55 protein-coding genes and 1 pseudogene (1 of these 56 only partly in view) are annotated in these 55,360 nt (G+C 73.3%); 27 read left to right on the top strand and 29 right to left on the bottom strand.

Going from position 1 to position 55,360, the window contains the following annotated elements; genetic code table 11:
• The 6 genes in view from ACZ6NC_RS08005 to ACZ6NC_RS07980 are tightly spaced (at most 14 nt apart) and all read right to left on the bottom strand, a layout consistent with a single transcriptional unit that may run on beyond the window.
• Positions 1-215: the beginning of an urease accessory protein UreD gene (locus ACZ6NC_RS08005; protein WP_465730121.1), read on the bottom strand. The gene continues 523 nt to the left of window position 1, outside the view; the window shows 215 of its 738 coding nt (coding positions 1-215); its start codon is at positions 213-215; its stop codon lies beyond the left edge, outside the window.
• A complete protein-coding gene (ureG, locus tag ACZ6NC_RS08000) occupies positions 212-946 on the bottom strand; it encodes an urease accessory protein UreG (protein WP_465730119.1) in 735 nt (244 codons plus the stop codon). Before ureG ends, ACZ6NC_RS08005 begins: the two co-directional genes overlap by 4 nt.
• Entirely contained in the window at positions 936-1,601 is a 666-nt protein-coding gene (locus ACZ6NC_RS07995; RefSeq protein WP_465730117.1) for an urease accessory protein UreF, read from the bottom strand. Before ACZ6NC_RS07995 ends, ureG begins: the two co-directional genes overlap by 11 nt.
• Complete coding sequence (locus ACZ6NC_RS07990) at positions 1,601-3,352, bottom strand: urease subunit alpha (protein WP_465730115.1); 1,752 nt, start codon at positions 3,350-3,352, stop codon at positions 1,601-1,603. The genes ACZ6NC_RS07995 and ACZ6NC_RS07990 overlap by 1 nt, the downstream gene beginning before the upstream one ends.
• Entirely contained in the window at positions 3,345-3,656 is a 312-nt protein-coding gene (locus ACZ6NC_RS07985; protein WP_465730232.1) for an urease subunit beta, read from the bottom strand. The genes ACZ6NC_RS07990 and ACZ6NC_RS07985 overlap by 8 nt, the downstream gene beginning before the upstream one ends.
• A 14-nt stretch (positions 3,657-3,670) precedes the next feature.
• A complete protein-coding gene (locus tag ACZ6NC_RS07980; RefSeq protein WP_465549942.1) occupies positions 3,671-3,973 on the bottom strand; it encodes an urease subunit gamma in 303 nt (100 codons plus the stop codon).
• A 392-nt stretch (positions 3,974-4,365) separates the two neighbouring features.
• Here ACZ6NC_RS07980 and ACZ6NC_RS07975 point away from each other — a divergent pair, with 392 nt between their 5' ends.
• Positions 4,366-6,021 (top strand): APC family permease, encoded by a 1,656-nt coding sequence (locus ACZ6NC_RS07975; RefSeq protein ID WP_465730113.1) that lies wholly within the window; start codon positions 4,366-4,368, stop codon positions 6,019-6,021.
• A gap of 67 nt (positions 6,022-6,088) precedes the next feature.
• Here ACZ6NC_RS07975 and ACZ6NC_RS07970 read toward each other — a convergent pair whose 3' ends face one another.
• A complete protein-coding gene (locus tag ACZ6NC_RS07970; RefSeq protein WP_465730111.1) occupies positions 6,089-7,714 on the bottom strand; it encodes an FAD-dependent oxidoreductase in 1,626 nt (541 codons plus the stop codon).
• 304 nt (positions 7,715-8,018) lie between these two features.
• On the opposite strand from ACZ6NC_RS07970, the gene ACZ6NC_RS07965 reads away from it, so the two are divergent.
• The 7 genes from ACZ6NC_RS07965 (at position 8,019) to ACZ6NC_RS07935 (ending at position 13,312) form a co-directional block, all read left to right on the top strand.
• Positions 8,019-9,185, top strand: coding sequence for a SchA/CurD-like domain-containing protein (locus ACZ6NC_RS07965; protein WP_465730109.1), 1,167 nt, complete (start codon positions 8,019-8,021; stop codon positions 9,183-9,185).
• 97 nt (positions 9,186-9,282) lie between these two features.
• Positions 9,283-9,717 carry a cupin domain-containing protein gene (locus ACZ6NC_RS07960; RefSeq protein WP_396322454.1) on the top strand — a complete coding sequence of 145 codons (435 nt, stop codon included), beginning with the start codon at positions 9,283-9,285 and terminating at the stop codon, positions 9,715-9,717.
• Positions 9,714-10,970: a beta-ketoacyl-[acyl-carrier-protein] synthase family protein gene (locus ACZ6NC_RS07955; protein ID WP_465730107.1), complete on the top strand. Its 1,257-nt coding sequence runs from the start codon at positions 9,714-9,716 to the stop codon at positions 10,968-10,970. Before ACZ6NC_RS07960 ends, ACZ6NC_RS07955 begins: the two co-directional genes overlap by 4 nt.
• Positions 10,971-10,975: 5 nt before the next feature.
• Positions 10,976-12,217 (top strand): beta-ketoacyl synthase N-terminal-like domain-containing protein, encoded by a 1,242-nt coding sequence (locus ACZ6NC_RS07950; protein WP_465730105.1) that lies wholly within the window; start codon positions 10,976-10,978, stop codon positions 12,215-12,217.
• A gap of 39 nt (positions 12,218-12,256) precedes the next feature.
• Complete coding sequence (locus ACZ6NC_RS07945) at positions 12,257-12,517, top strand: acyl carrier protein (protein WP_465730103.1); 261 nt, start codon at positions 12,257-12,259, stop codon at positions 12,515-12,517.
• A gap of 1 nt (position 12,518) precedes the next feature.
• Positions 12,519-12,974, top strand: coding sequence for an SRPBCC family protein (locus tag ACZ6NC_RS07940; RefSeq protein ID WP_465730101.1), 456 nt, complete (start codon positions 12,519-12,521; stop codon positions 12,972-12,974).
• Positions 12,975-12,979: 5 nt separating this feature from the next.
• Entirely contained in the window at positions 12,980-13,312 is a 333-nt protein-coding gene (locus tag ACZ6NC_RS07935; RefSeq protein WP_396322459.1) for a TcmI family type II polyketide cyclase, read from the top strand.
• A gap of 127 nt (positions 13,313-13,439) precedes the next feature.
• On the opposite strand, the gene ACZ6NC_RS07930 is transcribed toward ACZ6NC_RS07935, so the two are convergent.
• Positions 13,440-14,306, bottom strand: a complete 867-nt coding sequence (locus ACZ6NC_RS07930; protein WP_465730099.1) for a hypothetical protein — start codon at positions 14,304-14,306, stop codon at positions 13,440-13,442.
• Positions 14,307-14,394: 88 nt separating this feature from the next.
• Positions 14,395-14,835, bottom strand: coding sequence for a PPOX class F420-dependent oxidoreductase (locus tag ACZ6NC_RS07925; RefSeq protein WP_465730097.1), 441 nt, complete (start codon positions 14,833-14,835; stop codon positions 14,395-14,397).
• Between the two features lie 277 nt (positions 14,836-15,112).
• On the opposite strand from ACZ6NC_RS07925, the gene ACZ6NC_RS07920 reads away from it, so the two are divergent.
• Entirely contained in the window at positions 15,113-15,493 is a 381-nt protein-coding gene (locus tag ACZ6NC_RS07920) for a hypothetical protein (RefSeq protein WP_465730095.1), read from the top strand.
• 209 nt (positions 15,494-15,702) lie between these two features.
• Positions 15,703-16,392 carry a class F sortase gene (locus tag ACZ6NC_RS07915; RefSeq protein WP_465730093.1) on the top strand — a complete coding sequence of 230 codons (690 nt, stop codon included), beginning with the start codon at positions 15,703-15,705 and terminating at the stop codon, positions 16,390-16,392.
• A 78-nt stretch (positions 16,393-16,470) separates the two neighbouring features.
• On the opposite strand, the gene ACZ6NC_RS07910 is transcribed toward ACZ6NC_RS07915, so the two are convergent.
• Together ACZ6NC_RS07910 and ACZ6NC_RS07905 are read right to left on the bottom strand one after the other, a co-directional pair.
• Positions 16,471-17,502, bottom strand: a complete 1,032-nt coding sequence (locus ACZ6NC_RS07910) for a methyltransferase (protein ID WP_465730091.1) — start codon at positions 17,500-17,502, stop codon at positions 16,471-16,473.
• Between the two features lie 125 nt (positions 17,503-17,627).
• Positions 17,628-18,722 (bottom strand): right-handed parallel beta-helix repeat-containing protein, encoded by a 1,095-nt coding sequence (locus ACZ6NC_RS07905; protein WP_465730089.1) that lies wholly within the window; start codon positions 18,720-18,722, stop codon positions 17,628-17,630.
• A 409-nt stretch (positions 18,723-19,131) separates the two neighbouring features.
• Between ACZ6NC_RS07905 and ACZ6NC_RS07900 the strand changes: the two genes are divergently transcribed.
• Positions 19,132-19,548: a DUF5958 family protein gene (locus tag ACZ6NC_RS07900; RefSeq protein WP_465730087.1), complete on the top strand. Its 417-nt coding sequence runs from the start codon at positions 19,132-19,134 to the stop codon at positions 19,546-19,548.
• Positions 19,549-19,768: 220 nt separating this feature from the next.
• Here ACZ6NC_RS07900 and ACZ6NC_RS07895 read toward each other — a convergent pair whose 3' ends face one another.
• From ACZ6NC_RS07895 to ACZ6NC_RS07880, 4 genes and pseudogenes are all read right to left on the bottom strand, one after another.
• Positions 19,769-20,011 carry a hypothetical protein gene (locus ACZ6NC_RS07895; protein WP_465730085.1) on the bottom strand — a complete coding sequence of 81 codons (243 nt, stop codon included), beginning with the start codon at positions 20,009-20,011 and terminating at the stop codon, positions 19,769-19,771.
• A gap of 22 nt (positions 20,012-20,033) precedes the next feature.
• Entirely contained in the window at positions 20,034-20,546 is a 513-nt protein-coding gene (locus ACZ6NC_RS07890) for a hypothetical protein (protein ID WP_465730083.1), read from the bottom strand.
• Between the two features lie 179 nt (positions 20,547-20,725).
• Positions 20,726-20,842 (bottom strand): annotated as a pseudogene (locus ACZ6NC_RS07885) (transposase); the annotation flags it as partial.
• A gap of 58 nt (positions 20,843-20,900) precedes the next feature.
• Positions 20,901-21,071: a cytochrome P450 gene (locus ACZ6NC_RS07880; protein WP_465730081.1), complete on the bottom strand. Its 171-nt coding sequence runs from the start codon at positions 21,069-21,071 to the stop codon at positions 20,901-20,903.
• Positions 21,072-21,250: 179 nt separating this feature from the next.
• Here ACZ6NC_RS07880 and ACZ6NC_RS07875 point away from each other — a divergent pair, with 179 nt between their 5' ends.
• The 3 genes from ACZ6NC_RS07875 (at position 21,251) to sph (ending at position 25,469) form a co-directional block, all read left to right on the top strand.
• Positions 21,251-22,210, top strand: coding sequence for a deoxyribonuclease IV (locus tag ACZ6NC_RS07875; RefSeq protein ID WP_465730079.1), 960 nt, complete (start codon positions 21,251-21,253; stop codon positions 22,208-22,210).
• 91 nt (positions 22,211-22,301) lie between these two features.
• Entirely contained in the window at positions 22,302-24,398 is a 2,097-nt protein-coding gene (locus ACZ6NC_RS07870; protein ID WP_465730077.1) for an MMPL family transporter, read from the top strand.
• A 72-nt stretch (positions 24,399-24,470) separates the two neighbouring features.
• Positions 24,471-25,469, top strand: coding sequence for a sphingomyelin phosphodiesterase (gene sph / locus ACZ6NC_RS07865; protein WP_465730075.1), 999 nt, complete (start codon positions 24,471-24,473; stop codon positions 25,467-25,469).
• Between the two features lie 109 nt (positions 25,470-25,578).
• On the opposite strand, the gene ACZ6NC_RS07860 is transcribed toward sph, so the two are convergent.
• The 3 genes from ACZ6NC_RS07860 to ACZ6NC_RS07850 form a co-directional block, all read right to left on the bottom strand.
• Positions 25,579-25,788 carry a hypothetical protein gene (locus ACZ6NC_RS07860; protein ID WP_465730073.1) on the bottom strand — a complete coding sequence of 70 codons (210 nt, stop codon included), beginning with the start codon at positions 25,786-25,788 and terminating at the stop codon, positions 25,579-25,581.
• A 5-nt stretch (positions 25,789-25,793) separates the two neighbouring features.
• Complete coding sequence (locus ACZ6NC_RS07855; RefSeq protein WP_465730071.1) at positions 25,794-28,964, bottom strand: SNF2-related protein; 3,171 nt, start codon at positions 28,962-28,964, stop codon at positions 25,794-25,796.
• A 280-nt stretch (positions 28,965-29,244) separates the two neighbouring features.
• Complete coding sequence (locus ACZ6NC_RS07850; RefSeq protein ID WP_465730069.1) at positions 29,245-30,207, bottom strand: LysR family transcriptional regulator; 963 nt, start codon at positions 30,205-30,207, stop codon at positions 29,245-29,247.
• Between the two features lie 159 nt (positions 30,208-30,366).
• Here ACZ6NC_RS07850 and ACZ6NC_RS07845 point away from each other — a divergent pair, with 159 nt between their 5' ends.
• The 3 genes from ACZ6NC_RS07845 to ACZ6NC_RS07835 all read left to right on the top strand — a co-directional run bounded on the left by ACZ6NC_RS07845 (position 30,367) and on the right by ACZ6NC_RS07835 (position 33,886).
• Positions 30,367-31,935, top strand: a complete 1,569-nt coding sequence (locus ACZ6NC_RS07845) for a class I adenylate-forming enzyme family protein (protein ID WP_465730067.1) — start codon at positions 30,367-30,369, stop codon at positions 31,933-31,935.
• A 163-nt stretch (positions 31,936-32,098) separates the two neighbouring features.
• Entirely contained in the window at positions 32,099-33,478 is a 1,380-nt protein-coding gene (locus tag ACZ6NC_RS07840) for an MFS transporter (protein ID WP_465730065.1), read from the top strand.
• A gap of 201 nt (positions 33,479-33,679) precedes the next feature.
• Positions 33,680-33,886, top strand: a complete 207-nt coding sequence (locus tag ACZ6NC_RS07835; protein ID WP_465730063.1) for a hypothetical protein — start codon at positions 33,680-33,682, stop codon at positions 33,884-33,886.
• A 124-nt stretch (positions 33,887-34,010) separates the two neighbouring features.
• Here ACZ6NC_RS07835 and ACZ6NC_RS07830 read toward each other — a convergent pair whose 3' ends face one another.
• Complete coding sequence (locus tag ACZ6NC_RS07830; RefSeq protein ID WP_465730061.1) at positions 34,011-35,747, bottom strand: serine/threonine-protein kinase; 1,737 nt, start codon at positions 35,745-35,747, stop codon at positions 34,011-34,013.
• Positions 35,748-36,318: 571 nt separating this feature from the next.
• On the opposite strand from ACZ6NC_RS07830, the gene ACZ6NC_RS07825 reads away from it, so the two are divergent.
• From ACZ6NC_RS07825 to ACZ6NC_RS07795, 7 genes are all read left to right on the top strand, one after another.
• Complete coding sequence (locus ACZ6NC_RS07825; protein ID WP_465730059.1) at positions 36,319-36,510, top strand: YegP family protein; 192 nt, start codon at positions 36,319-36,321, stop codon at positions 36,508-36,510.
• A 130-nt stretch (positions 36,511-36,640) separates the two neighbouring features.
• Complete coding sequence (locus ACZ6NC_RS07820) at positions 36,641-37,891, top strand: glycosyltransferase family 4 protein (protein WP_465730057.1); 1,251 nt, start codon at positions 36,641-36,643, stop codon at positions 37,889-37,891.
• Positions 37,888-39,126: a glycosyltransferase gene (locus ACZ6NC_RS07815; RefSeq protein WP_465730055.1), complete on the top strand. Its 1,239-nt coding sequence runs from the start codon at positions 37,888-37,890 to the stop codon at positions 39,124-39,126. The genes ACZ6NC_RS07820 and ACZ6NC_RS07815 overlap by 4 nt, the downstream gene beginning before the upstream one ends.
• Positions 39,127-39,287: 161 nt before the next feature.
• Positions 39,288-40,214, top strand: a complete 927-nt coding sequence (locus ACZ6NC_RS07810) for an SGNH/GDSL hydrolase family protein (protein WP_465730053.1) — start codon at positions 39,288-39,290, stop codon at positions 40,212-40,214.
• Positions 40,211-40,753 carry an MOSC domain-containing protein gene (locus ACZ6NC_RS07805; RefSeq protein WP_465730051.1) on the top strand — a complete coding sequence of 181 codons (543 nt, stop codon included), beginning with the start codon at positions 40,211-40,213 and terminating at the stop codon, positions 40,751-40,753. Before ACZ6NC_RS07810 ends, ACZ6NC_RS07805 begins: the two co-directional genes overlap by 4 nt.
• Before the next feature lie 109 nt (positions 40,754-40,862).
• A complete protein-coding gene (locus tag ACZ6NC_RS07800) occupies positions 40,863-41,987 on the top strand; it encodes an NUDIX hydrolase (RefSeq protein ID WP_465730049.1) in 1,125 nt (374 codons plus the stop codon).
• 61 nt (positions 41,988-42,048) lie between these two features.
• Complete coding sequence (locus tag ACZ6NC_RS07795; RefSeq protein ID WP_465730047.1) at positions 42,049-42,444, top strand: DUF6188 family protein; 396 nt, start codon at positions 42,049-42,051, stop codon at positions 42,442-42,444.
• Between the two features lie 236 nt (positions 42,445-42,680).
• Here ACZ6NC_RS07795 and ACZ6NC_RS07790 read toward each other — a convergent pair whose 3' ends face one another.
• The 6 genes from ACZ6NC_RS07790 to ACZ6NC_RS07765 all read right to left on the bottom strand — a co-directional run bounded on the left by ACZ6NC_RS07790 (position 42,681) and on the right by ACZ6NC_RS07765 (position 47,816).
• Positions 42,681-43,055: a hypothetical protein gene (locus ACZ6NC_RS07790; protein ID WP_465730045.1), complete on the bottom strand. Its 375-nt coding sequence runs from the start codon at positions 43,053-43,055 to the stop codon at positions 42,681-42,683.
• A 110-nt stretch (positions 43,056-43,165) separates the two neighbouring features.
• Positions 43,166-43,552 (bottom strand): roadblock/LC7 domain-containing protein, encoded by a 387-nt coding sequence (locus tag ACZ6NC_RS07785; protein ID WP_465730043.1) that lies wholly within the window; start codon positions 43,550-43,552, stop codon positions 43,166-43,168.
• 82 nt (positions 43,553-43,634) lie between these two features.
• On the bottom strand, positions 43,635-44,735 hold the full coding sequence (locus ACZ6NC_RS07780) for a transcriptional regulator (protein WP_465730041.1): 1,101 nt from the start codon (positions 44,733-44,735) through the stop codon (positions 43,635-43,637).
• A 118-nt stretch (positions 44,736-44,853) separates the two neighbouring features.
• Positions 44,854-45,237: a hypothetical protein gene (locus ACZ6NC_RS07775; protein ID WP_465730039.1), complete on the bottom strand. Its 384-nt coding sequence runs from the start codon at positions 45,235-45,237 to the stop codon at positions 44,854-44,856.
• Positions 45,238-46,428: 1,191 nt separating this feature from the next.
• Positions 46,429-47,214 (bottom strand): DUF1963 domain-containing protein, encoded by a 786-nt coding sequence (locus ACZ6NC_RS07770; RefSeq protein WP_465730037.1) that lies wholly within the window; start codon positions 47,212-47,214, stop codon positions 46,429-46,431.
• 209 nt (positions 47,215-47,423) lie between these two features.
• Entirely contained in the window at positions 47,424-47,816 is a 393-nt protein-coding gene (locus tag ACZ6NC_RS07765) for a hypothetical protein (protein WP_465730035.1), read from the bottom strand.
• A gap of 227 nt (positions 47,817-48,043) precedes the next feature.
• Between ACZ6NC_RS07765 and ACZ6NC_RS07760 the strand changes: the two genes are divergently transcribed.
• Positions 48,044-48,685: an alpha-ketoglutarate-dependent dioxygenase AlkB gene (locus ACZ6NC_RS07760; protein WP_465730033.1), complete on the top strand. Its 642-nt coding sequence runs from the start codon at positions 48,044-48,046 to the stop codon at positions 48,683-48,685.
• 91 nt (positions 48,686-48,776) lie between these two features.
• Positions 48,777-49,688, top strand: coding sequence for a VOC family protein (locus ACZ6NC_RS07755; RefSeq protein WP_465730031.1), 912 nt, complete (start codon positions 48,777-48,779; stop codon positions 49,686-49,688).
• 101 nt (positions 49,689-49,789) lie between these two features.
• Here ACZ6NC_RS07755 and ACZ6NC_RS07750 read toward each other — a convergent pair whose 3' ends face one another.
• From ACZ6NC_RS07750 to ACZ6NC_RS07735, 4 genes are all read right to left on the bottom strand, one after another.
• Entirely contained in the window at positions 49,790-50,320 is a 531-nt protein-coding gene (locus tag ACZ6NC_RS07750; RefSeq protein WP_465730029.1) for a nucleotidyltransferase domain-containing protein, read from the bottom strand.
• A 164-nt stretch (positions 50,321-50,484) separates the two neighbouring features.
• Positions 50,485-51,333, bottom strand: coding sequence for a carbohydrate ABC transporter permease (locus tag ACZ6NC_RS07745; RefSeq protein ID WP_465730027.1), 849 nt, complete (start codon positions 51,331-51,333; stop codon positions 50,485-50,487).
• Positions 51,330-52,307, bottom strand: a complete 978-nt coding sequence (locus ACZ6NC_RS07740; RefSeq protein ID WP_465730025.1) for a carbohydrate ABC transporter permease — start codon at positions 52,305-52,307, stop codon at positions 51,330-51,332. Before ACZ6NC_RS07740 ends, ACZ6NC_RS07745 begins: the two co-directional genes overlap by 4 nt.
• A 120-nt stretch (positions 52,308-52,427) precedes the next feature.
• Positions 52,428-53,738, bottom strand: coding sequence for an extracellular solute-binding protein (locus ACZ6NC_RS07735; protein ID WP_465730023.1), 1,311 nt, complete (start codon positions 53,736-53,738; stop codon positions 52,428-52,430).
• A gap of 320 nt (positions 53,739-54,058) precedes the next feature.
• Between ACZ6NC_RS07735 and ACZ6NC_RS07730 the strand changes: the two genes are divergently transcribed.
• Positions 54,059-54,973 (top strand): IclR family transcriptional regulator, encoded by a 915-nt coding sequence (locus ACZ6NC_RS07730; RefSeq protein ID WP_465730021.1) that lies wholly within the window; start codon positions 54,059-54,061, stop codon positions 54,971-54,973.
• Positions 54,974-55,360 lie beyond the last annotated feature (387 nt).

Genomic DNA, 55,360 nt, shown 5'->3' with positions numbered 1-55,360 from the left:
GCGGCGCCGTCGGTGAGTTCGACGGCGAGGGCGAGCCGGTCGCCGCCGAGCGGTGCGGCCATCGAGCCGACGAGCACCACGTGGGCGGCGCCGTCGTCGTCCCGGGTGCGGCGGGGTGCGAGGGGGCCGGCGCCGGAGAGGACGGGCAGGGCGGTGGTGCCCCGCCCGTCCGGCTCGGCGAGGATGCGGGCCCGTGCGAGGAGTGCGGCCGTCACCGGGCCTCGTGCGGGACGGTCTCGTGCGGGGCGGTCTCGTGCCGGCCGGTCTCGTGCCAGGCGGCGAGCTTCTCCCGAACCCAGGCGGCGACCGGGGCCACGCCCTCGGCGGAGGTGAGCGAGCAGAAGACGGTGGGCAGCGCGCCGCGCTGGGCGGCGGCGTCGCGGGCCATCACGCCGAGGTCGGCGCCGACCAGCGGAGCCAGGTCGGTCTTGTTGATCACCAGCAGGTCGGAGGTGGAGACACCGGGGCCGCCCTTGCGCGGGATCTTGTCGCCGCCGGAGACGTCGATGACGAAGATCTGGTGGTCGACCAGCCCGCGGCTGAAGGTGGCGGTGAGGTTGTCGCCGCCGGACTCGACGAGGACGAGGTCGAGCGGGCCGACAGCGTCCTCCAGGTCCTCGACGGCCTCCAGGTTGGCGGAGATGTCGTCGCGGATGGCGGTGTGCGGGCAGCAGCCGGTCTCGACGGCGGTGATCCGCTCGGGCGGCAGGACGGCGTTGCGGATCAGGAACTCGGCGTCCTCGGTGGTGTAGATGTCGTTGGTGACGACGGCCAGCGACAGTTCCTCGCGCAGCAGGCGGCAGAGGGCGGCGACGGTGGCGGTCTTCCCGGAGCCGACCGGCCCGCCGAGGCCGATCCGCAGGGCGCGGCGGCGACCGTCGGCGGGGGTGGCGGCGTACGTGTGGCGGACGGGTGCGTCGACGGGGTCGACGTGGTCACGATGCAAAGAGACGGACCTTCCAGGAGTGGTGCTCTTCGGCGTAGACGTCGAGCAGCGGGGCGGAGGCGGCGGGCAGCGCGTCCGGGTCGCCGCGCAGCGCCGCGGCGAGGGCCGTGCCGGCGACTGCGTCGAGCTGCGGCGCGAGGCGGGCGAGCGCGGCGGCGACCTCGTACGGGTCGAGGCCGAGCAGCCGCACGCATGCCGTGGCCGGCCCGTTGACGCTCTCGTAGGCGGCGGCGGACGCGGCCTGGGCGGGGGTGAGTCCGGCGGCCAGTGCGGCGGTGCCGAGCACCACCGGCTGGTGCGCGCCACGCGGGAACTCGGCGGCGAGCCGGTCGAGTCGGTCGTGCGGCCAGGCCGCGCGGGCGGCCCGGAGCAGCTGGCGGCCGAGCCGGCGGCTGGTGGCGCGCAGGGCCGGCGAGGGCGTGCGGGCCTCGGCGGCCGCGTCCAGGACGACGGTGTCCTGTCCGGCGGCGGCCGCGGCGGCCAGGGCGGCGGCGACCAGGCCGGTGGTGTGCAGCCGCCCGGTGAGGAAGGCCGCCATGGTCGCGCTGTCGGACACCCGCCCGGCCTTGACCGCCGCCTCGGCGCCGCCGGAGTGCGCGTGCCCGCCGGCGGGGAACCGCCCGTCGGCGAGCAGCAGCAGGGCAGCGAGGGACATCAGAAGAGGAAGTACCGCTGGGCGAGCGGCAGTTCGGTGGCCGGTTCGGGAGTGATGACCTCGCCGTCGACGGTGACGGTGAAGGTGTCGGGGTCGACCCGGACGTCGGGGCGGGCGCTGTTGTTGACCATCTGTTCCTTGGTGACCCCGCGGGTGTTCCGGATCGCGGTGAACTCCTTGGCCACGCCGAGCTGTTCGGCCAGCCGGGCGGGCAGGCCGTCGTCGATCGCCGCCTGCGCGGTGAAGTTGAGCGAGTTGGCCGCCGCCGAGCGCCCGGTGGCGCCGAACATCGGCCGGGGCAGCACCGGTTGGGGTGTGGGGATGGACGCGTTGGCGTCGCCCACCTGCGCCCAGGCGATCTGGCCGCCCTTGACCACCAGGTCGGGCTTGACCCCGAAGAAGGCCGGTGACCAGAGCACCAGGTCGGCGAGCTTGCCGGGTTCGACCGAGCCGATCTCACCGTCCAGGCCCTGGGCGACGGCGGGGTTGATGGTGTACTTCGCGACGTAGCGGCGGGCCCGGTGGTTGTCGGCGCGGCCGTCCCCGGGCAGCGCGCCGCGCCGGGCCTTCATCACGTGGGCGGTCTGCCAGGTGCGCAGCACGACCTCGCCGATCCGGCCCATGGCCTGGGAGTCGGAGCTGATGATGGAGATGGCGCCGAGGTCGTGCAGGACGTCCTCGGCGGCGATGGTGGACGGCCGGATCCGGGACTCGGCGAAGGCGAGGTCCTCGGGCACGTGCGGGCTGAGATGGTGGCAGACCATCAGCATGTCGAGGTGCTCGGCGACGGTGTTGACGGTGTGCGGCCTGGTCGGGTTGGTGGAGCTGGGCAGCACATTGGCCTCGCTCACCACGGTGATGATGTCGGGCGCGTGGCCGCCGCCGGCGCCCTCCGTGTGGTAGGCGTGGATGCCGCGGCCGGCGATCGCGGCGAGGGTGTCGCCGACGAACCCGGCCTCGTTCAGGGTGTCGGTGTGGAGGGCGAGCTGGGCGCCGGTCTCGTCGCAGACCCGCAGGCAGGAGTCGATCACGGCCGGGGTGGCGCCCCAGTCCTCGTGGATCTTGAAGCCGAGCGCGCCGGCCCGCAGCTGGTCGTGCATCGACGTCTCGTTGACGGTGTTGCCCTTGCCGAGGAGGCCGATGTTGACCGGCAGTCCGTCCATCGCCGCGAAGAGCCGGCCGAGGTGCCAGGCGCCCGGGGTGATGGTGGTGGCCTTGGTGCCCTCGGCGGGCCCGGTGCCGCCGCCGACCAGGGTGGTGACGCCGGAGGCCAGCGCCTCGTCCACCAGCTGCGGGCAGATGAAGTGGACGTGGGTGTCGACGGCGCCGGCGGTGACGATCCGCCCGTTGCCGGCGATCACCTCGGTCTCCGGGCCGATCACCAGCCGGGGGTGGACGCCGTCCATGGTCTCGGGGTTGCCGGCCTTGCCGAGGGCTGTGATCCGGCCGTCCCGGATGCCGATGTCGGCCTTGACGACGCCCCAGTGGTCGAGCACCACGGCGCCGGTGATGACGGTGTCCGGGGCCCCTTCGGCACGGCTGGTGCGGGCCTGGCCCATGGACTCGCGGATCACCTTGCCGCCACCGAAGACGGCTTCGTCGCCGCCGCGGCTGCGGTCCTCCTCGACCTCGATCAGGAGGTTGGTGTCGCCGAGCCGGATCCGGTCGCCGGCGGTCGGCCCGTACAGGTCGGCGTAGCGCTCGCGGGTGAGCCGGAGGGCGGGGCGGCCGGCCGTGAGGCGCTCAGTCATCGAGTGCCCCCGCCGTCTCGCCGCGCAGGCCGGCGACCTCACGTCGGCCGGTGATCGGGACCAGTTGGATCTCGACCGGGATGCCCGGTTCGAAGCGGACGGCGGTGCCGGCGGGGATGTTGAGTCGCAGGCCGCGGGCGGCCGCGCGGTCGAATTCGAGGCCGGGGTTGCTCTCGGCGAAGTGGTAGTGCGAGCCGACCTGGACGGGCCGGTCGGCGCCGTTGAGGACGGTCAGCCGGGTCACGTCCAGCCCGAGGTTGAGACCGATCTCGCCTTCTCCGTAGAGGATCTGACCTGGCGTCAGGCTCTCGGCGGCGCTCACTGGATGGGTCCGTGGACGGTGACGAGCTTGGTGCCATCGGGGAAGGTCGCCTCGACCTGGACGTCCGGGATCATCTCGGGGATGCCCTCCATGACGTCGTCCCGGGTGAGCACCTTGCGGCCGGAGTCCATCAGCTCGGCGACGGTCCGGCCGTCCCGGGCGCCTTCGAGGACGTGCGAGGTGATCAGTGCGACCGCCTCAGGGTGGTTGAGCCGCAGGCCGCGGCCCCGCCTGGAGCGGGCCACGTCGGCGGCCACGTGGATGAGCAGGCGCTCCTGCTCATGGGGGGTGAGTTTCATCTGCGCGCACCTTTAGCGGGGGTCCAGAGCGCGCGGACACGACGCTGTGCCGCGGTGGTGGCGCATACCGTAGCGGACGAACGACCCGGAGGGCAGGCCGCCCCGCCGGCCGGACCAGGCATCACTATGCGGCGGGCGCCATTTCTATAACCCCATTTGCCGTCCAGGTTGCCAGATCTTGAGGCGAAGCTCAATTCCCGCTCAAGTGCTGAACCTACTCATCAGTTCTGTAACACATGTATGAACTGAATGCCCCCTACCTGCGAGGATGTCCGGCCAAGTAGGTAAACATTCAGTAATGAAATCTGTGCAGAGGCCTATGAATACGCCTACTGTGTGGCAACTCTCCGCGCTCCGATCGCCGGGGCCCCCACACCACAGAGAGATTTCGCATGGCATCCCTCAACCAGCTCTCCCCGCCGAGCACGGGCACCGACACCGGCGCCCCCACTCACCGCTCGCTGCGCCGCGAAGTCGGACTGATCGGCCTCATGTGGGCCTCGGTCGGCTCGATCATCGGCTCCGGCTGGCTGTTCAGCGCGAAGAACGCCTCCATGGTCGCCGGCCCCGCCGCCCTCATCTCCTGGGGCATCGGCGCCATCGCGATCGCACTGCTGGCGTTCGTCCACGCCGAGCTCGGCGGACTCTTCCCCGTCGCGGGTGGCACCGCCCGCTACCCGCACTACGCCTTCGGTGGCCTGGCGGGGATGTCCTTCGGCTGGTTCTCGTGGCTCCAGGCGGCGACCGTGGCGCCGATCGAGGTCTTCGCCATGATCAACTACGCCACGCACTGGTCCTTCGCCGAGGGCCTGCAGCGGCCCGACGAGACGCTGACCACCAGCGGTCTCATCGTCGCCGTCTTCCTCATGGCCCTCTTCGTCGCGGTCAACTTCCTCGGCGTCAAGGTGCTGGCCCGCACCAACAGCATCACCACCTGGTTCAAGATCGCCGTGCCGCTGGCCACGATCTTCGTCCTGGCCATCACCAACTTCCACCCCGGCAACTTCACCGACCACGGCTTCGCGCCGTTCGGGATCAAGGGTGTCCTGACCGCGATCAGCACCAGCGGCATCATCTTCGCCCTGCTCGGCTTCGAGCAGGCCCTGCAGATCTCCGGTGAGAGCCGCAACCCCAAGCGCGACATCCCGCGCGCCGTCATCGGCTCGGTCAGCATCGGCACCCTGATCTACGTGCTGCTGCAGGTGGTCTTCATCGCCGCGATCCCCGCGGCCAGCCTCGCCGGAGGCTGGGCCGGCCTGGACTTCGAGGGCATCAGCCGCCCGTTCGCCGGCCTCGCCATGACCGTCGGCCTCGGCTGGCTGGCCTACGTCCTCTACGTGGACGCCATCATCTCCCCCGGCGGCGCCGGCCTGATCTACACCACCTCCACCTCGCGCATCTCCTACGGCCTGAGCAAGAACGGCTACGCGCCGCAGGCCTTCGAGAAGGTGGACCGGAACGGCGTGCCGTACTTCGGCCTGATCATGTCCTTCGTCACCGGCGTGATCTGCTTCCTGCCGTTCCCCAGCTGGCACGAGCTGGTCGGCTTCATCACCTCCGCGAGCGTGCTGATGTACGCCGGCGCCCCGCTCGCCTTCGGCGCGCTGCGCCGCCGCCTGCCGAACCGGGAGCGGTCCTACCGGCTGCCCGGCGGTGCCGTCATCGCCCCGCTGTCCTTCGTGGTCGCCAGCCTGATCATCTACTGGTCCGGCTGGGAGACCCTGTACCGCCTGGGCTTCGCCATCCTGATCGGCTACCTGCTGCTCGGCGGCTACGCCCTCTACGCGATCCGCAAGGGCCTGCCGAACGCGCCGCGCCTGGACTGGCGGTCGGCCCAGTGGCTGCCGGTGTACCTGGTGGGTCTCGGCGTGATCTCCTGGCAGGGCACCTTCGGCGGCCAGGGCCACATTCCGATGTGGTGGGACATGGTCGTGGTCTCGGTCTTCGCCCTCGGCATCTACTTCTGGGCGATCCGGGTCGCGCTGCCGGCCGACGTGATCGAGCGGAACGTCGAGGACATCGAGGTGGTCGACGCGGGCGGTCACTGACCCTCCGTCAAACCACAGGACGGGCCCGCTGGTTCACCCCGGCGGGCCCGTCCCGTTTCCTTGGCGGCTACAGCTTCAGCACCGCGCGCAGCGCCGCCGTCACCGCCGCCTCCGGATCCGCCACCGCGCCCTCCGCGCGCCAGGCGACGAAGCCGTCCGGGCGGACGAGCACCGCGCCGTCCGGCCGGATCCCGTGCAGCTCGGCGAAGTCCGCGCCGGGCTCGGGCGCCAGGTCGTCCTCGGCGCCCGTGCCGATCCGGTAGGCGTCCAGCGGGACGGCCAGCCGGTCGGCCGCCCGCTGGGCGCCCTCGTGCCAGGCCGCGCCTTCGGGGCCGGTGAGCAGCACCATCGCCTGCTCGTAGAGGTCGAGGATGGAGAGCTTCACGCCCGCCCGCAGCAGCCACTGGTGCGGCGCCCGGCTGCCGGGCTCACCGGCCGACTCGAACTTCTCCGGCACCACCGCACCCGCCGGATCCGCCCCGGCCACCGCGCCCGCCGGGTAGCGGTAGCCGAGTGCCACCGCCAGCACCCCGGCCTGCCGGCCGACGCCCGGCACCACCGCGTACCCGGGGTGGCTGTGCTCGGCCGAGCGGGCCGAGGCACGCTCGCTGGTCACCTCGGCGACCGGACGGCGCTCCTGCCCGTACGTCTCCAGCAGCCCGGGCCCGGCCCAGCCGCCGAGCACCGCAGCCAGTTTCCAGGCCAGGTTGTGCGCGTCCTGGATGCCCGTGTTGGAGCCGAACGCACCGGTCGGCGACATCTCGTGCGCGGCGTCGCCCGCGAGGAAGACCCGCCCGCCGGAGTACCGCTCGGCCACCCGCTCGGCCGCGTGCCAGGGCGCCTTCCCGGTGACCTCCACCTCCAGGTGGGGCACGCCGACCGCCGTCCGGATGTGCCGGACGCACCGCTCGTCGGTGAACGCCTCCAGCGGCTCGCCGTGCTCGGGGTGCCAGGGCGCGTGGAACACCCACTCCTCGTGGTTGTCCACCGGCAGCAACGCGCCGTCGGCCTCCGGGTTGGTCAGGTAGCAGGCGATGAAGTGCCGGTCGCCCACCGCCTCGGCCAGCCGCTTGGCCCGGAAGGTGATGCTGACGTTGTGGAACAGCTCGCCCTTGCCGGTCTGGCCGATGCCCAGCCGCTCGCGGGCCGGGCTGCGCGGGCCGTCCGCCGCGACCAGGTACTGCGCCCGGACGGTGCGCTCCTCACCGGTCTCCCGGCTGCGCAGCAGCGCCGTCACCCCGTCGGCGTCCTGCTCGAAGGAGAGCAGCTCGGTGCTGAACCGCAGGTCGCCGCCGAGCTCGCGGGCGGACCGCAGCAGCACCGGCTCCAGGTCGTTCTGGCTGCACAGGCACCACGCACTCGGGCTGAACCGGGCCAGCCGGCCCCCCGGGTCGATCTCCCGGAACAGCCACTCCTGCTCCTCGCCGGTCAGCGAGGGGGTCTGGAGGATGCCGTGGTTCGCGGCGAGCACCGAGGCCGCCTCGCGGATCGCCGGCTCGATCCCGGCCACCCGGTACAGCTCCATCGTGCGGACGTTGTTGCCTCGGCCACGCGGGTGATGCGAGGTGTCGGCGTGCTTCTCGACGAGCAGGTGTCTGACACCCAGTCGGCCCAGGAAGAGCGAGGCCGACAGCCCGACAAGCGAGCCGCCGACGATCAGGACCGGCACCCGGTCGTCAACCTTCGGATTCATCAATTACTCCAGCCTGTACGGGAGTTCGCGGTCCGGCTGCGGGGCTCGGCGCCGCCCTCGGCGGGGCGCGCACACACGGCGGCCCCGTCTCTCCATCCCCCGCCCCGGGGTCGTTCTGCCTCCCCTTCGCTCGGATGGCCCGCAAATCTCGCGCCACCCCGTGGGCTCCGCGCACGATCGACCTCAGGCCTGACGCCGACGCCCGGGCCGACCGCCGCCGCACCGCCCTCCCCCGCCGGGCCCCTCCGGCCGGACGCCGCCCCGCGCGGCCGGACGCGGGCGCCCCAGAAGCAGAAAGTGGATCATGACGACTCTGTCCGAACCGCAGGCGCAACAGCAGGCCGAGACCGACACGCGGCTGCGCGTGATGCTGATGCTGGAGATCAAGGACGGCGCCCAGCAGCGCTTCCTCGACGTGTACGAGAAGCTGCGCCACCAGGTGGCGTCCGTCCCCGGGCATGTCAGCGACCAGCTCTGCCAGTCGATCAACGACCCCCGGCAGTGGCTGATCACCAGCGAGTGGGAGGACCAGGAGACCTTCCTGGAGTGGGTGGACAGCCCGGCGCACCGCGAGATGGTCAAGCCGATGCACGGCTGCGTCAGCGACACCTTCCGCTCGCTGCGCTACTCCATCCTCCGGGAGACCTCCGCGGCCGGCGTCACCGGCACCCGCGCCCCGGCGGAGGTGCCGCCCGGCCTGCCGCGCACCACGCCGGCCGGGCACGTCGGCCCGCCGCAGGCCGCACCCGGCCCGGACGGGGTGACCCGGCACGCGCTGACCTTCACCGTCAAGCCCGGCAGCGAGCAGGAGGTGGCCCGGATCCTCTCCGGCTACACCTCCCCCAAGGCCGAGGTCGACGAGGCCACCCGGCTGCGCCGCACCTCGCTGTTCATGCACGGCAACCGGGTGGTCCGGGCCGTCGAGGTGATCGGCAACCTCGGTGACGCGCTGCGCCACGTCGCCATGCAGCCCGAGGTGCGGGCCGTCGAGGAGGCGATCAACCCGTACCTGGAGGAGGCCCGCCAGCTGGGCGACCCGCAGGCCGCGCGCGCCTTCTTCGCCAAGGCGGCGCTGCCCGCCGAGCACCAGGCGATCGCGGGCTCCCCCGTCTCCGGGCGGCTGCACCGGCACGCCGTGCTCTACCCGGTGAAGCCCGGCAACGGACAAGCCGTCGCCGCGCTGCTGGCCGAGCACGACAACCTGGCCACCGCGGACCCGACCGGCCCGGTCGCGGCGGCTTTCGTCTTCCACCGGGAGGACGTCGTGGTCCGCCTGGTGGACCTGAGGGTCCCCGCCGAGGCCGACCCGGCGGCCGCCCTCGGCGTCGCCGGCGAACGCGAGGCCACCGTCCTCGGCCGGCTGCTCGACCTCGGTGCCGACGGCGACCTGCGGACCGTCGCCGGGCTCACCGCCTTCCTCGCGGCCCGCGCGATGAACCCGGTCACCGACCGCATCTCGCAGGAGGACTGACCGGGCGTCGGCACTACGCCGACCCCCCGGAAGAAGCACCGCCGGACCTGAAGCACCGCCGGACCAAGCCCGGACCCGACACTCGGAGGAAGAAACCATGTCCACGCAGTACCCACGGATCGTGCACGTCGACGAGGCACCGGAGAACCGCCGGCGCGGCGGCGACCTGCGCGCCATGCTCACCCCCACCACCTGCGGCGCGACCAGCGGCTTCATGGGTCTGGCCATCGTGCAGCCCGGCGAGCGGATCGGCGAGCACTACCACCCGTACTCCGAGGAGTTCGTCTTCGTGGTGAGCGGCGACCTGGAGGTGGACCTCGACGGGGTCACCCGGGCGCTCAAGCCCAACCAGGGCCTGATGATCCCCATCGACATGCGCCACCGGTTCCGCAACGTCGGCGACACCGAGGCCCGGATGGTCTTCCACCTCGGCCCGCTCGCCCCGCGTCCGGAGCTGGGCCACGTCGACACCGAGGAGACCGAGGGAGCCGTCACCTCCGGCCCGCCGGAACACGCCAAGGTGGCTTCGTGACACGGCGCGTCGCCGTCACCGGGATCGGTGTGGTCGCCCCCGGCGGCGTGGGCGTCCGTGCCTTCTGGCGGCTGCTCACCTCCGGCCGGACGGCGACCCGGGGCATCACGCTCTTCGACCCCACCGGGTTCCGCTCCCGGATCGCCGCCGAGTGCGACTTCGACCCGGCGGCGCACGGGCTGAGCCCCGAGGACGTCCGACGGGCCGACCGGTACGTGCAGTTCGCGATGGTGGCGGCGGACGAGGCGGTCGCCGACGCGGGCCTGGACCTCGCCGCGGAGGACCCGTGGCGGATCGGCGTCTCGCTCGGCACCGCCGTCGGCGGCACCACCCGGCTGGAGCACGACTACGCCCTGGTCAGCGCCGGCGGCGCCCGCTGGGACGTCGACCACCGCCAGGCCGAACCCCAGCTGCACCGGGCCTTCGCGCCGTCCACGCTGGCCTCCGCGGTCGCCGAGCGCACCGGCGCGCACGGCCCGGTGCAGACCGTCTCCACCGGCTGCACCTCCGGGCTGGACGCGATCGGGTACGCCTTCCAGGCGGTCGAGGAGGGGCGCGCCGACATCTGCATCGCCGGCGCCTCCGACTCGCCGATCTCGCCGATCACCGTCGCCTGCTTCGACGCCATCAAGGCCACCAGCGAACGCAACGACGACCCGGAACACGCCTCCCGTCCCTTCGACGCCCACCGGGACGGCTTCGTGCTCGGCGAGGGCGGCGCGGTGCTGGTGCTGGAGGAGCTGGAACACGCCCGCCGGCGCGGCGCCCGGATCTACGGCGAGATCGGCGGCTTCGCCACCTTCGGCAACGCCTACCACATGACCGGCCTCACCCAGGAGGGGCTGGAGATGTCCCGGGCGATCGACGAGGCGCTCGACCACGCCCGGGTGAACCGCACCGACGTCGACTACGTCAACGCGCACGGCTCGGGCACCAAGCAGAACGACCGGCACGAAACGGCGGCCGTCAAGCGCTCGCTCGGCGGGCACGCGTACGAGACGCCGATGAGCTCGATCAAGTCGATGGTCGGGCACTCGCTCGGCGCGATCGGTGCGATCGAGGTGGTCGCGTGCACCCTCGCACTGGCCCACGGCGTGGTACCGCCGACCGCCAACTACGAGACTCCGGACCCGGAGTGCGACCTCGACTACGTGCCGCGCACCGCGCGCGAGCTGCCGCTCCGTCACATCCTGTCGGTCGGCAGCGGATTCGGCGGATTCCAGTCCGCCGTCGTGCTCAACAGAACGGGGTGAGATCCATGACGTCACGTCAACAAGGCCGCCGGGCGGTGATCACCGGCCTCGGCGTGGTGGCGCCGAACGGCGTCGGTGCCGACGCCTTCTGGAAGGCCACCAGGCAGGGCGTGAGCGTCCTCGACCGGATATCCCGCGAGGGCTGCGCCGACCTCCCGCTGCGCATCGCGGGCCAGGTACGGGACTTCGACCCGCAGTCCGTGATCGACAGCCGCTACCTGGTACAGACCGACCGCTTCACGCACTACGCGATGGCCGCCGCCGACCTGGCGGTGGCGGACGCCGGCTTCACCCCCGACCCCGAACATCCGTACGCGGTGGGCGTGGTGACCGCGGCCGGCTCCGGCGGCGGCGAGTTCGGCCAGCGCGAGCTGCAGCAACTATGGGGCCAGGGGCCACAGTTCGTCGGCCCCTACCAGTCCATCGCCTGGTTCTACGCGGCCAGCACCGGCCAGGTCTCGATCCGCGGCGGCTACAAGGGCCCGTGCGGTGTGGTCGCCAGCGACGAGGCCGGCGGCCTGGACGCCCTCGCACACGCGGCCCGCGCCATCGAGCGCGGCACCGACGCGGTGGTGGCCGGCGCCGCCGAGGCACCGCTGGCGCCGTACTCGATGGTCTGCCAGCTCGGATACGCCGAGCTCAGCCTCGTCGAGGAACCCCACCGGGCCTACCTGCCGTTCTCCTCGGCTGCCAACGGCTTCGCCCCCGCCGAGGGCGGCGCGATGCTGCTGCTGGAGGACGAGCGGACGGCCCGCCGGCGCGGCGCCACCGTCCGGGCCCACCTCGCCGGGCACGGCGCCACCTTCACCGGCGCCTCCCGTTGGGAGGAGTCCCGGGAGGGGCTGGCCGCGGCGATCCGGATCGCGCTCGACCAGGCCCGGATGGCCCCCGAGGAGGTCGACGTGGTCTTCGCCGACGCCCTCGGCGTCCCGGCCGCCGACCGCGCCGAGGCGCTGGCCCTGGCCGACGCCCTCGGCCCGTACGCCGAACGCGTCCCGGTGACCGCACCCAAGGCCGGCACCGGGCGGGCCTACTGCGGGGCGCCGCTGCTCGACACGGCAGCGGCCGTGCTCGCCATGGAGGACGGCGTGGTGCCGCCCACCCCCAACGTCACCGAGGTCTGCCACGACCTCGCCCTGGTGACCGGCCGCGCCCGCCCGGCCGAGCTGCGCACCGCGCTGGTGCTCAGCCGCGGGCTGATGGGGTCCAACGCCGCGCTGCTGCTCCGGCGCGACGACCGGACCTGACCGACAACCCCTGTTTGGCTCACCTAGAAGGGACTTCCCGTGAGCATCACCCTCAGCCACCCCGAACTGGCCACGCTGATCCAGGCCCGGGCCGGTGTCGCGATCGACCCGCTCGAACTGGAACGGCCCGGCGTCAGCTTCGACGAGTTCGGCGTGGACTCCCTCGGCCTGCTCGGCGTGGTCGGCGAACTGGAGAACCGCCACGGCGTCAAGGTCACCAACGGTGCGGAGTCGGCCAAGACCCCGACCGAGTTCCTCGAACTGGTGAACGCCGCGTTCACCGCGAAGGCCGGTGCCTGAGATGCCTGGACACACGGACAACGAGATCGTCATCGCCGCTCCGCTCGACCTGGTCTGGGAGATCACCAACGACCTGGAGAACTGGCCGCAGCTGTTCAGCGAGTACGCCTCCGTCGAGGTGCTGGAGCGGGACGGCGACAGCGTGCGCTTCCGGCTCACCATGCACCCCGACGAGAACGGCCAGATCTGGAGCTGGGTTTCCGAGCGCACCACCGACCGGGCCTCGCTCGCGGTGAGCGCCCGCCGGGTCGAGCCCGGGCCGTTCGAGTTCATGGACATCCGCTGGGAGTACGCGGAGGTCCCGGCCGGCACGAGGATGCGCTGGGTCCAGGACTTCGCGATGAAGCCCACCGCCCCGGTCGACGACGACGGCATGGTCAACCACATCAACCGCAACTCGCGCATCCAGATGCAGCTGATCCGCGAGAAGGTCGAGAAGCAGGCCGGGGAGGTGTGAGCCGGATGCACCGCGCACTGATCGTCGCCCGGATGAAGCCGGACGCCGCCCCGGGCATCGCCGACGTGTTCGCCGAGTCCGACCGTGGCGAACTGCCGCACCTGATCGGCGTCACCGGCCGCAGCCTGTTCCAGTTCGGCGACGTCTACCTGCACCTGATCGAGGCAGACCGCCCGCCGGGCCCGGCCGTCGCGCAGGTCGCCGGCCACCCGGAGTTCCGGGCGGTCAGCGACGCCCTCACCGCCTACGTCCAGGCGTACGACCCGGCCACCTGGCGGGAGCCCAAGGACGCCATGGCGCGCGAGTTCTACCGCTGGGAGCGTGGCGGCCTCAACTGAGCCGCGCCCCGGACCGCACGGTGCCCCGCAGGCAGGCCTGCGGGGCACCGGCGTGTGGGGGCGGGGCGCACACCGGCCCGGACCGTGCGGCGGGGCGTGCGTCGGGCCGTGTCGCAGGCCTCGTGCGTCAGGCCGTGCCGAGGACGGCGTCCGGGGTCCGGCCCGCCTGGGCCTGCTCGATGCGCTGGACCAGCAGCGCGGCGAGCCGCCTGGTCGCCGCGGGGTCGACCGGGCCGCCCTCGGTGGTGACCGTCGCGACCACCGTGCCGGAGCGCAGCACGATGGCGACGCCGTCCCGGCCGGCCAACTGACCCTGGAAGGTGCGGCTCTCGCTCCCCAGCGCGGCCAGCTCGACCGTGTGGTACTTGCCGGCGTCGCCGTACGCCGCGTACGCCTCCGCGAGCTTGTCCTTGGCTGCCGCCTTGCTCGGGAGGGTGTCGATCCCGAACCGCGCGGTCACCTCGCCGGAGGAGAAGCGGGCCGACCCGCTGAGCGGCTTGCCGCTGCACGAGCCGGCGCCGGTGCAGGTGGTGGCGTGGTCGGCGGTGTCCACCCGGCGCTTCTCCTCCTCCCAGCCGGTCATCGCCTTCTGGTCCGGCATCAGCTGGAGCAGGAGCTTGTCGTCGAGCAGCAGCGTGTCGGAGTCCGCGCCGGCGGGCTGCGCGGCCCCGCCGCCGGCGGCACCCGCTCCGCCGCCCTGGGTCGGCGTACCCGGCGTACCCGGCGCGGGCGAGCCGGACGCACCGGACGCCGCGCCGGAGGCGGCGGACGTCGCTCCGCCGGACGCCGCCGGGTCCCCGGCGCCGGCCGGGCTCGCCCCGGGGCTCGCGGGCGCGGTCGTGGCCGCTCCCGTGGTCGCGCCGGCCGCCGGGCTCGCGCTGCCCTTCGCCTCGTCGTGGGAGGTCTTCGACCCCCCGGAGCCACAGGCCGCCAGCACGCCCAGCAGAACCCCCGTCGCCGCCACCGCGGCAACCTTCCGACCGACCGTGCTCATCGCCCGCTCCCTCTCGTGTCAGTGGACCATCAAGATAGACGCGGCAGGTCGCAGCCGGTTCCCCGGGGGTGGTTGTCGGGGAGCAGGGCTACCCACGGGCCCCCGGCGCACCCGGCGGGAGGGTCTCGACGCCGGTCACCCGACTGATCCGGGTCGGCTCGATCAGCACCAGCACCCGCCGCTCGCCGGGGATCCGCCACTCGTAGCGCTCCGCCCCGAGGTAGACCCCGGCCAGCCGGTCCATGTTCCGGTCCGCCTCCTCCCCCTCGACGAACCGGACCACCCGCCCGCGGATCTGCACCCGGTCGTACGGGTCGGCCGCGTCCGCGTGCGACAGGCAGACCCGGGGGTCGCGCCGCAGGTTGCGTTCCTTGACCCGCCCGACCGAGGTGTTGAACAGCACCAGGCCGCCTTCCGTCCCCACCCACATCGGGCTGACGTGCGGCGACCCGTCGACGCTGACCGTGGCGACGTACCAGATGTGCCCCGCCTCGATCCGCGCCCGGACGTCCTTCGAGATCTCGACCATGCGCCAAGCCTGCCCGCGCGCACCCGGATCCACGCCGCCCTTCGCCCGTCGGGGCGGCGGGCCCGGGCTCATACCGGATTCACCCGGATCGCCGGGGCACTCGGGTGAACACGCCAAGGAGTCCACTCGAAGGGGCGCACAACCGCCGCCGTCGCCCCCCTGCTCCGGTGGCAGCGGCCGCCGGGGTGGTTGACGGTGGATCAGGCGCACCACCCCGCGAGTCCCCTTGCCCGACGACGTGTCGGCGGTCGCGGGTCGCGCCGGAAGGATCACCATCATGCGTTCTGCACGCACGCTGCTTGCCGGGGCCGTCGTCGCCGCCGCCGCCCTGACCGTCGGCGCCCCCGCCGCCTTCGCCGACGGCTCCGACAAGAACCTCACCTGGCAGGAGAAGCAGGACAAGTCCGCCAGCCCCGACAGCCAGAAGACCTGGGAGGAGAAGCAGGACAAGGACTCCTCCTCCTCGGGCAAGGAGCACAAGGCTGACGAGTACAAGGCCGACGAGAAGACCCCGCACGGTGGCGTGCACACCGGCGGCGGCGGCCTGGCGCTGTCCGGCGGCGGCCTCGGCGCCGGCGCCGTCCTGCTGCTGGGCGGCCTCGGAGCCGGCGCGATCGCACTGCGCAAGGGCCGTCGCTCCACCGGCGCCGCGATCTGACCTGCATCACCGGCTCAGGCGCCGCCCGTCACGTCCCGTCGCCTCCCCGCCGTGGCCGCCGCTCCGTGCGCCGGCCACGGCGGGGGCGCGCGGGGCACTGCTTCAGGGGCACTGCTTCAGGGCGGTGCTTCAGGGCCGTGCTTCACGGGCGCCGCTGCCGGTGTGCCGATGTGAAGGCCGAGTCGCTGTGAAGGCCGAGGAGTGGAGTGATGACCGGTCTGGTCCCTGGTACGTCCCGGCTGCTGCGCGCGGGTATGGGCGCGGCGGCGGCCGGTCTGCTGCTGATCTACAACTCGGTGGACGCCGCACCCTCGGCCGAGCCCGCGCCGGGCCAGGCCGCTCCCCCGGCGGCCACCGCGAGCGCGTCGCCGGGCCCCGCGTCCGCCTCCCCGACGCCCGCCCCGACACCGGCCAAGGCGGCCGCGCCCGCGCTGAAACGGTCGAATCCGACCCGGCTGCGGATCCCGCAGATCGCCGTGGACGCGCCGTTCACCGAGCTGACCCTGAACCCGGCCGGGCAGCTCAACGCGCCACCGCCGGACAACCAGAACCTGGTCGGCTGGTACCGCGACGGCGTCACCCCCGGCGAGCGCGGCAGCGCCGTGGTGGCCGGGCACGTGGACACCACCAAGGGCCCGGCGGTGTTCCTGCTGCTCAGCCTGCTGCTGCCGGGCAACAAGGTCGAGGTGCAGCGGGCGGACGGCACGGTCGCCGTCTTCACGGTCGACTCGGTGGAGACCTTCGCCAAGAGCGCCTTCCCCGACCAGAAGGTCTACGGGAAGACGCCGGACGCCCAGCTGCGGCTGATCACCTGTGGCGGCACCTACGACAAGAAGCGCAAGGACTACCTGGACAACGTGGTGGTCTTCGCGCACCTGGAGTCTTCGCGCAAGGCCTGAGCCCGCCTCAGGACGTACGACGAGACCGCCCGCACCGGGAGCCCGGTGCGGGCGGTCTCGTCGTACGCGGGGTCGGGGTCAGCCGCGCACGGTGGCCTCGAAGGCGTGCAGGTACGGGTTGACCGGGCGGACCTCGGCAACGTCCAGGCCGGCCTCGTCCATCAGCCGGACGAGGCTCTCCTCGGAGTGCTTGGCGCCGCCTACGTTGAGCATCAGCATCAGGTCCATGGCGGTGGTGAAGCGCATCGACGGGCTGTCGTCGACCAGGTTCTCGACCACCACGACGCGGGCACCCGGGCGGGCCGCGCGGACCACGTTGGCGAGGGTGCGACGGGTGCTCTCGTCGTCCCACTCCAGGATGTTCTTGATGATGTAGAGGTCGGCGCGGACCGGGATGTCCACCCGGCAGTCGCCGGGCACCAGGCGGGCCCGGGCGGAGTAGGCGCCGCCGTCGCGCAGCCGCGGGTCGGCGCCGGCGACCACCTTGGGCAGGTCGAGCAGGGTGCCGTGCAGCGCCGGGTGCTTCTCCAGCAGGCTGGCCAGCACGTGTCCCTGGCCGCCGCCGATGTCGACCACCGAGTCGATCCCGGTGAGGTCCAGGTAGGCGGCGAAGTCGGCGGCGGACTGGCGGCTGGAGGTGGTCATCGCCTTGTCGAAGACCTTCGCGGAGTCGCCCGCGTCGCTGTGCAGGTAGTCGAAGAACTCCTTGCCGAACAGCTCGGGGAAGACGTTGCGGCCGGAGCGGACCGCCTCGTCCAGCTTCGGCCAGGCCTCCCAGGTCCACGGCTCGGTGCACCAGAGGGAGATGTAGCGCAGGCTGTTCGGGGCGTCCTCGCGCAGCAGGCGGGACATCTCGGTGTGCTCGAAGCGGTCGCCGCCGGTCTCCTGGAAGATGCCGTAGCAGGTGAGCGCGCGCAGCAGGCGGCGCAGCTGCTTGGGCTCGGTGTCGAGCGCGGCCGCGAGGTCGGTGACGGTGGTCGGGGTGTCGCCGAGCGCGTCGGCGACGCCGAGCCGGGCGGCCGCGCGGACGGCGGCGGCGCAGGCGGCGCCGAAGACGAGCTCCCGCAGGCGCATCGCGGCCGGCGGGGTGGTGGCGGGCGTGGTGGTCATGTGCCGTCTTTCTGCAGAGGGGAGGTGGGGGCCGGGGCGTGTCCCGGCGTCGCCGGGCGGTCGGGACTTCACGGACACGCCCTGGGCCCCCGGGGAGTCGCGGAGCGGGTGCGGCGCGCGGCGGTTCAGCAGTGGCCGGCGGGCGTGGAGACCGCGCAGTGGTTGCGGGTGAAGGAGTTGGTGGTGCCGGTGTCGGCGTCCACCAGGTCGGCCGGGCCGTTGCCGACCGCGCGGTTGCCGGAGATGGTGTTGCGCGCGTTGGCCACGCCGACCACGCTGCGGAAGAGCACGATGCCGCCGGACATCGGCGAGGCGCCGACGTTGTCGCGGACCTCGTTCTCCGTCACCGTGGTGTCCTCGGCGCCGGTGAGCAGGATGCCGGTGCCCTGGATGTAGTCGAGCCGCGGGTTGGGCGGGCAGTACTTGTTGTTGGCGACGACCCGGTTGCGGGCGACGCTCAGCGCACCGGCCCGGGGGACGCCCTCGTCACCGACGATGAAGACGCCGCCGCAGTTGCCGTGGATCTCGTTCGCCTCGATGTTCAGGTCACGCAGGCGGCGGACGGTGACACCGATCCGGTTGTCGGTCAGCCGGTTGCCGCTGACCTGGGTGCCGTCGGTGTCGATGGCGCCGCCCTCGTTGTCCACCGTGTTGGCCAGGAAGACACCGGACTGGCCGTTGCGGGTGGACTCGTTGCCGGTGATGACGGCCCGGGTCGACTTCTCCTGGCTGATGCCCTGCTGGCCGTTGTCGTGGACGTAGGCGGCGCGGACGGTCATGCCGGTGGTGGCGCTGGCGTTGATGCCGTTCTTGCGGAAGCCGGTGACGGCGAGGGCCTCGACGGTGATGCCTCCGAGCGGGTGGTCGTCGGTGCCGACGACGCAGAGGCCGTGGCCGGCGGTGGCACAGACGGCATCGCCGGCGGTGCCGTCCTCGGCGGTGCCGGGGGTGATCACGCTCCGCGGGCCGGCGCCGCGCAGGGTGAGGCCGGCGGTGGTGATCCGGACGCTGCCGCGGTAGGTGCCGGGGAGCAACTGGACGGTGTCGCCGGGGCTGGCGGCGTCGACGGCCTGCTGAATCGATTCGCCTGGCTGGACGAGGTGCAGGGCGCCCGCGGCGTGGGCCGGGGGCGCGGCGGCGAGGGTGGTCAGGGCGGTGGTGAGGGCGGTCGTGGCGGCAGCGGTGGCCGCGGCGAGATGGTGGACCCGTCGCGTGGGCATGAGTGGTGACCTGCTTTCTGGCGCGCTCGCGGGGACGCCGGCGCGGTGACGCGGTGTGTGCGGAGGATGACGGCCGGTGGGAGTCGGTCGCATCGACGCTATGGGCGCACGGGTGGGCCCGCCACCAGGGCTGGGCTGCGAGACTGACGGGGCGTCGGCAACCGGCGGACGGCGGGGGTGCGCGGGGCAGGTCGGACGGCTGCGGGCGAGGGCCGGCGAGGTGAGGACGGCGCACCTGCGGGCATGGCGACGCGCCCGGCCGCGGGGTGCGGACGGGCGCGCGGTGCGTGCTCACCGGCACGCAGCGGGGCCGTAAAAGGGAACCCTCCAGTACTCCAGTCATACGTCACGATCTGGTTCGATGGCCTTCGGGGACTGCTGGCCCCAGCCGGATCGCGGAGGTTGGCGGATGGACGAGCGCACGGTCATGTTGAACGAACTCGCGCAGGGCCTGCGCCCGATCGGGCAGGGCGTCGAGTGGTTCGAAGCCTTGCCCGCCCAGGAGCAGTTCGAGGTTCTTCGGGATCTGGGCGGACACTGCATCCAGGCGCGGGCGACGGTGGAGGACGGGCCCGAGAGCGTACGGATCGCCGGCATCCGCCCCACGCACACCCCGGCCGTGCTGATCACGCGTGGGCAGTTGGCCGGGCAGCTGACAAAGATCATCAATCTGCCACAGGATGAACGCGTGAAGGCGTTTCGGCTGCTGGTCGCGCTGCTGGGGGTGGCGGACAAGCGACGTCGGGAGCGGTTCTGCGCCGACGGATGCACCCATGCCTGGCACCAGCCGGCGGCAGAGGCCGATGCGAAAGTGGCCCCCGCGTGATCATCAGAGATCGTGTGGACTTCTGAAGATGGTGCGATGGCCGCGGGTCACAGCGAAGACCTGCCCTTGCCCACTGGCGGGCGATGTTCGACCAGGCCGTGACCTGCATCGCGGACCGGTTCCGCCGACTGGACCCGCGGGCGACGGCAAGGGCATTCGTCCTCGGGCTGCTGCAGCGGCGTGCCGTTGCAGTGCCTGTCAGGAGGTCCTGTCAGAAGGTCTACTCCTCCAACGGGGGCAACGGCTGCGGATTGAGAGCCACTTTCTCGGCCGCGGCCTCGTAGAGGCGAGCGGCGGCGAGGTACAGGGAGCGGCCCTCGTCAGCACCGCTCATGTTGACCGAGATCTCGGCCAACACCACCGCTGTGAGGATGTCGCGTAGCCACGGCGGGCGGGGCGGGTGGCCGGGCGCGGGTGTCCCGCACCAGTCGTCCATGTTCTGCACCAGCATGGTCAGGCTCATGTCTCCTCCTGGTGTCCGGCTGTCATTTCTCAGGTATCGGGGTGCCCTCCGGGATGCCGACGCCGCCGACCAGGGACTCTCCATCGAAGCCACCGCCGACAGGGCTGAGCGAATCGACCATGAATGTGTGGTCGTGTGGAGCTACTGCGAACTCAGCAGTCATATTGCCGACAGCGCTTTGTCGCAGGAAGGAAATCTGTGGACGAAACTGCACCAGCCCCGAACCCGCAGAGATTGTTTGTCCGGCCCGCCCCAGGGCGAGACCGAGCCATATCTGGGTTGCAGGGGCGCCGGGCAGCTGCTGCCGCGTGTCGCCGTCGTGGTCGAACCGCTTGACCAGCGCGCCGAACCGGTAGACGCAGAACTGCACGAAGAACTGCGAGGTCTCGAACGACGACCAGAAGCTCTGGTCCAGATTGAGCCCGAAGCGCAGCTCGACCTCTTCATCCAAGCCAAACGACGAATGCTGAGTGCCGTGAACGACGTCGCTCCACGAGATCCGGCAAAGTGCGCTGTTGAAGGAAAGATCTGCCATGACCATCCGGTGACCTCTTCGACTGAGCACGCTGACCACAGGGCAGGAAGAGGGAACTGTGAGCCTGCGTCCTGGCGCAGCCACGGTGCCTGGCGGGCTGCAGCGGCTGTCGACATTGCCGTCTACAGAGATCTGACCTGAGCGCCTTACACCCGACCGTATGTCCGGAGTCCATGGCCTGCATCTTGATGGCCGCTCACCGAACCGTGCCGGTCCTTCCACACCGTGATCACCGGCTCGATCAACGCCCACTGCTCACCCGTCAAGTCGCTTGGGTGCGGTCTGCGTTCACTCACCTCGCCACCCCGACCGACCGCCCGCTGCGGACCAGCAGACTCCGCCTCCCCCACACCATCAGGCAACGACGGCCTCCTCCTGCGCCAGCGCGGCGCCGATGCAGCGGTGGGCGCCGCGGCCGAAGCCGAGGTGGACATCGTGATGCGGCGCGGCGGCCCGGCAGGCGTCGAGCCGCTCGGGCTCGACGAAGACCCGGGGGTCGTGGTTGGCGGCGGCGAGGATCGCCATCACCAGGTTGCCGATCCGTCACGGACGGTGACGCCACCGGCGGCCGCACGATCCAGCGTTCGAGGTCCGAATCACGCCGAGCACAGAGGAGGATTACTTCGGGCGCGATGCTGATGTACGCACGCCGGGTACGGGTGCTGCACGCCGGGGCGTCCGGGGCGCGTGGCATGCTCGGGCCCATGAACACCGCCGCCGCCCTCCCGCCCGCCGCCGTTCCGCCGGTCACCGCCGTCCGCAACCCGGTCGGGGCCCATGTGCCGGTGGCCGCCCGCGGGCTGGCCGGAACGGGGCTGGCCTACGCGCGACGGGTGGGCGCCGAGGCCGTCCAGGTGTTCGTGGCCAATCCGCGCGGCTGGGCCACTCCCCCGGGCAACCCGGCGCAGGACGAGGAGTTCCGCGCCGCCTGCGCCGAGCAGGCCATCCCGGCGTACGTGCACGCGCCGTACCTGATCAACTTCGGCTCGGACACCGCGGCGACCCGCGAGCGCTCGGCCGCCTCGCTGCGCCACTCGCTGCTGCGCGGCCACGCGATCGGCGCACTGGGCGTGGTGCTGCACACCGGTTCGGCGGTCGGCACGGCTCCGGGCGGCGGCTCCCGGCGGGCCGAGGCGATGGCTCAGGTCCGGGAGGACGTCCGCCCTCTGCTGGACGAGCTGGACGCGCTCGGGGAGGACGCGCCCTGGCTGCTGCTGGAGCCGACGGCCGGCCAGGGCAGCTCGCTCTGCTCGCGGATGGAGGACCTCGCCGCCTACGTGGACGTGCTGGACGGCCACCCGAAGGTCGGGGTCTGCCTGGACACCTGCCACGCCTTCGCGGCCGGCCACGACCTGGCGGCACCGGGCGGTGTCCGGGAGGCGCTGGACGCGCTGGTCACGGCCGCCGGGCCGGGCCGGCTGCGGCTGATCCACGCCAACGACTCGGAGGACGTGGTCGGCGCACGCAAGGACCGGCACGCCAACATCGGCGCCGGGCGGATCGGCGCGGAGCCGTTCCGCGAGCTGTTCGAGCACCCGGAGACGGCCGGCGTCCCGTTGGTGGTCGAGACGCCGGACCGCAAGCACGGCGGCGACGGCACCGGGCACGCGCTCGACATCGCCGTGCTCAAGGAGCTGCGCGAGCGGGCCGCGGTGCCGGCGTAGGCCCTACCCGCCGGCACCGTCCCGGACTGCCGGGTCGGCGGGGCGGTGGCAGGCTGGAACGAGTGATGTCTCAGGCCCCTGGGGGTTTGCGATGAGCCCGACCCGGAGACTGGCCACGCTCCCGTGCGGACGCCGCAGCAAGTGGGTGGTGCTGGCACTCTGGCTGGTACTGCTGCTGGTGGCGGGACCGCTCGCCGGCAAGCTCACCGACGCCGAGGACAACCAGGCGTCCAGCTGGCTGCCCGGCAACGCCGAGTCCACCCAGGTGCTCAACGAGCAGCGCGCCTTCCAGCCGGTGGACACCGCCCAGGCCGTGGTGGTCTACACCCGCGACAGTGGGATCACCCCGGCCGACCAGGCCGAGGCGGCCCGGGACGCGACCGCCTTCGCCACGGCGCCGCACGTACTGGGGCAGGTGACCGGCCCGGTGCTCTCGACCGACGGCCGGGCCATGCAGACCATCGTGCCTGTCGACATCGGCACCGGCGGCTGGCAGGACCTGCGCCCGGCGGTGGACAGCCTGCGTGCCACCGCCGCCGACAACAGCCAGGGCATGACCACCCACGTCACCGGGCCCGCCGGGATCGGCGCCGACCAGGCCGAGGCCTTCGCGGGCATCGACGGCACCCTGCTGGCCGCCACCGTCAGCGTGGTGATCATCCTGCTGCTGCTCACCTACCGCAGCCCGGTGCTCTGGGCGCTGCCGCTGCTCTCCGCGGCCGGGGCGCTTGTGGTCGCACAGGCCGTCATCTACCTGCTGGCCAAGCACGCCGGGCTGACCGTCAACGCGCAGAGCGCCGGCATCCTGATCGTGCTGGTGCTGGGCGCGGGCACCGACTACGCCCTGCTGCTCACCGCCCGTTACCGGGAGGAGCTGAGACGGCACGAGGACCGGCACGAGGCGATGGCGCTCGCCCTGCACCGAGCCGGGCCGGCGATCCTGGCCTCCTCGGCCACCGTGGTCGCGTCGATGCTCTGCCTGCTGATCGCCGAGATGAACTCCACCAGCGGCCTCGGCCCGGTCTGCGCGATCGGCGTGCTGGTGGCGCTGGCCGCGATGCTGACGCTGCTGCCGGCGCTGCTGGTGGTCGTCGGGCGCTGGGTGTTCTGGCCGGTCAAGCCGGCCTTCGGCACGCCGGAACCGACGCGGACCGGCCGCTGGGCGCACGTCGGGACGTGGATCGGCCGACGGCCGCGCAAGGTCTGGATCGGCACCGGGCTGGCACTGGCGGCCTGCTGCGTCGGGCTGGTCTCGCTCAACGCCACCGGGCTGTCCACGGCAGGCAGCTTCACCGGCACACCGGACTCGGTGGTCGGCCAGCGGGTGCTGGAGCAGCACTTCCCCGGCGGGACGGGCGCGCCGCTGACCGTGATCAGCACGGCGGGCGAGGCGGGCGCCGTCCGGACGGTGGCGCAGGCCACGCCCGGCATCGCCGGGACCTCGGTGCCGGTGGCGCGCGAGGGGCAGGCGCTGTTCCAGGCCACGCTGGCCGATCCGCCGGACAGCCAGGCCGCCAAGGACACCGTGGACCGGGTGCGGGAGGCCGTCCACGCGGTGCCCGGCGCCGACGCCAAGGTGGGCGGCTCCACGGCGGTGATCCTGGACGCCGGCCGGGCCTCGGCCAGCGACAACCGGGCGATCATCCCGCTGGTGCTCGGCGTGGTGCTGGTGATCCTGGCGCTGCTGCTGCGGGCGGTGACCGCGCCGCTGGTGCTGATCGCCACGGTGGTGCTGTCGTACGCGGCGGCGCTCGGGATCAGCGCGTTCTTCTTCGAGCACGTCTTCCACTTCGAGGGCCAGGACAACGCGTTCCCGCTGTTCGCCTTCGTCTTCCTGGTCGCGCTCGGAATCGACTACAACATCTTCCTGATGACCCGCGTGCGGGAGGAGTCCGGCCGGCACGGCACCCGGCAGGGGGCGGTGGCCGGGCTGGCCGCGACCGGCGGGGTGATCACCTCGGCCGGGCTGATCCTGGCGAGCACCTTCGCGGTGCTCGGCACACTGCCGGTGGTGGGCTTCGCCGAGATCGGCTTCGCGGTGGCGCTCGGCGTGCTGCTGGACACCCTGGTGGTGCGGTCGGTGCTGGTCACCGCGCTCACCATGGACCTCGACCGGCACATGTGGTGGCCGGGCAAGTTGTCCAGGCAAGTCCACCATCCTGAGAGCGAGTTGACCAGACAGCTTTAAGTTACCGTCGAGTTCATATGGTTATCGTCCGCAGTCTTGCCGGACGTGACCGCGAACGCGTTGACTGCGCGCATGCCAACTTCCACCACGCTTCGTCGCGGCACCCGGCTGGCCGCCGCCTGCACCGTCGCCGCCGCCCTGCTCGCCCCGGTGGCCGCCGCTCCGGCAGCCTCCGCGGCCACCACCCCGGTCGCCACGGTCCCGGCACTGAACGTGCTGACCTACAACGTCTTCCTGATGAGCAAGAACCTGTACCCCAACTGGGCCCAGGACTACCGGGCCAAGGCGATCGCCGCCTCGGACGTCTTCCAGGGCCACGACGTGGTCGTCGTCCAGGAGGCCTTCGACAACGCCGCCTCCGACCTGCTCACCTCGCAGGCCTCCGCCGCGTACCCGTACCACACGCCGGTCGTCGGCCGCTCGACCAGCGGCTGGGACGCCACCGGCGGCAGCTTCGCCTCGTCCACCCCGGAGGACGGCGGGGTGACGCTGCTCAGCAAGTGGCCGATCCTGCGCAAGGAGCAGTACATCTTCAAGGACGCCTGCGGCAGCGACTGGTGGTCGAACAAGGGCTTCGTCTACGCGGTGCTGGACGTCAACGGCGTGCGCACGCACGTGGTCGGCACCCACCTGCAGTCCACCGACACCGGCTGCTCCGCCGGCCAGCCGGCCGCCGTCCGGGCGGCGCAGCTCAAGGCGATGAAGGCGTTCATCGACGGCAAGAACATCCCGGCCGCCGAGCCGGTGCTGCTCGCCGGCGACCTCAACATCGACTCGCACGGCAGCGAGTACCCGTCACTGCTGAGCAACGCCGACGTGGCGCCGGCCACCACCCGCAACGGGTGGGCCGACTCCTTCGACACCGTGGACAACTCGATCGCCGCCCACCGCTACCCCGGTGAACCCAAGGAGGACCTCGACTACGTCCTCTACCGGGCCGACCACGCGCAGCCGGCGAGCTACACCAACACGGTGGTGCGCTTCCACAGCTCGCCGTGGACGGTGAGCAGTTGGGGCAAGAGCTACACCTACACCGACCTGTCCGACCACTACCCGCTGTCGGCGGGCTGATCGGCTTCGCATGCCGGCCGGTGCCCGAGGTGGCGGCTCCGTCGGCGCCTCGGTCGGTAACTCGGCCGGCACCTCGGTCGGTGGCTCGGCGGGTGTGCCGGCCGGCGGCTCAGCCGGTGCCGGTGAAGCGCCGGTAGGCCGGTCCGAGGGCGGCCTCCAGGGGCCGTCCTCGGACGGTGAGGCCGGAGGGGCCCAGGTCGTCGACGGCCGGGGCGACGGGGTCGGTCCCGTCGGCACCGGCCGGGGCGGCCGGGACGCGGCCCTGCCAGAAGGTGTCGAGGCACTCGGCCAGCGGGCGGTCACCAGGGGGAGGCGGCACGGCGGTCACTCTCCGATCGCGTCGGCGGACAGGGTGAGCAGCTCGCGCAGCCGCTCGGCGGACAGCTCGGCCAGCCACTGCTCACCGCCGCCGATCACGGCGTCGGCGAGGCTGCGCTTCGCCGCGAGCAGGCCGTCGATCCGCTCCTCGACGGTGCCGACGCAGACCAGCCGCCGGACCTGCACGTCGCGGTGCTGCCCGATCCGGTGCGCCCGGTCGGTGGCCTGGTCCTCGACGGCCGGGTTCCACCAGCGGTCGAGGTGGATCACCTGGTTGGCGGCCGAGAGGTTGAGGCCGGTGCCGCCCGCGCGGAGCGAGAGCAGGAAGACCCTTGGCCCGTCCGGGCGTTGGAACCGCTCGACCAGCTCGTCCCGCCGCCCCTTGGGCACACCGCCGTGCAGGTAGGCGACCTCCTCGCCCAGCCTGCGCCGCAGGTAGGGCTGGAGCATGGTGCCGAACTCGGCGTACTGGGTGAAGACCAGCGCCCGGTCGCCCTCGGCCAGCGCCTCCTCCAGGAGCTCCACCAGCCGCTCCACCTTACCCGACCGGCCAGCCAACTCCGTCCCGTCGTGGAGGAGTTGGGCCGGGTGGTTGCAGACCTGCTTGAGCCGGCCGATCGCCGCCAGCACCGCGCCCTTGCGCTCCACCCCGCGGATGCCCGCGAGGCGCTGCAACAGGTCGGCGACCACCGCCCGGTACAGGCCCGCCTGTTCGGCGGTGAGGTTGCAACGGACGGTGAACTCCTGCTTGGCGGGCAGGTCCTGGGCGATCAGCGGGTCGCTCTTGCTGCGGCGGAGCAGGAACGGACCGGTCAGCCGCCGCAGCCGGGCCGCCACCTCCGCGTTGCCGGACTGCTCGACCGGGATCGAGAACCGCTCCTTGAAGGACTCCGCGCTGCCGAACAGCCCCGGATTGGCGAAGTCGAGGACGGCGTGCAGCTCGGCGAGCCGGTTCTCCACCGGCGTGCCGGTGAGCGCGATGCGGGGGCCGGAGCGCAGCGAGCGGATCGCCCGGGACTGCCGGGCTGCCGGGTTCTTGATGTGCTGCGCCTCGTCGGCGACGATCCGCCGCCAGCGGACCCGGCGCAGCTCGGCGACGTCCCGCTGGACCAGCCCGTACGTGGTGATCACGAGGTCGGCGGAATCGTCGGGCACGGTGCGGTCGGCTCCGTGGTGGACGTGCACGCGCAGGCCGGGGGCGAACCGGGCCGCCTCCCGCTGCCAGTTGCCGACCAGGGACATCGGACAGACCAGCAGGGTCGGCCCGGCCCCGCCGCGCTCCTGCTCCAGGGCGAGCAGGGCGAGGGTCTGCACCGTCTTGCCGAGGCCCATGTCGTCGGCCAGCACCGCGCCCAGACCGAGCCGGCCGAGGGCGTCCAGCCAGGCCAACCCCCGCCGCTGGTAGGGACGGAGCGTGCCGGTGAAGCCGGCGGGCAGCTCGGGGACGCGGGAGGCGGGGCCGGGCCGGCCGGCCAGCAGCTCGCCGATCGGACCGGTGGCGTGGACGGCGGTGACGGGCAGCCCGTCCACGGCCGCGCGGTCGTCGACGGCCAGCCGGAGCAGCTCGGCCGGCTCCATGGTGCCGCTGCCGTGCTCGGCCAGGAACCTCACCGCGGCGGCGAGTTGGGCCTGGTCCACCTCGATCCAGCGGCCGCGCAACCGGACCAGGCCCTGCTGGGCCGCCGCCAGTTCGGCCAACTCCTCCTCGGTGAGGGTGAGTTCGCCGAGGGAGAGCTGCCACCGGAAGTCCAGGACGTCGTCCCGGTCGATCTGCGCGGTGCGCTTGACCGCGCCCGGCACGGTGGCCGGGGCCGCGGTGAGGGCGAGCCCGAGCCGGGGGCGCCGCTGCCACCAGGCCGGGAGCAGCACGCCGAAGCCGGCCCGGGTGAGGGCGGGCGCGGCTTCGCGCAGGAACCGCAGGGCGCCCTCGCGGTCCAACTCGACGCCGGTCGGGCGGGGGCCCAACAGGGCGGTGCGCAGCGGCGGGTGGACGCGGGCGGCGCGGTCGAGCTCGGCGAGGTAGGCCGCGGCCGGGTCGGGGACGGTACGGGCGAGGGCGGCGTACCCCGCCTCCTCGGACCACAGGTCGACGGCGGGGACGACCAGGGACGGGCGGTCGACGGCCTGGGCCAGCAGGTCGAGGCGCCAGACGTCGGGGGCGGCCTCGCCCGGGGCTTCGGAGTCGGGGGATTCGAGGGAGGGGGCTACCGGGCCGGGGGCTTCGACGTCGGGGGCTTCGACGTCGGGCGCGAGTGGCTCGGTGAGGCGGAGGTTGAGCCGGAGCGGGCTGCCCGCGGGGCGGGCGGCGTGCCAGGCGGCAAGGCGCTCGGGCAGGCCGGCCGGTGGCGGCCCCGGGAGCCGGCCGTCGGCGGACCAGAGGGCGGCGAGCCAGGGCTCGGCGGGCGGTTCGAGGTCCGCGAGGGCGGCCCGGGCCTCGCAGTCGACCAGGGTGTCCAGCAGCGCGGTGGCCAGGCCGGAGCCGGTGGGCCCGGCCTGGGCGGGCGCGGAGGCGTGGTGCTCGGCGCGGCAGACGGGCGGGCAGCCGGCGGCCAGGGCGGCCAGCTCCCGCCGGGCCGGGGCGTCGGGGGCCGGCCGCCACCGCGCGGCCCACACCCCCGGCGCCTCCTGGTCGAGCACCGGGAGCAGCCGCCCGCGCCCGACCAACCGCCAGGCGAGGTCGTGCACGGCGGACAGCCAGCGCAGCGAGGCACCGTAGGCGAGCTCGACGAATGCGCCTCGGGACTCGCCGCCGGACCCGCCGGCGGGCTCGCCGCCGGGGAGTTCGACGGTCGCGCCTGACCAGTGCGGGTCGTGCAGCGCGCCCAGCAGCTGGGCCGCCTCGGCGGCGTCGAACAGCAGGGCGGGCACCCGCCAGGGGCTCAGCGCCGCCCCGCGCGGCGCGCTGCCGACCGGGAGATCCGGGGAGGGGACTGGCCGGTCGCCGAGGGTCGGCAGGAGCAGTCCCGTCCAGCGTTCGGCGCCCTGCCCTGCCAGCCACTCCAGGCCCGGCCCGATCGCCCCCAGCAGCCGCGCGACCTCCCCTGCCGAGCACGCGAACGGATGGGCACCGCCCTCGGCGCGGCGGGCGGGCGGCCGGCCGTTGCGGTAGGCGTGCGCATCCTCCGCCCAGAGCGCGAGGCGGCCGTCGGCCCGCCAGAGCGCGTGCAGGGCGTACATCGGGTGGGCCTTCCGGAACGGCGGGACAGCGGGCCTCCCACCCTAACCGCGAGGTCGGACAACCGGGCGGGCGCGCGGACCGGGCGGCGGCAGCCCCCTCGCACGGCCGGGCGAGCGCAGGCGGTCCATCACCGAGACCACGTCCAGCAGGCGCGCACCACACACCGGCGGACGGCGGCCTTCGGCAGGCCCGGGCGGTGGAGGGCAAAGGCACTCGCCGACAACAACGGGGGCCCGAAGCTCACCGCCGCTTCCACGAGGTCCTCCGGGCAGGAGCAGATCAACCACCCCTGGCGGCATGCCGACCAGTGCCATCCGCAACAGCGGGCCCCGGCATGAGTACGGCCGCTCGGTTTCCCGCGTCCACACCGGTCCGGCGGAAGTGACGGACCGCGAAGGCGCCGAAGAGCCGGGCGGCGGCGGACCGGGGAGCGTCCCCGTCGCGGACGAGGCACAGCTCGCGGTGGCAGTCGGGCCCGGCGAGCCGCACCCAGCGCAGGGGCGCGCGGACGTCCGAGGCGCGGGCCATCGCGGGCAGCAGGGCGACACCCAGCCCGGCGGCGACCAGGTTGACGACGGCGCCGGGTTCGTCGCCCTCGCAGACGATCACCGGGTCGACGCCCGCCGCCGCGAAGAGCCGGTCCGCGAGGGCGCGCTGCCAGTGGCCCCGGCTCGGGGTGACGAACGGCTCTCCGTCCAGTTCGCCGACCGGCACCTCGTCGCGTCCGGCCAGCCGGTGGCCTTCCGGCACCGCGAGCAGCACGTCCTCCCGCAGCAGCAGTTCGGAGACCAGCCCTGGCCCCACCAGCGGCTGGGAGGCGAGGCAGAGGTCCACCTCCCGGGTGCGGAGCCGGCGTGCCATCGCGTCGACGGAGGACTGCCGCACCCGCACCTCGATGCCGGGGTGGGCGGCCCGGAAGCGGGCCAGCAGGTCGGTGACGGTCAGCAGGGTCTCGGTGGCCAGCGCCACCCGGCCGCCTCCCTGCGCCGCCTCCGCCAACTCGCTTTTCCCGTCGTCGAGTTCGCGCAGCGCACGGTCGACCCGGCGGAGGAAGGCCGCGCCGTGGTCGTTGAGGTGGATGCGCCGGCCCCGGCGGTCGAAGAGCCGGACCCCCAGCTCTGCCTCCAGCCGGGCGATCGTCCGGCTCACCGAGGGCTGGGCGACGCGCAGTTCCTCGGCGGCCCGGCTGATGTGCTCGTACCGGGCCACGACCTGGAAGCAGCGCAGCGCGGGCAGATCCATGGGCTCTCCCCCTCCCCCGGGCGTTGCTCATGACTCGGAAGGCATCATCTCATGCCGTATTCGGTCTTGGAGTTGATGAAGGGCGCTCACCTAGCCTCCGAGGAGGGGATCCGGCCGGGCCACTCACCCCCGACACCACCACACCGAAGGAGCCGCCTCATGTCCGCCAACCTGCCTCCGGCGCCCGAGAGTTCTTTCGAGAGTTGTTTCGAGGGTTACGTCGAGGCCGTCCTCGCGGTCCTCCGTCGCGCCCCCGACCGGGCCGCACTGGTCACCGCCGACGGCGGCACCGTCCCGGCCGGTGAACTCCACGACGATGTCCGGCTGTTCGCCGCCGTTCTCGCGGGGCACGGCGTCGGCCGGGGAGACACCGTGGCGCTCCTCACCGATGACGGGCCGGAGGCGATCGTCGCGCGGTACGCCGCGAACCTGCTCGGCGCTCGGGTGGCCTTCCTCGGCGCGGGCATGTCCCCGGTGGTGCAGGCGGACATCGTCAGGAGCGTGGACGCACCCGTGCTGCTGGTCGGTCCGGCCCGGTCGGGCGCGGCCGAGGCACTGCTCGCCCGGGTGCGGGTGCCGGTGGTGCTGCCGCTCGGCGCCACCGTGCCGCCGGGCGACGCGGCCGAGGCAGCCGCCCCCGCCACGACGGCGGACCCCGTCCGGGCGCAGGACGACTGGTGCCTGCGCTTCACCGGGGGCACCACCGGAACCCCGAAAGGCATCCCGATGGCGCACGGCCCCTACCGGCAGCTGCTCGACCGCCTCGCCGGCCGGATGCGGGCCGGCGCCCCGCCCCGCGTCCTGGCCTGCACCTCACTCGCCCACATGGCCGGCATCCTCGCCGACGCGGCACTGCTCGCCGGAGGGACCGTCGTACTGCGGCCCGGCTTCGACCCAGGCGACGTCCTCGCCACCCTGGAGCGGGAGCGCATCACCGAGGTGTGGCTGCTGCCGCCCCTGCTGTACCAACTGCTGGACCACCCGGCCGCAGCCGGCACCGACCTCTCCGCCCTCCGGCGGCTCTTCTACGGAGGCACCCCCGCCTCCGCCGAGCGGCTGCGACAGGCCGCCGAGGTGTTCGGGCCGGTGCTGCACGGCTGGTACGGCCAGACCGAGACGGGGTCGATCACCGAGGTCGGGCCGGACGAGCACGCGATCACCGGCCCCGGCGGCCGGATCACCGCCGGCCGGGCCGATCCCGGGGTGGAGATCGAGATCCGCAGCCCGGCCGGGGCCGTCCTGCCCGCCGGCGAGAACGGGGAGATCCACGTCCGCACCCCGATGGTGATGAGCGGCTACTGGCGCCGGCCGGACCTCACCGCCGAGGTGCTGCAGGAGGGTTGGGTCCGCACCGGGGACGTCGGCCACCTCGACGGCGCGGGCTACCTCCACCTGGTCGACCGGCTGAAGGAGATGGTCATCGTGGTGGGCGGCCATGTCTACCCGGCGGAGGTGGAGCAGGCGCTGCTCGCCCACCCCGCCGTCGCCCAGTGCGCGGCCTTCGGCGTCCAACGGTCGGACGGGACGGAGGAGTTGCACGTCGCGGTCGTCCCGGCGGGCGACCGGCAGGCGGACGGCGTACTGGTCCGCGCCTGGATCACCGACCGACTGGGCGCGATGTACGCACCGGCCGCCGTCCACGCCGTGGACCACCTGCCGCTCACCGACGTCGGCAAGCCCGACCGCAGGCTGCTCCGCGCGACGCTCGGCGGCGCCGGCGGGCGGTAGGCGGGCAGCAGTAGTAGGCCTCGGTAGGCGGCAGGCGGCAGGCGGCAGCGGTAGACGGGCAACGGCGCCGGGAGATCTGTCGACATCAAGTATCTTGACGTCGAGATTCATCTCCGGCAGGCTACTCCCCGAGCACCGGAACGGGAACGGGGAGTGGCGGGCCATGCGAGACAACGGGGGCGGGCTGCTGGCGCAGCTGCGCCGGCCACCGGGCGGGCGGGACGGGCGGATCATGCTGCTCGCCCAGTTCCTGGACCGGGCCGGGACGGGCACGTGGGCGGCGGCCTCGGTGCTCTACTTCACCTTCGTGACGCGGCTGGACGCCCAGCAGGTCGGCCTGCTGCTCGGCGTCGCCGCGGTGGCGGGCATCGCCGGGTCACCGCTGGCGGGGCAACTGGCCGAGCGGTTCCCGGTACGGGGGCTGCTGATCTGGAGTCACCTGCTGCGGCTGGGCGCGATGAGCCTGGTGCTGCTCTGCGACAGCTTCGCCACCCTGATGCCCGTGATCGCCCTCATCTGCCTGGCCGAGCGGGCGGCCAAGACGCTGGAGATGCTCTTCGCCACCCGGGCGACGGGTGAGCGGCGCTCCACCTACCAGGCACTCACCCGCAGCGCCGCCAACGCCGGGTACGCGCTGGGCGCCGGGATCGCCGCGATCGGCCTGGCCGTGGGAACGGAGAACGCCTACCGAGCGCTCGTCCTGGCCAACGCGTTCTCCTTCACGGTGACCGCGGCGCTGGTGTGGCGCACCCGGGAGCCCCAGGGCGGCGGGCGGGTGGCGGCGCGGGCCGGCGCCGCCGCACCGGACACCACGGCGGAGGGGCCGGCGCCCAGCCCCTGGCGGGACGCCGGTTACCTGCGCTTCGTCCTGCTGGACATCCCGATGTGCCTGGACGACTCGCTGCTCAACGTCGGACTGCCGCTCTGGCTGGTGAACCACACCTCGGCGCCGCACGCCTTCGTCCCGGCCTTCCTGGCGCTCAACACCGTGCTGGTGGTCGTGCTGCAACTGCGGGTCTCGGCGCGGGCCGAGGGGCCGCACCGGGCGGCGGCCGCGGTGACGCTGTACGGGGTGGCGATGCTCGCGTGCTGCGTGGTCCTGGCGTTCGGCACCGGCGGCGGGCCCTGGAGCGCGTCGATCGCCCTGCTGGTCACGGCGACGCTGGTGACCGCCGCCGAGCTGGTGCGGTCGGTGACCTCCTGGGAGCTGGCGGTCTCGCTCGCGCCCGTCCGGGCCCGGGCCTCCTACCTGGGCGTGGCCGGCATGGCCCAGTCCGTCCAGAAGTCCGCCGGCCCGCTGCTGCTGACCGGCGTGGTGATGGCGGCCGGCCCGGCGGGCTGGCTCGGACTCGGGGCGGCGGTCGCCGGCCTGTCCGTCGTCCAGCGGCGGGCCTGCGAACGACGGCTGGCGGCCATGCCGCCGACCGGCGAGGCGGGGCCGGTACCCGTGCCCGTGCCGGCCGACGGAGCGGCTGCCGAGCCGGCGGGCGACGCGGCGGCTGCGGCGGGCCGGGCCGAACGCCCCGCGACGGGCCGCCACTGATCCGAATGCGCGGCCGGCTCACCCGGCCGGGTCATCTCCGTCACCCGTTCGCACCGCTCCGGTGGCGAAAACGGCCGGTCCGAGGCCTTTCGCATGCCAACGTTTGCGGGGCACCCCCGCAGGGCGCCTCTGAGGCCCGCCCCGGGCCCGGTCCGGCCGCAAGGGCGGACTGAAGAGCTGTGATGACCTGGAAGGCTTGAGATGTCCGTTCGTGGAACGCTTTGCAAGTTCGCCGTCACCGCTGTCCTGGCTGCCGCGGCCGCGGTCGCCGTGCCCACCACGGCGGTGGCGCACAGCGAGGCCCCGCAGCCGTCGTCGGCGTCGGGCCTCGCCACGGGCGCGGCCTCGGTCGGCCTCTTCGGCCCGAAGATCAGCTGGCTGGAGGCGTACAGCCGGAGCAACGGCTGACCGGCCGCACCCCTGTCGCCCGGACGCCCCGACCGCACCGCGCGGCCGGGGCGTCCGGGCGCCCGCCCCGGCCGGGCGGTGACCCCTTCACGGCGGCCCCGGGGCCGGCCGGGTCGCGCCGAGATCAGGGCAGCTTGCCGAGGGCCTTGGTCATCAGCGCCTCGCCCACACCGTCGGGCGGGAAGGGGGACGACTTCGTGGCGAAGAACTCGACGAGATACCCGCCCTTGCTGGTGGTGACCTTGTCCACGACGGCCGGCGCGTAGGTGGTGCCGTTGTGGCTACAGGTGTAGGTCTCGCGGCGGGCCACCACGTCGCCGCCGATCGCCGGGGCCGGCAGGGCCTTGACGGTGACCTCGCAGCTCTGGGGGTCGCTGCCGAACTTCACGTCCACGGTGTACGACGGGCACCCGCTCAGCTGGTCCCGGATCGCCTGCATCGTCCGGGCGATCTCGGCGGCGTCGGCCTTCTTGAGCTGCTCGTTGAACGAGTAGTGCTCCTTCGAGCCGGTCCCCGGGCTGTAGTAGTACTCCGCGGTGTCGTCCTCCGTGTGCTTCCAGCGGGTCTCCCGATTGCGGGCCTCGCAGGGCCAGGAACCCGAGGCAGGACGGCCGTAGCCCATGTCCCCCGCCCCGAGGTTCTCCTTGTAGCCCGCCGGCAGCTCGCTCTTCTGGAGCAGCTTGGCCCGGATCGCCCGGGGCTCGGAGAAGTAGGGCACGGCGAAGGCCACACCCAGCGCGGCGGCTCCCGCGACGAGCGACGCGGCGATCACCACCCACGGCCCCCGCCGCGGCCGGTCCGCCGTCACCCCCGGGGCGGCGGCCGCCTCGGGCGCGGTGACCGCCTCGGGCGCGGTGGCGGACGGTGCGGGCGCCGGCGCGGGAGCAGTGAGCCCGGCGTACGCGTCGATGACGCCCGCAGAACCGGCATCGCCCGCCACTGGTCCGGATACAGCAGCCACCGGCGACGGAGCAGGAAGCACCGGACCGGGAACCACCGGCCCGGGAAGGCGGGCACCGGCGGGCTGTCCCAGCAGCGCGGCGGCCTCGTGCAAAGTGAGCCTGCGCCGGGGGTCCTTGGCCATCAGGCCCTCGATCACGGGCGCGAGCGCCCCCGCGCGGCGCGGCGGCGGCGCCTCGTCCGAGACCACGGCCAGCAGCGACGCGGTCGGGGTGCCGCGCTGGAACGGGGACCGACCCTCGACCGCCTGGTACAGCGAGACGCCGAGCGAGAAGAGGTCCCCGGCCGGCCCGTCCTCCTGTCCGTGGAGGCGCTCGGGCGCCATGTACTCGACCGACCCGATGACGGCGCCCGTCGCGGTGAGCGCGGTGTCCTCGTGCCGCAGGGCGATGCCGAAGTCGGTCAGCAGCACCTGACCGTCATCGGCGAGCATGATGTTGGCCGGCTTCACGTCCCGGTGGACGATGCCCGCCGCATGCGCCGCACCCAGCGCCGACAGCATCGCGGCGCCGATCCGGGCCACCGCCTCGGGCGCCAGCGGCCCGGCCGCCAGCCGGTCGGCCAGCGAGCCCCCGGTGATCAGCTGCATCACCGTCCACGGCACACCGTCCGCCACGACCACGTCGTGCACCGCGACGACATGCGGGTGGTCCCGCAGCCGGGCGGCGCTACGGGCCTCCCGTTGCGCCCGGACCAGCCGTTCGTCGGCCTGGGCCGGGCTCATCGAAGGGGCCAGCCAGACCTGCTTGACGGCGACGTCGACATGCAGAGCGGTGTCGGTCGCCTGCCAGACCTGCCCGAAGCCGCCGGCCCCCAGCCGCCGGACCAGCCGGTATCTGCCGGCGATGACCAGGCCCTCGTGCTCCCCCTCGCCCGCCACCCCGTCGCGCACGGCTGCCACGCATACCCCCTCGTCGACCGGCGCCATGATAGCGACCGACCGTCACCGCCCCACCGGGACGGTCGTGTTCACCGCCGCCACACCCGCACCCCGCCCGCCTCACGGGGCTCGGGAAGACCGATCGCACCCGGGCCGGGCCCCGCGGGCTCGGGTGACCACGAGCAGCAGGTCGATGCCGGTCACCCGGAGAAGCCGACCCGGGCCAGCCGCGTGTTGCTCTGAGTACCCGTCAATCGTCGGCGAGACAGGTCGAAGACGGAGGGTGGTTGCTGCTCCTGGCGAACGGCCTGATGGTCGACGCAGTCTGTCGCACGTTGAGGCGCGTGGATCAGCCGGGCAGCACTCGGCCTCCGGCGGCGGGAACACGAGGCTGTCATGAGCATCGGTCCGGTCCCCTGGTCGCCCCGGTGACGGCCCCGGGGCCGGGCAGGCGGGACATCGCGTCGGCCCGTGGAGAGCGGCCGTGACCCGTTCGGCGGAGACCCGAATGCCTCGGCTGACAAGCAGCAGGAGGCCCTGGGGCCTACGTTGCCGTTCGAGGGGGCTCCCTGAACGAGAGGTGTCAACTGACATGGCTGGAAAGTTCGAACTGTACACCGACGACACTGGCATGCACCGGTTCCGGCTCAAGGCGAGCAACGGCTCCGTCGTGGTGACCGGCGACCCGCAGGAGAGCCGGGACGACTGCATCAGGAGCATCGAGTCGATCCGCAAGCTCGCGCCCTACGCGGAGCTCAAGGAGTCGGCGGCCGGTCCGGCCTGAGCGGGCGCCCGCCGGTGACGGCGGGGTGAGGGTGGGAACGCGGGTCGGCGGGACAAATCGCCGACCCGCGTTCGTTTGTACGACAGATCCCTTTGGCCGCCTGCACGCCGGACCCGGACACAACTCAGGCATGCGCGTCGCCATCGTCACCGAATCCTTCCCTCCCGAGGTCAACGGAGTCGCCCACAGCGTGCTGCGGACGGCCGAGCATCTGGTCCGCCGGGGCCACCAGCCGCTCGTCATCACCCCGGCACCCGCGCGCGGCGCGGACTGCCCGCCGCACACCTTCGGGGCCGGCCCGACCGCCGCCGAGCTGCCGGTCGTCCGCATCCCCTCCGTCCCGCTGCCCGGGTACCCGCAGGTGCGGATCGCCCTGCCCAGCCGGCAGCTCACCGCCGCCATCGCCGGGCACCGGCCCGACCTGGTCCACCTGGCCAGCCCGTTCGTGCTCGGCGCGCGCGGCATGCAGGCCGCCGCCCGGCTCGGCGTCCCCGCCGTCGCCGTCTACCAGACCGACCTCGCCGGCTACGCGCACGCCTACCGGGCCGGGCGCGGGCTCGGCGAGGCCGCCGCCTGGCACCGGATCCGCGCCATCCACCGGGCCGCCGCCCGCACCCTCGCGCCGTCCACCCCGGCAGCGCAGGACCTCACCGCGCACGGCGTGCCCAGGGTCCGGCTCTGGCCGCGCGGGGTCGACTCGGTCCGCTTCCACCCGCGCCACCGCGACGAGGCGCTGCACCGGGCACTCGCCCGCGGCGGGGAGGTGCTGGTCGGCTACGTCGGGCGGCTCGCGCCCGAGAAGCGGGTCGACCTGCTGGCCGCCACCTCGGCGCTGCCCGGGGTGCGGGTGGTGGTCATCGGCGACGGGCCGTCCGCCGCCGGGCTCAAGGCCGCGATGCCCGGAGCGGTCTTCCTCGGCCGCCGGACCGGTGACGAACTCGCCCGCTGCTTCGCCACCTTGGACGTGTTCGTGCACACCGGTCCGCTGGAGACCTTCTGCCAGACCATCCAGGAGGCGATGGCCAGCGGCGTCGCGGTGGTCGGCCCCGCTGCCGGCGGCCCGCTGGACCTCGTCGCCCACCACCGCACCGGCCTGCTGGTACCGCCCCGGGACGGCGCCGCGGTCGCCCGGGCGGTCGGGGCGCTGGCCGCCGACGCCGGCCTGCGGGCCCTCTACGGGCGCGCCGGGCGGGCGGAGGTGACCGCCCGCACCTGGGAGGCGGTCGGGGACCTGCTGCTGCGGCACTACGCCGAGGTACTGGCGGAGCACCGGGGGGTCGACGTCGCCCCGGACGTCCCGGCCGCGCCGACTGCCCCGGCCGCCTTGATTGCGGACGCCACGGCGGTGGACGCCCCGGTGGCGGAGGAGCTGTCGGCATGACCGGACACGGGAGCCCGCTGCGGATCGTCCGGGTGGCGAACTTCGTCACCCCGGTCTCCGGCGGGCTGCGGACCGCCCTGCGCCACCTCGGCGCCGGCTACCGGGCCGCCGGGCACCTCCCGGTGCTCGTCGTGCCCGGCGAGCGCCGCAGCGAGGAGGAGACCGAACAGGGCCTCGTCGTCACCCTGCCCGGGCCGGTCCTGCCCGGCAGCGGCGGGTACCGGCTGCTCACCGACCGGCAGGCCGTCGCCCACGAACTGACCCGGCTCGCGCCCGACCGGCTGGAGGTCTCCGACCGCACCACCCTGCGCTGGACCGGCGGCTGGGCTCGGCGGCACGGCATCCGCTCGGTCATGGTGTCGCACGAGAGCGCCGCCGGGCTGCTCCGCACCTGGGGCCTGCCGGCCCCGCTCGCCGGCGCCGCCGCCGACCGGCTCAACGGCCGGACGGCGCGGGCGTACGACACCGTGGTCTGCACGACCGACTGGGCGGCGGCCGAGTTCCGCCGCCTGGGCGTACGGAACCTCGCGCGCGCACCGCTCGGTGTGGACCTCTCCGGGATGCGGCCGCCGGAGAGCGGGGACCGGGCGGAGGAGCGCGCGCGGTACGCGGAGCCGGGTCAGGTGCTGCTGGTGCTCTGCTCGCGGCTCTCCACCGAGAAGCACCCCGAGCGGGCGGTCGACGCCCTCGCCGAACTGCGCGCGCGCCGGGTGCCGGCCGTCCTCGCGGTGGCCGGCACCGGACCACTCCGCTCGCGGCTCGCCGCCCGGGCCGCCCGGCTGCGGCTGCCCGTGCACTTCCTCGGGCACGTCGGCGGCCGCGACGCCCTGGCCCGGCTGCTCGGCTGCGCCGACGTGGTGCTCGCCCCGGGGCCGGTGGAGACCTTCGGCCTCGCCGCGATGGAGGCGCTCGCCTGCGGCACGCCGGTGGTGGTCAGCCGCTCCTCCGCCCTCCCCGGGCTGGTCGGGCCGGCCGGGGTGGCCGCGGAGGACACCGGCGCGGGCTTCGCGGACGCGGTCCGCGCGCTCCTCGCCCGGCCCGAGTCCGCTCGCCGCAGTACGGCCCGCGCGCAGGCGGAGCAGTACGGCTGGCCCGCCGCCGTCGCCGCCTTCCTCGCCGCCCACGGCGCGGGGGCGAGGGCGGGAGGCACGGGCGGAGGTGCCGGGGACGCGGGCGGAGGTGGCGGAGGCGGAGGTGCCGGCGCGGCTTCCCGGGCGGGCGAGGGGAACCGGTAGCGCGGGAAGTCGGACGGGCCGACTTCCCGCTCCGGCGGCGAAGGACGGGAATCGGGAGGCACGCGGTGAGCACGGTCATGGTCGGGGACGAGGGGGGCAGGACGGTTCCGGGCGGGGCGCCAGGGGCAGGCGGGCGGCGGGTGGCCGGGCCGGTGCGGTTCGTGGCACTCGGGGACTCGCTCACGGAGGGGGTCGGCGACCCGGTGGCCGGCGGGTGGCGGGGCTGGGCGGCCTTGCTCGCACGGTCGTTGGCACCGGCCGGGGTCGGCGTCGAGTTCACCAACCTGGCGCGGAGCGGGGCGCTCAGCACGGAGCTGACGGTGGAACAGCTGCCCGCGGCGCTGGCGCTGCGTCCCGGGGTGGCGGCCGTCGTGGTCGGGGGCAACGACACCCTGCGGGCTGGGTTCGAGATCGGCCGCACCACACGGGAGTTGGACACCACCCTCGGTGAACTGTCCCGCAGCGGCGCGCTGGTGCTCACCGCATGCCTGCCCGACCCGGGCACGCTGCTGCGGCTGCCGCGGCCGCTCGCCCGTCCGCTGGCCCGCCGGATGCGCGCGGTGAACACGGTGGTGCACGCCCTCTCGGCGCGCCACCGGGCGGTCCACCTGCACATCGCCGAACTGCCGTGGACGGCGCAGCGGCAGCTGCTGAGCGTGGACCGGCTCCACCCCAGCGCCGAGGGGCACCATCTGATCGCCCGCGGCTTCCACGACCTGCTCGCCGCCTCCGGCCGCCCGCTCGGCCCGGCCCCCGCCGCCGAACCCGCCGAACCGCCGCCGGGCGCGCTGGCCGACCTGTGGTGGATGGCGACCCGCGGCACCCGCTGGGTCGCCGACCGCAGCACCGATCTGCTCCCCGGTCTGCTCGCGCTGGCCGCCGTCGAGGGCTTCGCCCGGCTCCGCGGGGCCTCCGGCCGCCAGGACGAACAGATGGCCCGCGCGGCGGACGCGGCGCTGGCCTCGCTCGGACGGCCCGGGGCCGGGACCCCGCTTCCGGGAGCCCGGGACTACGCTCCTGACGGGGCACGGCCACGAACAGAGGCAGCGCCACGAACGGCGCTACGAACAGAGGGGACCGCCGAATGAGCGGAACGGTCACGGCAGTCAGCAGCAACGGCGAGTACTCGTTCACCAAGCCCAACCGGGCCGCGATCACCCTGCTCACCGGGCTCGGGGTGGAGGGGGACGTCCATGCCGGGGTCACGGTCAAGCACCGCTCGCGGGTCGCGCAGGACCCGACCCAACCGAACCTCCGTCAGGTCCACCTCATCCACGAGGAGCTCTTCGCCGAGGTCGGCGCGGCGGGGTACGGCGTGCGGGCGGGCGATCTGGGCGAGAACGTCACCACCCGGGGCATAGACCTGCTCGGCCTGCCCGTCGGGGCGCTGCTACGGATAGGCGGCGAGGCGGTCGTCGAGGTCACCGGGCTGCGCAATCCGTGCCTGCAGATCGACAACTTCCGGACCGGGCTGCTGAAGCAGGTCGTCGGCCGGGACGAGGCAGGAAACGTCGTACGCAAGGCCGGCATCATGGGCATCGTGCGGGCCGGCGGCACGGTCCGGCCCGGCGACGCGATCGCCGTGGAACTGCCGGAGGGGCCGCACCGGCCGCTCGAACGGGTCTGACCCCTGGTTCGATCCCCCGGGGCAGCGGGGAACCGTTGGGGTGGGCGGGGATGTCGTGGTGGGCAGGCGGGCGGGGGGTCTGCCCGGTTCGGTGGAGGGACTTGCTGTGGTGACGTCACCGCCTTCGGGCAGCCAGGACGGTCGTGCGGGGCGCGAGTTGCTGGCCGCCGCCGGGGTGCTGTTCCCGGACGGGCAGGGCCGGCTGCTGGTCGTCCGGCTGCCGTACGACCGGAAGCATCCGCTGGCGATCTCGGGCGGCGGGTGGGAGCCGGAGGACCTCTCGCCCCGCCGGACGGCCGTCCGGGAGATCGCGGAGGAGCTGGGCTTCACACCCAGGCTCGGGCCGCTCGCCTGCATCGACTGGACGCTCGACGACTTCCGGCCGCCGATCGCCGCGCACCTCTACTGGGCCGAACCGCTCACCCCGCAGGAGCGCGCCGCGTTCACGCCGGACACCGCGGAGGTCGGCGGCTGGGCGTGGCTGACGCCGGAGCAGGCCGGTCACGCGCTGCCGCCCCGGCTCTCCCGCCGGGTGAGCGCCTGCCTGCGGGCGCCGCGCGAGGCCGGGCCGCTGGAGCTGGAGGACGGCCGCCCGGCCGGGCACACCCGCGACCATCTGGCGCCCGTGCCGCCGCCCGCGTACACCGGGCCGGCGGGGATCACGCTCACCGGCGTGCCCGACCGGCCCCCGACCGAACCCGCCGCTCCCCCGCTGGACCGGGAGACGTACATCGCCACCCGCCCCCGGATCCGGGCCAAGGCGCGGACGCTGTTCACCGACGCGGCCGGGCGGGTGCTGCTGGTGCGGCTGCGGCCGTGGCCGGGCCCGGGCGGCGAGGAGCCGTACTGGGTACTGCCCGGCGGCGGCATCGAGGCGGACCGGGAGCTGCCCCGGGCGGCGGCCCGCCGGGAGGTCCGCGAGGAGCTGGGCTGGGAGTGCGAACCGGGCCGGCTGCTGGCCCTCGACTGGCTGCCCGGGCGGGACGCGGACCCGGCGAGCCGGCGGGACACGGCCGTCCTGGTGTACGTCTTCGACGGCGGGACGGTGACGGACGAGCGGCTCGCGTCGATCGCGCTGGCCGAGGACGAACTGGTCGAGTGGCGGCTCTGCGGCCCGGCCGAGGCACGGGCGCTGCTGTCCGCCTCGTCGTGGGCCCGGACGGCGGCCGCTCTCGCCACCCGCACCCGCCCGGGCGGCCCGGCCGAACTGGTCGGCGGGCGCCCGGCGGACTGACGGCCCGGCGGGCAGGCCGATCCACCGGACCCGAACGGTGTTCCTGGTCCACACTGGGCCCATGCAGAACGCGATCGGGAAGGTACTGGCCGGACGCCGGGTGGAGGCGGTCAGCGGCGGCGGCCGGCTCGACATCACGCTCGACGGGCCGGTGACCGTCCGGGTGGCGCACGAGTTCGTGTTCGCCGCGCCGTCCGAGGTGGACCACTTCTTCCCCGCCCTGACCTTCCGCCCGTCCGGCACACTGCTCGGCCTGGTGGGCCGGACGGTCGGTGCCGCCCGGGTGACCATGGCGGGCGGGCTGGAGCTGGCCTTCGACGGTGACGCCGTGCTGTCCGTGCCGCCGCACGCGCAGGTCGCGCCGTGGAGCGTGCTCACGCCCGAAGGCGCCGTCTGCGCGGGGCTGGCGGGCGGCGAGGTGGCGTGGGCGGAGGGGTCGGCGGCACCGGACGGGTGAGCCGGTCCTGTCCGGGGCGGTGGGCTGCGCAGGCTTGGGCGCTGCTCCGGCTTGAGCGCTGTCCCGGCTTGGGTACTGCTCCGGCTTGAGCACTGTCCCGGCTTGGGTACTGCTCCGGGTTGGGTACTGCTCCGGCTTGGGCGTTGTCACCGACGGTCCGGACGGACCCCGCGCCGGGCGACGCGGGATCCGTCCAGCGGACCGTCGACCCGGGGCGGGAGCCCCGGCTCGTGACGTCAGACCTCCAGATCGGCCTCGATCTTCGTCAGCTGGTGCCGGGCCATCGCCAGGTTGGCGCGGCTCTTGTCCAACGCGAGGTAGAGGAAGAGGCCCTTGCCGCTACGGCCGGTGAGCGGGCGGATCAGGTGGTACTGGCTGCTGAGGGTGATGAGGATGTCCTCGATGCCGTCCTGCAGCCCGAGCATGTCCATCGTGCGCATCTTGGCCCGGACCACGTCGGTGTTCCCGGCGGCGGCGACGTTGAGGTCGATGCCGCCGGGGCCGTCGAGGGTGGCGAGGGCCATGCCGCTGTTGTAGTCGACGAGGGCGGCGCCCAGGGCGCCTTCGATCACGGTCATGGTCTGCTTGAGCGCGCCGGCTGCGTCCGTCATGTCGGTGTCTCCATTTCGTTCGGAAGATCGGAAGGGTCGGAAGGGTCGGTGAGGTCGGAAAGGTCGGTGAGGTCAGGTCGGTGGGGTCAGGGCAGGCCCTTCGGAGGGACCTACGGAGGGTCCTTCGGGGTCAGCGCGTCATTGAGGAGGCCGGCGATCCGCCGGGCGGAGCGGCGGGCCTCCAGGTGCAGGCGGCCGACGTTCACGTCCGGGTGCGCCAGCAGGGTGAGCACACAGCTGCCGCCGGCCGCGTAGGTGGCGACGTACCCGTGCTCGCCGCGGACCAGCGACTCCCGGAACTCGCCCTGCCCGGTGGTGTCGGCGAGCCGCTGGGCCAGGCTGAGTGAGGCTGCGGTCATCGCGGCCAGGCCCGTGGGCTCGGTCCCGTGGGTGTCGTGCGCGACCAGCAGGCCGTCCACGCTGGCCACCAGGCTGCCCGCGAGGTGCGGGACCCGGTGCTTGAGAGCACGCAGTTCGGCCAGCAGGTCCGTCTCCAAGGCGATCAGTTGTCTCCTTCCGACACGCTGCTTGAGCGCCCGCCTCATGACCGTGAGAGCGGGGTCGCGGGCGGAGAGTGGTTCAAAGTCGGGCCTCCAGAAGGGTTCGGACCCGGGTCAGCAGCGCGATGTCCGGGTCGGGGACGGTCAGCGGGTGGGCCGCTGCCGGACCCGGCGGGTGGACCGGGGCCGGCGGGTGGGCCGGGGGCGGGCGGTGGTGGGCGGAGCGGGCGGCGCCCGCCGGGAGCAGCGCGGCCAGGGCCGCACCGGGGACGCGGCGGTGCAGGCCGGACTGCGGTTCGGACTGCCGCCCGGCCTGCTGTTCCGACGGCCGTTCGGACGGCGGACCGCCGGAGGTGCGGGCGGCCATGGCACGGCCGTCGGCGGCCGGCGCCCCGGCCGCGTGACGCGGGGCGCCGCGGCCCGGGGTGGCCAGCAGGCCGGCGGCCGCGAGGCGGCGGACGTCGGCCGTGGTGGCGAACGCCGAGCGGCCGAGCAGCCGGGCCAGCTCCGCCGGGGTTCTTCGCCCGTCCGCGTGGTCCAGCAGTTCGCGCTGGCGGCGGCTGGGCGGGCAGGGCCGGCCACCGAGGCGGGTGCCAGGGGCGGCGCACCGCTCCTGGGCTCCGCCCGCGCGGACCGGTCCGACCGTGTCTGCCGGGCGGACCGCGTCTGCCGGGCGGACCGGCGTGGTGTCGAACTGCGGCCATGGCCAGATCCGTTCGAGCAGCCGGTGCCGGCGTTCCACCTCCCGCCGCAGCCGCCGCGCGCTCACCGCCGCAACCGGACCGAGCCAGTGCCGTACGCCCGGTTCGAAGGACCACGGGCCTGCCGGGGCACCGGCGCTGCCGAGGACGAAGAACGCGGCGTCGTAGAGAACACCGAGCTGGCAGAGCTCCAACTCGCCCCTGGTGAGGAGCCGTTGCTCGACCAGGGCGCCGCCGACCCGGCCGTGCGGGCCGAAGGAGCGGACGGCCTCCTGCCAGGCCTCCCGGGTGATCCGGCCGCAGCGGGTGAGCAGCGTGGCCAGGTCGGGCGCACGGTCGGACTCGGCGTGCACCACCAGGCCGTCGGCGAGGTGGAGCGTGCCGGTGGGGCCGCGCAGAGCGCCGGTCGCGCGCGCCCCGGCCAGCCGTTCGACTGCGGCGAAGCCCTCGCCGGGAGCCATGGCGTCGACGTCGTTCATGCCGGCCGCCCGGGGAGTGCAGTGGGCCCGGTACCGCGACCCGCCGACCGAAACTCGACGCCCCGGGCGGAAGCGGCACCTGGTTGGTCCGGCAGGGCGTTCGCCATCCGAATACCAGTCATCCGAGCACCAGTTCCTCCGCGAGGGCCTGGAGGCGGTAGCGGGCCGAGGCGAGGTTGCCCTCGGTCCGGTCCAGCCAGAGGTGCAGGACGAGCGGGCTGTCGAAAATCGTGTCAATGAAGCAGATCAGGTGGTAACTGCGGCCCGCGGTGAGGATGATGTCCTGCAACGGCACCCGGCGGTCCTCCGCCGCAGTGAAGGTCTCGCTCTCAACAGCCGTGCGCACCAGGTCGGTTACATCCGCGGCCGAGGCCTCGTGGTCGCCGGTGGGGCTGACGCCGACGCTGCCGAGGGCGAGTCCGCTGCTCCAGTCGATGAGGCTGGCCGCGCGGGCGCCGCCGATCGCCATCGCCCCGGACAGGCATTCGTCGATCCCCGGCACTCGGGCTCCTTCGGAGGGTTGGGCAGCCGGGCGCACTGGGCCGGCGCCGGCCGGACCGCCACGACGAGTGGCGGGTTCGACACGGAAGGCTACTGGCGGATTCCGTATGACGAACATTCCAATGGCATATTCACACCATCGGGGGCTGATTTCAGCCAAGCTATGACGACTCATCAGATCGAACCGGACGCCGAACGCCCTGGCCGGAGCCACCTCCACCCGAGCTCGCGACACCGCCCACCGGCCCACCTGGACCGGGACCTTGGCCGGTTGTCGGCCCGCGTGGAAGAGTTTCGGCCACGGACTGCGATAAGACCGATCCGTCGACCACCCCCGGACGCTGTGGCTGAGGTGGGCGGCGCAGAGACGAGACGGCCGGCAGGAGCCCGACGACCCCTGGAGGCACGGCCTGCCCACGGGTCCGAAGACCTGCCACGCCCGCGCACCGGACCAAAGCGCGGCCACTCGCCGGGGCTGCGCGGGGCGGCCGGCGGCGGAGGAACCGGGCGGACGACACACGCGCGATCTCGTGGGATGGGCGGCAGCCTGCTCCGGGACGGCCGTCGCCGCCGAACCGGCCACGGCGCGGGAGGCCCGCGCAGTACTGCGGAGAACGACGGGGGGCCGTTCCGATGCGGAACGGCCCCCTCGGGGTGGAGCGCCAGGCCCGGGTCGAACGGACTCTTCCTACTGAAAGTAGGACGTGCTCCAGTAGCACCTCCGACGCCTGTCCGAGAGGACATTCCCTCTCGACGGGAAAAACATTAGCAGGACATCACGCCTGCTCAGAAATCGAAGGACGGGGAGGGGCGATGGACCTGGCGGAGCTTCAACGGCGCGCGATGGAGATCCACGACCGGCACGACGAGCCGAACCAGCGCGAGCGCGGGCGGGTGTGAACCCGGGGGGTCATGGTCGAGGCCGGAGGCCACAGCAGGACGACGATCCCGGCGCGGCCCGCCGACGTACCGGCGCGGCCTGCCAGGCGACGACGACCCGGAACCGGTCGGCGGCGGTGAGCCAGGACAACAGCCGGTGCCGGTGTGACTGATCGAGATAGATGTCACCAGGTCGACGGGCCGAGCTGGGCTGTAGGGCTGGGTTGATCGCGCCAGTTGTCACCGGGTGGTCGCGTTTGTTGTCACTTCCTCCGGATTGCCAGTCCCCCCAGTCAGTGGCTTCGACGGGTTCTCAGGCGTCGAAGCGGTGGGTGAACGGGCGCCCTGGGCAGGTGCGGCACTCGAAGAGGTAAACGCCGCCCAGGTCGCCGAGTACCAGAGCCGGCCCTTCCGGCCGGACGTCGCGATCCTGGACCGGAGTCCACGCTTGCCGGGAATCGGTCTCCTCAGTGCTCTCCACTGTCAGCAGATGATCCATCGGTGTCCCGCAGTCCGGGCAGTTCGGCCACTGCGGGTCCTGGCACCAGCCGGGATAGCCTCCCAGCTTGATGCCCGGCGCGGTGGACAGGTGGTACCGGTAGTCCCAGCCCGTCTCCCTCTCCACCTGTTCGAAGCGGGCCTCCAGGGCATCCCACAGTTCGTACGGCAGATCCCAACTCGGGTACTCCGTCACCAGCTCCGGATGCACGACACACGGCCGCGGCACCTGCCCGTATCCGGCCTCCGTCGGTACCGGCGGGGCTTGCCGCACATCCCCCACCGCCGCCGCAGACCGCCAGCAGACCTGCGGAACGACCCACTGGTGCTCATGGCGTCGCGGACACCAGAGCACCTGGAGCAGATCGCGCCCGTCCGGAAAGGGCACGATGTCCGGTACATCGGAGCGGTACATCTGGACGACCGCGACCATCGGCGACCCCGGGTGCTCGGAGCACTCCGGCCACGGCTCCCGCATCGGCCAGAGCAGCGGACCGCCCACCGAGCTGTCGCGGCAGGTCGGCTCGCCCGAACACGGATGCAGCCGCACGGCCTCCCTGCGGAAAGGGACAACCTCAGGAAACAGCTTCTCGACGTTCAAGGGGCGCGGTGGAGTTCGACGGGTCACGCGCGGACGGTACCTGGGACCGCGGCTCGGGCGCACCAGAGATGTTGCCGATGCTCGATCAAGATCCACATCTGATCCGCCTACGGACCCTCTGTGCCCCTCATGGGCACCGCCTTGGCACGCCGATGTCGGGCCGTAGCTCCCATCGCTCCCGCTCCCCACGCACACTCATCCGCCCACCCTTAGCTCGCTGATGCTTGACGCGGCCGGCCTGCGAGTACGAAGTCGCGGTACTCGTCCTGAGCCATCCCCTGATTGACCCAGCGGTCACGAACGGCTCCAGTCCGGTGCTCCGCAAGGGCGAGGGCGTCATGTGCCCCCGTTGCCGCGGCGATCTCCAGGCCGAACTCCTCGTTCTCGGGGTCCAGTGGCGGGAACTCGACGAGGTCACAGAAGTTCTCGCTCCCAAAGTCCGCCGCCGTGTGGAGAACGACCTTGAACTGGGAGCCGGTCGGAACAACCTCGACCCAGCGGACGCCGGGAGCATGAGCATCACCAGCGGGGCCGAGGAACTGCTCGACCGATCGACCGCGGGTCAGGGCACCGACAGCGAAGGACTCGACTAGGTAGCGCACCTGGGCAGCCTAGAGGCCGACTGAGACGTGGCGCTTCGGTGGGGCTGTAGGTGGACGACAGATCCGGTGCTGACCCGACAGTTAGCGTGCCGAGTCACACGACCTCCAGGTGACAACTGGCGCGACCAAGTGACAACTATCTCGACCAGTCGCAGCCGGTCGGTGCCAGGGGCGGCACCGTCCCACCAATATCGAGCATATGTTCGATTCGGGCGTACGCTGGACCCATGCGCAGCACCGTTCACCTCCAGCCCTCGCTGTTCGACGACGCCGGCCCGTGCGGGATCGCGCTCGGGACGCTCGCCGGGGTGCGACGGCGGGTGCTCGGGGCGGGTGCCTGGGTGGACGTGGTGGCGGGGTGGGTGACGGGGGCGGACCTGCTGTTCGAACAGCTGGCGGCGGAGGTCCCGTGGCGGGCTGAGCGGCGGGAGATGTACGAGCGGATGGTGGAGGTGCCGCGGCTGCTCGCCTCGTACGGGGAGGAGGACGCGCCGCCGCATCCGGTGGTCGGGGCGGCGCGGGCGGCACTGAGCGCGCACTACGCGGCGGAGCTGGGCGAGCCGTTCCGGACACTCGGGCTCTGCTACTACCGGGACGGGCGGGACAGCGTCGCCTGGCACGGGGACCGGATCGGGCGCGGGGAACGCGAGGACACCATGGTGGCGATCGTCTCGGTCGGCGAGCCGCGTGCGCTGCTGCTGCGGCCCCGCGGCGGGGGCGGACCGGTGGTGCGGCACCTGGTGGGGCACGGGGACCTGCTGGTGATGGGCGGGTCGTGCCAGCGGACCTGGGAGCACGCGATTCCGAAGACCGCCCGGCCGGTGGGCCCGCGGATCAGCATCCAGTTCCGGCCGCGCGGAGTGGCCTGAGCGAACTGACCTGAGCGGGGCGGGGCAGCGGCCCCGGTTGCCGGGGGTCCGGGCGCGGCGGAGGCTGGCGGGAAGGACCGAGGAGGACGGCATGCCGAAGGCGGGCAGGTACCGGGAGGGCGTGCCGTGCTGGGTCGAACTGGCGGCCGGGCCGGACCTGGGCCGGGCCCGGCGGTTCTACGGCGGGCTGTTCGGGTGGGAGTTCGTCGGAGCGGACGACGGCCCGGAGGAAGGCCCGGAGGACACGCAGGACGACGGACGGGACGACGGACAGGGCGACAAGCCGGACGCCAAGCCGGCCGGCTACACCGTGGCGACGCTGCGCGGGGCGCAGGTCGCGGGGTTGGCCCGAAGGCCCGGGGGCGACGGCTCCGCCTGGCTGACCTACCTCGCGGTGGACGACGCCGACCGGGTTGCCGAGGCGGTCCGGCAGGCCGGTGGGCGGATCGTCCGGGAGCCCGGCGAGGTGGCCGATTTGGGGCGCAGCGCGCTCGCGACGGATCCGCTCGGCGCGGTCTTCGGCCTCTGGCAGGCCCGGCTGAACCCGGGGGCGGGCCTGGTGAACGAGCCGGCGACGTTCACCTGGAACGAGCACCTCTCCCCCGACCCGGACGGCGCCCGGGCGTTCTACCGGCAGGTCCTCGGGTACGAGTACGCGCGCCCGGCGGGCGACTACACGGTGTTCCGGGCCGGCGGGCAGCCGGCCGGCGGGATCGGCGGGAACCCGGGGGTGGATCCGGACGGTCCGGCGGCGCTCTGGGCGGTGTACTTCGGCGCGGCGGACATCGACCGGACGGTGGAGCGGGCGGTCCGGCTCGGCGGGAGCGTGCTGGACGGGCCGGAGCCGACGCCGTTCGGGCGGCTGGCGGTGGTGCGGGACGACGGCGGGGCGGCGTTCACCCTGATCACCGTCCCTCAGGGCGAGTCGGCGGAGCCGGCAGAACCATCGGAGAGGAAGGAGCCGACGGAGCCGACGGAGACGGAGAGGTCCGAGGCGGCCTGAGGCGCTCGGGCCGACCGGGGAGCACCTCGCTCACCGGAGGCCCCGGGGATTGGCGCCACCGTGGCCCAACCATCCCGGGAGCCCTAGGCGTTGGCCCACGGTCAAGTAGATCGGCCCAGTGCCGCCCGCAGCCGGGCGATGTCCTCGGCGTCCTTGGCGCGGCGGGGCCTGCGCGTGTCCCAGACCGGCATCATCCGCTTGATCTCGATCTGCGCTTCGGGGCTCACGATCGGGCACTCGACGCCGCCGAGCCGCCCGGGTGCGGTGTCCAGGAGGCCCGCCGGCCAGGGGGTGCCCGCCCAGGGACCGCCGGCGACCAGCACCCGGCCGTCGGGGGCGAAGTCGAGCAGCGCGAAGCTGGACTCCAAGTCGTCCTTCATGAAGTCGAGTTGCTGCTCAGGGTGGCCGGCGTCCAGTGGGCGGTAGCCGAGTGCGCGCAGGCCGGCGGCGAGGGCGGGGGCGTCGGCGGCCGGGGCGAACCAGTCGATGTCCTCGTGGTCCCGGGTGAGTTCGCCGAGGAAGAAGTCCATCGCCCAGCCGCCGCGCAGCCAGACGTCGATGCCGAGGCAGCGGGCGAGGCCCACCGTCTCGGCGATCTGGGCGAGTTGCCCGTCGGCACGTTTCCGGTTCACAGACCCCACATCCATGATCGGGACGTTACACCCGCCCGCGTCCCTCGGCGCGGCATTAATCCCCGAGCCGGCCGACCCCTTGCCCTGGCCGGCACTTGCCCGGTTCAGTCCTTGCCCTGGCCGGCCCGTGTCCGGTCCCTGTCCGGCCACTGTCCCGACCGCGGTCAGTCCTTGACCGCGCCCGCCAGCCCGGAGACCAGCCTGCGCTGCACCGCGATGAAGAAGATCAGCACCGGCACGGTCATCAGCGTGGACGCCGCCATGATCCCGCCCCAGTCGTTCTCGTCCGGCTTGAAGAAGACCAGCAGCGCCGAGGGGAGGGTCTGGTTCTCGGTGGCGCTGATGATGAAGGTCTTGGCGAAGACGAAGTCGTTCCATGCTGCGATGAAGGAGAACACGCTGGTCGCGGCCAGGCCGGGGGCCACCAGCGGGAGCAGGATCCGCCAGAGGATGCGAGTCCGGCTCGCGCCGTCGATCTGGGCGGCCTCCTCGATGGAGACGGGGACGGCGGCGACGAAGCCGCGCATCATCCAGATGCCGAACGGCAGTGAGAACGCCAGCTGTACCAGGATCAGCGAGGCCAGGGTGTTGAGGCCGATGCCCGGCGCGAACCGGCCGGCGTCGCGGAACATGAAGAACAGCGGGATGGTCAGCGCCTCGACCGGGATCATCTGGGCGATCAGGAACATCACCATGATGGTGGTGCGGAACCTGAACTTGAAGCGGGTCACCGCCACTGCCGCCAGGAAGACCACCAGCGCCGACAGCACCACCACCGACAGCGCGATGGCCAGGCTGTTCATGAAGTACCGGCCGAAGCCGTCGACGCTCAGCACCTGCCGGAAGCTGTCCAGTGTGGGGTGGGTGGTCCACGGCTTCGGGTCCAGCGACTGCACCTCGCCCTTGGGCTTGAACGCCGAGAGCACCATCCAGAAGATCGGGAAGGCGGTGCCGAGCGCCACCACGATGGCGGTGGTGTCGGCGGCCAAGCGCCAACGGCTTCGCGTGTTCACAGGTCATTCCCCGTCCGTCGCAGGGTGCGGATGTAGAGGACCGTCGGGATCACCAGGATGAGCAGCATGATCACGCCGATGGCCGCGCCGAGTCCGTACTGGGAGGCGGCGAACGCCTTCTGGTAGGCGTACACGTTGAGGACGAGGTTCTGGCCGGCGATGCCGCCGCCCTCGGTCATCACGTAGATCTGGGTGAAGACCTTGAAGTCCCAGATGACCGACTGGATCACCACCACGGTCAGGATCGGCCGCAGCATCGGGGCGGTGATCCGGCGGAAGGTCGTCCAGGTGTTGGCACCGTCCAGTGCGGCGGCCTCCAGGATCTCCCCGGGGATCGCCCGGATGCCCGCGTAGAGCGTCACCATGACGAACGGGAACGAGTGCCAGACCACCACGGCGCCGACGATCAGGAACGCCGTCCACTTGTCGTAGAACCAGTTGAACTCGTGGAAGCCGCCCAGCCCCAGGTTGACCAGGGTCTTGTTGACCAGGCCCAGGTTGGTGTCGAAGAGGAAGCTCCACACCGTCGAACCGGTCATTGCCGGCGCCGCCCACGCCGCCATCGCGGCGGTGGTCAGGACGAGACGGGCGACCCCGCCGACCCTGGTCAGGAGGACGGCGAGGGTCGCGCCGACGGCCAGGGTGGCGACCACGCAGAACGCGGCGAAGCCGATCGTCTGCAGCAGCACCGACCAGAACTGGCCGTCGCTCAGGATCTTCTCGTAGTTGCCGAGACCGACGAAGCCGGTCGGCACGCCGCCGGACGCCTGGGCCTGACCGAAGTCCAGCACCGACAGCAGGCCGAGCTGGTAGATCGGGTAGGCCACCAGCGGGATCATGATGATCGCGGCCGGCAGCAGGAGCAGCAGCGGAGTGCGGCGGCGCCGGCCGCTCGGGGGCGCGGCCGGGCCGGTGCCCCGGCGACGCCCGGGGGAAGTCGGCGCCGCCGGGGCAGTCGTGGTGGATGCGGACACGTACGGGACCTGCTCTCTGGATACGCCTGGCTGCTTCCGTCGGGGCCCTGCCGTGCGGGGCCATCGACCACTGGCCAATGGATCGCCGGCCAACGGACCGGTGACCAAATGGACCGCCGATCAGCGGGCCGCGAAGGCCGAGGTGATCTGCGTGGCGGCGTCACCCGAGGCCTTGGCCACGTCCGCCTTGCCGGTCACGATCTGCTGGAGCATGGTCGGGAGGACGGCCTGCGCGTCGATCTGCGCCCACGCCTGGTCCATCGGCACGAAGCGGGTGCCCGCGGCGATGGTGTCGGTGAACGGCTTCAGGAAGGCGTCCTTCGCCGCGACCTTGTCGTTGACGGACTTCAACGTCGGCAGGTTGCCCATCGCGTCGTACATCTGCTCCTGGTACGCCGGGCCCGCCAGCAGCTCGGCGAACTCGACCGCGAGGGTGCGGTGCTTGGCCGCCTTCATCACGCCCAGGTTGTTGCCGCCGCCGAACGCCGGGGCGATCGAGCCGGCCTTCTCGCCGGGCAGCGGCACGACACCGTACTTGCCCTTGACCGGGCCCGCATCGACCTTGCTGCGGCTGGAGTTGGGCAGGATCGCCATCGCGGACTTGCCGGCGGCGAAGAGGTCGACGGTCTTGCCGCCGGTCAGATCGGCGCACTGCTGGGCCGGGCAGCCGTTCTCGCCGAACAGGTCGGTGTAGCGCTTGATCCCGGCCTGCGAGGCGGGCGAGTCGATGGCGGCCTTGAACTTCTCGCCGTCCTTGGTGGCGATGTCACCGCCCGCGTCCCAGACGAACGGCAGCGCACCGAAGGTGTACTTGCCGCCGACGGCGATGCCGAAGGTGTCCGGGTGGGCGGCGTGGATCTTCTGGTTGGCGGCGACCAGTTCGTCGTACGACTTCGGCGGGGTCAGGCCGGCCTCGGTGAACAGGTCGGTGCGGAAGTACAGCGCGCGCACACCGACCCACCAGGGCAGGCCGTAGGTCCTGCCGTCCAGCACCGCGGTCCTGGCGATCGCCGGGTCGAGGTCGGCCTTGTCCTTCCACTTGTCGAGGTCGGCGCCGATGTCGGCGAGGCCGCCGGCCGCGACGTGGCCCGGGAGGTCGGTGTTGCCGAACTCGACCAGGTCCGGGGCGCTGTTCGGGTCGTTGAAAGCGCCCTTCATCTTGGCGGCGCGGGCGGAGGCGTCGGTGTCGATGTAGCTGACCTTCACCGTGACGCCCTGGTGGGAGGCCTGGAACTCGGCGACCGCCTTGCCGATCACCGCTTCCTTCGCCGCGTTGCCGGCCTCGTTGTACAGCCAGACCTGCAGCGTGCCCGCCCTGTCGTCCCCGGCCTTGTCGCCGGCCGGCAGCGCGGTACCCGGCGAACAGGCGGCCGCCGCGACACAGGTGGCGGTGAGAACGGTGGCCGCGGCGGTCCGTCCGATGAGTCGCATGGGTGGAGACCTCCCCTCCCGTCAGTTGCCGCCGGGACGTGCGCCGCTGGGGACGGGCACGTCGGAGCAGGCCCTGACCGGGCCGATGGTGGGTGCGTGAACGCGGTGATGTGGGGGTACGGCAGAGCGGCCGCTCGGGTGGGGCTGCGTCGCCTGCTCGATGCCAGGACGTTAGGCGGGGGCGATCGGGGCCAACAAGAGGCCGTTCGGGAAGTTTTGCACTGCACAACGCTGTGTCGAGGAATCGGCGAACGGGCTGCCAAGGGGTACCTTCTGACCACCGCCGCAGCCCGGCGGCGGAACGAGAGGGGAACGGAGCCATGACGGAGACGGAGACGGGAACAGGGGCGCCGGGCGCGGAAGCCGGAACGCCGGACGCTGAGGCCGGAACGCCGGGCGCGGAAGCCGGGGCCGGCGGGACGCCCGGGCCCGCCGGACCGGCGAAGAAGGCGGCGGCCTCCGACCGCAACCAGTCATCCTCGCTGCGCCGCGCGCTGTCCGTGCTCGGCCACGTGCGCGACCACGGCAACGGCCGCGGCGTACCGCTCGCCCAACTCTCCGAGGCGCTCGGCCTCAACAAGAGCACCGTGCTGCGGCTGACCGGTCCGCTGCTCGACGAGCACCTGCTCGACCGCGACCGGGAGACCGGCTGGTTCCGGCTCGGCCACGGCTCGCTGCGGCTCGGCCAGGCCTACCTCTCCACCCTCGACCTGCGCAGCGTCGCCGCCGAACACCTGCGCCGGCTGCAGCGCGAGGCCGGCGAGACCGTCCACCTCACCGTCTGGCAGGCCCCCGGCATCGTCTACCTGGACAAGGTCGAGGACGAGACCAACGTCCGGATGGCCTCCCGGGTCGGCAGCCGCGCACCCGCGTACTGCACCGCGACCGGAAAGGCGATCCTGGCCTGGCTGCCCGAGGAGGCCGTCGCCGAGGTGGTCGCCGCCGGCCTGCGGCCGGTCACCGCCTGGACCATCTCCGACGAGACCCACCTGCGCGCCGACCTCGCCAGGATCCGCGCCCGCGGCTACTCCATCGACGACCGCGAGAACGAGCCCGAGGTCCGCTGCGTCGCCGCCCCGATCTTCGACCACACCGGCGAGGTGACGGCCGCGCTCTCGGTCTCCGGCCTCACCTCACGGATGACCGCCGCCCGCGTCCGCTCGCTCGGCCCGGTCGTCTCCCAGGTCGGCCTGCGGATCTCCCGCGAGCTCGGCTCCGACCGCCAGCCGGGCTGAGGCGCCCGGCGGGGCGCCCCCGCGGGGTGTCCCACCGGACCCCGGAAACGCGGACGAGGCCCGGTGCCAGGAACGGCACCGGACCTCGTCCGACAGTAGAGCGCCAGGCCCGGGTTGAACGGACTCTCCCTACTGAAAGTAGGGCGTGCTCCGGTAGCACCACTGACGCCTGACGAGGAATGATCTCCCTCGCGACGAGAAGAAGACTAGCAGGTCAGGACCCCTGCCTCGCAACCCGCGGACCACACCGGCCACCGGCCCTCGGCTCCTGGAACGCAGACGAGGCCCGGCGCCAGGAACGGCACCGGACCTCGTCCGACAGTAGAGCGCCAGGCCCGGGTTGAACGGACTCTCCCTACTGAAAGTAGGGCGTGCTCCGGTAGCACC

Source organism: Kitasatospora sp. NPDC041988, from assembly GCF_055588525.1.
Note: the sequence above shows the minus strand (reverse complement) of the source record. Positions and strands in the feature narration are given on the sequence as shown.

Bases quoted from the DNA above. Each gene is read 5' to 3' on its own strand.
- ACZ6NC_RS07905 (WP_465730089.1), bottom strand. From the start codon at position 18,722: ATGCCCACGCGACGGGTCCACCATCTCGCCGCGGCCACCGCTGCCGCC.
- ACZ6NC_RS07935 (WP_396322459.1), top strand. From the start codon at position 12,980: ATGCACCGCGCACTGATCGTCGCCCGGATGAAGCCGGACGCCGCCCCG.
- ACZ6NC_RS07870 (WP_465730077.1), top strand. From the start codon at position 22,302: ATGAGCCCGACCCGGAGACTGGCCACGCTCCCGTGCGGACGCCGCAGC.
- ACZ6NC_RS07930 (WP_465730099.1), bottom strand. From the start codon at position 14,306: ATGAGCACGGTCGGTCGGAAGGTTGCCGCGGTGGCGGCGACGGGGGTT.
- ACZ6NC_RS07960 (WP_396322454.1), top strand. From the start codon at position 9,283: ATGTCCACGCAGTACCCACGGATCGTGCACGTCGACGAGGCACCGGAG.
- ACZ6NC_RS07790 (WP_465730045.1), bottom strand. From the start codon at position 43,055: ATGACGGACGCAGCCGGCGCGCTCAAGCAGACCATGACCGTGATCGAA.
- ACZ6NC_RS07780 (WP_465730041.1), bottom strand. From the start codon at position 44,735: ATGAACGACGTCGACGCCATGGCTCCCGGCGAGGGCTTCGCCGCAGTC.
- ACZ6NC_RS07805 (WP_465730051.1), top strand. From the start codon at position 40,211: ATGAGCGGAACGGTCACGGCAGTCAGCAGCAACGGCGAGTACTCGTTC.
- ACZ6NC_RS07760 (WP_465730033.1), top strand. From the start codon at position 48,044: ATGCGCAGCACCGTTCACCTCCAGCCCTCGCTGTTCGACGACGCCGGC.
- ACZ6NC_RS07840 (WP_465730065.1), top strand. From the start codon at position 32,099: ATGCGAGACAACGGGGGCGGGCTGCTGGCGCAGCTGCGCCGGCCACCG.
- ACZ6NC_RS07890 (WP_465730083.1), bottom strand. From the start codon at position 20,546: ATGGCAGATCTTTCCTTCAACAGCGCACTTTGCCGGATCTCGTGGAGC.
- ACZ6NC_RS07895 (WP_465730085.1), bottom strand. From the start codon at position 20,011: ATGAGCCTGACCATGCTGGTGCAGAACATGGACGACTGGTGCGGGACA.
- ACZ6NC_RS07990 (WP_465730115.1), bottom strand. From the start codon at position 3,352: ATGACTGAGCGCCTCACGGCCGGCCGCCCCGCCCTCCGGCTCACCCGC.
- sph (WP_465730075.1), top strand. From the start codon at position 24,471: ATGCCAACTTCCACCACGCTTCGTCGCGGCACCCGGCTGGCCGCCGCC.
- ACZ6NC_RS07925 (WP_465730097.1), bottom strand. From the start codon at position 14,835: ATGGTCGAGATCTCGAAGGACGTCCGGGCGCGGATCGAGGCGGGGCAC.
- ACZ6NC_RS07995 (WP_465730117.1), bottom strand. From the start codon at position 1,601: ATGTCCCTCGCTGCCCTGCTGCTGCTCGCCGACGGGCGGTTCCCCGCC.
- ACZ6NC_RS07835 (WP_465730063.1), top strand. From the start codon at position 33,680: ATGTCCGTTCGTGGAACGCTTTGCAAGTTCGCCGTCACCGCTGTCCTG.
- ACZ6NC_RS07875 (WP_465730079.1), top strand. From the start codon at position 21,251: ATGAACACCGCCGCCGCCCTCCCGCCCGCCGCCGTTCCGCCGGTCACC.
- ACZ6NC_RS07845 (WP_465730067.1), top strand. From the start codon at position 30,367: ATGTCCGCCAACCTGCCTCCGGCGCCCGAGAGTTCTTTCGAGAGTTGT.
- ACZ6NC_RS07820 (WP_465730057.1), top strand. From the start codon at position 36,641: ATGCGCGTCGCCATCGTCACCGAATCCTTCCCTCCCGAGGTCAACGGA.
- ACZ6NC_RS07920 (WP_465730095.1), top strand. From the start codon at position 15,113: ATGCGTTCTGCACGCACGCTGCTTGCCGGGGCCGTCGTCGCCGCCGCC.
- ACZ6NC_RS07965 (WP_465730109.1), top strand. From the start codon at position 8,019: ATGACGACTCTGTCCGAACCGCAGGCGCAACAGCAGGCCGAGACCGAC.
- ACZ6NC_RS07755 (WP_465730031.1), top strand. From the start codon at position 48,777: ATGCCGAAGGCGGGCAGGTACCGGGAGGGCGTGCCGTGCTGGGTCGAA.
- ACZ6NC_RS07940 (WP_465730101.1), top strand. From the start codon at position 12,519: ATGCCTGGACACACGGACAACGAGATCGTCATCGCCGCTCCGCTCGAC.
- ACZ6NC_RS07900 (WP_465730087.1), top strand. From the start codon at position 19,132: ATGGACGAGCGCACGGTCATGTTGAACGAACTCGCGCAGGGCCTGCGC.
- ACZ6NC_RS07815 (WP_465730055.1), top strand. From the start codon at position 37,888: ATGACCGGACACGGGAGCCCGCTGCGGATCGTCCGGGTGGCGAACTTC.
- ACZ6NC_RS07915 (WP_465730093.1), top strand. From the start codon at position 15,703: ATGACCGGTCTGGTCCCTGGTACGTCCCGGCTGCTGCGCGCGGGTATG.
- ACZ6NC_RS07825 (WP_465730059.1), top strand. From the start codon at position 36,319: ATGGCTGGAAAGTTCGAACTGTACACCGACGACACTGGCATGCACCGG.
- ACZ6NC_RS07850 (WP_465730069.1), bottom strand. From the start codon at position 30,207: ATGGATCTGCCCGCGCTGCGCTGCTTCCAGGTCGTGGCCCGGTACGAG.
- ACZ6NC_RS07980 (WP_465549942.1), bottom strand. From the start codon at position 3,973: ATGAAACTCACCCCCCATGAGCAGGAGCGCCTGCTCATCCACGTGGCC.
- ACZ6NC_RS07735 (WP_465730023.1), bottom strand. From the start codon at position 53,738: ATGCGACTCATCGGACGGACCGCCGCGGCCACCGTTCTCACCGCCACC.
- ACZ6NC_RS07795 (WP_465730047.1), top strand. From the start codon at position 42,049: ATGCAGAACGCGATCGGGAAGGTACTGGCCGGACGCCGGGTGGAGGCG.
- ACZ6NC_RS07855 (WP_465730071.1), bottom strand. From the start codon at position 28,964: ATGTACGCCCTGCACGCGCTCTGGCGGGCCGACGGCCGCCTCGCGCTC.
- ACZ6NC_RS07970 (WP_465730111.1), bottom strand. From the start codon at position 7,714: ATGAATCCGAAGGTTGACGACCGGGTGCCGGTCCTGATCGTCGGCGGC.
- ACZ6NC_RS07910 (WP_465730091.1), bottom strand. From the start codon at position 17,502: ATGACCACCACGCCCGCCACCACCCCGCCGGCCGCGATGCGCCTGCGG.
- ACZ6NC_RS07730 (WP_465730021.1), top strand. From the start codon at position 54,059: ATGACGGAGACGGAGACGGGAACAGGGGCGCCGGGCGCGGAAGCCGGA.
- ACZ6NC_RS07950 (WP_465730105.1), top strand. From the start codon at position 10,976: ATGACGTCACGTCAACAAGGCCGCCGGGCGGTGATCACCGGCCTCGGC.
- ACZ6NC_RS07975 (WP_465730113.1), top strand. From the start codon at position 4,366: ATGGCATCCCTCAACCAGCTCTCCCCGCCGAGCACGGGCACCGACACC.
- ACZ6NC_RS07880 (WP_465730081.1), bottom strand. From the start codon at position 21,071: ATGGCGATCCTCGCCGCCGCCAACCACGACCCCCGGGTCTTCGTCGAG.